General features: G+C 57.4%; 42 protein-coding genes and 10 pseudogenes. 33 read left to right on the top strand and 19 right to left on the bottom strand.

All coding sequences use genetic code 11. The features are described 5' to 3' along the window. The first annotated feature begins 35 nt into the window (after window positions 1–35). From JCM15908_RS05910 to JCM15908_RS05875, 8 genes are all read left to right on the top strand, one after another. A complete protein-coding gene (locus JCM15908_RS05910; RefSeq protein ID WP_025002644.1) occupies window positions 36–407 on the top strand; it encodes a hypothetical protein in 372 nt (123 codons plus the stop codon). Window positions 408–420: 13 nt separating this feature from the next. Then, the gene (locus JCM15908_RS05905; RefSeq protein ID WP_025002643.1) at window positions 421–1,800 is read left to right on the top strand and encodes a DUF5687 family protein; all 1,380 of its coding nucleotides are present in this window, start codon (window positions 421–423) and stop codon (window positions 1,798–1,800) included. 96 nt (window positions 1,801–1,896) lie between these two features. After that, entirely contained in the window at window positions 1,897–2,601 is a 705-nt protein-coding gene (locus JCM15908_RS05900) for an ABC transporter ATP-binding protein (protein ID WP_036892840.1), read from the top strand. A gap of 163 nt (window positions 2,602–2,764) precedes the next feature. After that, window positions 2,765–3,358, top strand: a complete 594-nt coding sequence (locus tag JCM15908_RS05895; RefSeq protein ID WP_025002641.1) for a TetR/AcrR family transcriptional regulator — start codon at window positions 2,765–2,767, stop codon at window positions 3,356–3,358. Window positions 3,359–3,451: 93 nt separating this feature from the next. Beyond that, window positions 3,452–4,198 carry a 3-oxoacyl-[acyl-carrier-protein] reductase gene (gene fabG / locus JCM15908_RS05890; protein WP_025002640.1) on the top strand — a complete coding sequence of 249 codons (747 nt, stop codon included), beginning with the start codon at window positions 3,452–3,454 and terminating at the stop codon, window positions 4,196–4,198. Between the two features lie 68 nt (window positions 4,199–4,266). Further along, window positions 4,267–4,989 (top strand): RluA family pseudouridine synthase, encoded by a 723-nt coding sequence (locus JCM15908_RS05885; RefSeq protein WP_025002639.1) that lies wholly within the window; start codon window positions 4,267–4,269, stop codon window positions 4,987–4,989. 122 nt (window positions 4,990–5,111) lie between these two features. Beyond that, window positions 5,112–5,966: a DNA/RNA non-specific endonuclease gene (locus tag JCM15908_RS05880; protein WP_025002638.1), complete on the top strand. Its 855-nt coding sequence runs from the start codon at window positions 5,112–5,114 to the stop codon at window positions 5,964–5,966. A gap of 333 nt (window positions 5,967–6,299) precedes the next feature. Then, entirely contained in the window at window positions 6,300–6,857 is a 558-nt protein-coding gene (locus tag JCM15908_RS05875; protein WP_025002637.1) for an NAD(P)H-dependent oxidoreductase, read from the top strand. A 1,284-nt stretch (window positions 6,858–8,141) separates the two neighbouring features. Here the strand turns inward: JCM15908_RS05875 and tamL are convergent. Continuing rightward, window positions 8,142–10,513 (bottom strand): annotated as a pseudogene (tamL, locus tag JCM15908_RS12655) (translocation and assembly module lipoprotein TamL). A 50-nt stretch (window positions 10,514–10,563) separates the two neighbouring features. Further along, window positions 10,564–15,649, bottom strand: a pseudogene (locus JCM15908_RS15575) (translocation/assembly module TamB domain-containing protein). A 370-nt stretch (window positions 15,650–16,019) separates the two neighbouring features. Here JCM15908_RS15575 and JCM15908_RS15380 point away from each other — a divergent pair. Next, on the top strand, window positions 16,020–16,151 hold the full coding sequence (locus JCM15908_RS15380) for a hypothetical protein (RefSeq protein WP_262498842.1): 132 nt from the start codon (window positions 16,020–16,022) through the stop codon (window positions 16,149–16,151). Here the strand turns inward: JCM15908_RS15380 and JCM15908_RS12645 are convergent. After that, window positions 16,148–18,446, bottom strand: a pseudogene (locus JCM15908_RS12645) (transglycosylase domain-containing protein). The gene JCM15908_RS15380 and the pseudogene JCM15908_RS12645 sit on opposite strands and share 4 nt — an antisense overlap. A 386-nt stretch (window positions 18,447–18,832) precedes the next feature. Between JCM15908_RS12645 and pyrB the strand changes: the two are divergent. From pyrB to glyA, 3 genes are all read left to right on the top strand, one after another. Beyond that, window positions 18,833–19,777 (top strand): aspartate carbamoyltransferase, encoded by a 945-nt coding sequence (gene pyrB, locus JCM15908_RS05840; protein ID WP_025002634.1) that lies wholly within the window; start codon window positions 18,833–18,835, stop codon window positions 19,775–19,777. A gap of 118 nt (window positions 19,778–19,895) precedes the next feature. Further along, on the top strand, window positions 19,896–20,351 hold the full coding sequence (locus tag JCM15908_RS05835; protein ID WP_025002633.1) for an aspartate carbamoyltransferase regulatory subunit: 456 nt from the start codon (window positions 19,896–19,898) through the stop codon (window positions 20,349–20,351). Between the two features lie 241 nt (window positions 20,352–20,592). Further along, window positions 20,593–21,873 (top strand): serine hydroxymethyltransferase, encoded by a 1,281-nt coding sequence (gene glyA / locus JCM15908_RS05830; RefSeq protein ID WP_025002632.1) that lies wholly within the window; start codon window positions 20,593–20,595, stop codon window positions 21,871–21,873. A gap of 523 nt (window positions 21,874–22,396) precedes the next feature. Here the strand turns inward: glyA and JCM15908_RS12640 are convergent. The 3 genes and pseudogenes from JCM15908_RS12640 to JCM15908_RS12635 form a co-directional block, all read right to left on the bottom strand. Beyond that, window positions 22,397–22,642: a glutaredoxin gene (locus tag JCM15908_RS12640; RefSeq protein WP_036892859.1), complete on the bottom strand. Its 246-nt coding sequence runs from the start codon at window positions 22,640–22,642 to the stop codon at window positions 22,397–22,399. A gap of 81 nt (window positions 22,643–22,723) precedes the next feature. Further along, the gene (locus JCM15908_RS05820) at window positions 22,724–22,957 is read right to left on the bottom strand and encodes a YecH family metal-binding protein (RefSeq protein ID WP_025002631.1); all 234 of its coding nucleotides are present in this window, start codon (window positions 22,955–22,957) and stop codon (window positions 22,724–22,726) included. 226 nt (window positions 22,958–23,183) lie between these two features. Continuing rightward, window positions 23,184–23,941, bottom strand: a pseudogene (locus tag JCM15908_RS12635) (SDR family NAD(P)-dependent oxidoreductase). 247 nt (window positions 23,942–24,188) lie between these two features. Here JCM15908_RS12635 and JCM15908_RS12630 point away from each other — a divergent pair. The 11 genes and pseudogenes from JCM15908_RS12630 (at window position 24,189) to JCM15908_RS12610 (ending at window position 33,425) form a co-directional block, all read left to right on the top strand. Beyond that, window positions 24,189–25,009 (top strand): annotated as a pseudogene (locus JCM15908_RS12630) (nucleotidyltransferase family protein). 87 nt (window positions 25,010–25,096) lie between these two features. Then, a complete protein-coding gene (locus JCM15908_RS15095; RefSeq protein ID WP_234396389.1) occupies window positions 25,097–25,411 on the top strand; it encodes a hypothetical protein in 315 nt (104 codons plus the stop codon). Beyond that, window positions 25,354–25,950 (top strand): ATP-grasp domain-containing protein, encoded by a 597-nt coding sequence (locus JCM15908_RS12625; RefSeq protein WP_234396388.1) that lies wholly within the window; start codon window positions 25,354–25,356, stop codon window positions 25,948–25,950. Before JCM15908_RS15095 ends, JCM15908_RS12625 begins: the two co-directional genes overlap by 58 nt. Window positions 25,951–26,050: 100 nt before the next feature. Next, window positions 26,051–27,052 carry a CDP-alcohol phosphatidyltransferase family protein gene (locus JCM15908_RS05800; protein WP_025002630.1) on the top strand — a complete coding sequence of 334 codons (1,002 nt, stop codon included), beginning with the start codon at window positions 26,051–26,053 and terminating at the stop codon, window positions 27,050–27,052. A 93-nt stretch (window positions 27,053–27,145) separates the two neighbouring features. Then, window positions 27,146–27,907, top strand: a complete 762-nt coding sequence (locus JCM15908_RS05795) for an HAD family hydrolase (RefSeq protein WP_025002629.1) — start codon at window positions 27,146–27,148, stop codon at window positions 27,905–27,907. A 119-nt stretch (window positions 27,908–28,026) separates the two neighbouring features. Further along, window positions 28,027–28,977: pseudogene (locus JCM15908_RS15090) on the top strand (inositol-3-phosphate synthase); the annotation flags it as partial. Further along, window positions 28,902–29,333: pseudogene (locus JCM15908_RS15085) on the top strand (inositol-3-phosphate synthase); the annotation flags it as partial. The pseudogenes JCM15908_RS15090 and JCM15908_RS15085, both read left to right, overlap by 76 nt. 366 nt (window positions 29,334–29,699) lie before the next feature. Then, window positions 29,700–32,219: pseudogene (locus JCM15908_RS12615) on the top strand (DUF5686 family protein). 269 nt (window positions 32,220–32,488) lie between these two features. Then, window positions 32,489–32,623 carry a hypothetical protein gene (locus tag JCM15908_RS15375; protein ID WP_262498841.1) on the top strand — a complete coding sequence of 45 codons (135 nt, stop codon included), beginning with the start codon at window positions 32,489–32,491 and terminating at the stop codon, window positions 32,621–32,623. Continuing rightward, window positions 32,592–33,077, top strand: a complete 486-nt coding sequence (locus JCM15908_RS05780; protein ID WP_025002628.1) for a DUF6169 family protein — start codon at window positions 32,592–32,594, stop codon at window positions 33,075–33,077. Before JCM15908_RS15375 ends, JCM15908_RS05780 begins: the two co-directional genes overlap by 32 nt. A gap of 90 nt (window positions 33,078–33,167) precedes the next feature. Beyond that, window positions 33,168–33,425: a hypothetical protein gene (locus JCM15908_RS12610; RefSeq protein WP_036892836.1), complete on the top strand. Its 258-nt coding sequence runs from the start codon at window positions 33,168–33,170 to the stop codon at window positions 33,423–33,425. 404 nt (window positions 33,426–33,829) lie between these two features. Here the strand turns inward: JCM15908_RS12610 and JCM15908_RS05770 are convergent, their stop codons facing one another. Continuing rightward, on the bottom strand, window positions 33,830–34,984 hold the full coding sequence (locus tag JCM15908_RS05770) for an MFS transporter (RefSeq protein ID WP_025002627.1): 1,155 nt from the start codon (window positions 34,982–34,984) through the stop codon (window positions 33,830–33,832). 309 nt (window positions 34,985–35,293) lie between these two features. After that, a pseudogene (locus tag JCM15908_RS14115) lies at window positions 35,294–38,106 on the bottom strand (hybrid sensor histidine kinase/response regulator transcription factor). A gap of 952 nt (window positions 38,107–39,058) precedes the next feature. Here JCM15908_RS14115 and JCM15908_RS05740 point away from each other — a divergent pair. The 8 genes from JCM15908_RS05740 (at window position 39,059) to JCM15908_RS05705 (ending at window position 46,009) form a co-directional block, all read left to right on the top strand. Then, window positions 39,059–40,483 carry a hypothetical protein gene (locus JCM15908_RS05740; RefSeq protein WP_025002622.1) on the top strand — a complete coding sequence of 475 codons (1,425 nt, stop codon included), beginning with the start codon at window positions 39,059–39,061 and terminating at the stop codon, window positions 40,481–40,483. 365 nt (window positions 40,484–40,848) lie between these two features. Then, entirely contained in the window at window positions 40,849–41,130 is a 282-nt protein-coding gene (locus JCM15908_RS15080) for a choice-of-anchor J domain-containing protein (RefSeq protein WP_025002621.1), read from the top strand. A 26-nt stretch (window positions 41,131–41,156) separates the two neighbouring features. Continuing rightward, on the top strand, window positions 41,157–41,456 hold the full coding sequence (locus JCM15908_RS14600) for a hypothetical protein (protein WP_148295536.1): 300 nt from the start codon (window positions 41,157–41,159) through the stop codon (window positions 41,454–41,456). Window positions 41,457–41,798: 342 nt separating this feature from the next. After that, window positions 41,799–42,326 carry a DUF4199 domain-containing protein gene (locus JCM15908_RS05730; RefSeq protein ID WP_025002620.1) on the top strand — a complete coding sequence of 176 codons (528 nt, stop codon included), beginning with the start codon at window positions 41,799–41,801 and terminating at the stop codon, window positions 42,324–42,326. Between the two features lie 53 nt (window positions 42,327–42,379). Continuing rightward, window positions 42,380–43,339, top strand: a complete 960-nt coding sequence (locus JCM15908_RS05725) for a glycosyltransferase family 2 protein (protein ID WP_025002619.1) — start codon at window positions 42,380–42,382, stop codon at window positions 43,337–43,339. Window positions 43,340–43,551: 212 nt separating this feature from the next. Then, window positions 43,552–44,547 (top strand): FAD:protein FMN transferase, encoded by a 996-nt coding sequence (locus tag JCM15908_RS12600; protein ID WP_036892854.1) that lies wholly within the window; start codon window positions 43,552–43,554, stop codon window positions 44,545–44,547. Between the two features lie 5 nt (window positions 44,548–44,552). Next, window positions 44,553–45,230, top strand: a complete 678-nt coding sequence (locus JCM15908_RS05715) for a Crp/Fnr family transcriptional regulator (RefSeq protein WP_025002618.1) — start codon at window positions 44,553–44,555, stop codon at window positions 45,228–45,230. A gap of 395 nt (window positions 45,231–45,625) precedes the next feature. Continuing rightward, entirely contained in the window at window positions 45,626–46,009 is a 384-nt protein-coding gene (locus JCM15908_RS05705; protein WP_025002617.1) for a hypothetical protein, read from the top strand. Window positions 46,010–46,312: 303 nt separating this feature from the next. Here the strand turns inward: JCM15908_RS05705 and JCM15908_RS14805 are convergent, their stop codons facing one another. The 3 genes from JCM15908_RS14805 to JCM15908_RS05690 all read right to left on the bottom strand — a co-directional run bounded on the left by JCM15908_RS14805 (window position 46,313) and on the right by JCM15908_RS05690 (window position 47,502). Continuing rightward, a complete protein-coding gene (locus JCM15908_RS14805; RefSeq protein WP_234396387.1) occupies window positions 46,313–46,438 on the bottom strand; it encodes a smalltalk protein in 126 nt (41 codons plus the stop codon). Between the two features lie 57 nt (window positions 46,439–46,495). Continuing rightward, window positions 46,496–46,867 (bottom strand): HU family DNA-binding protein, encoded by a 372-nt coding sequence (locus JCM15908_RS12590; RefSeq protein WP_051530766.1) that lies wholly within the window; start codon window positions 46,865–46,867, stop codon window positions 46,496–46,498. 173 nt (window positions 46,868–47,040) lie between these two features. Beyond that, window positions 47,041–47,502, bottom strand: a complete 462-nt coding sequence (locus tag JCM15908_RS05690; RefSeq protein WP_025002616.1) for a D-Ala-D-Ala carboxypeptidase family metallohydrolase — start codon at window positions 47,500–47,502, stop codon at window positions 47,041–47,043. A gap of 1,041 nt (window positions 47,503–48,543) precedes the next feature. Between JCM15908_RS05690 and JCM15908_RS05685 the strand changes: the two genes are divergently transcribed. Further along, entirely contained in the window at window positions 48,544–49,680 is a 1,137-nt protein-coding gene (locus JCM15908_RS05685; protein WP_025002615.1) for a hypothetical protein, read from the top strand. Window positions 49,681–49,847: 167 nt separating this feature from the next. Next, on the top strand, window positions 49,848–50,600 hold the full coding sequence (locus tag JCM15908_RS12585; protein WP_306303712.1) for a hypothetical protein: 753 nt from the start codon (window positions 49,848–49,850) through the stop codon (window positions 50,598–50,600). Window positions 50,601–50,990: 390 nt separating this feature from the next. On the opposite strand, the pseudogene JCM15908_RS12580 reads toward JCM15908_RS12585, so the two are convergent. From JCM15908_RS12580 to JCM15908_RS15075, 8 genes and pseudogenes are all read right to left on the bottom strand, one after another. Further along, a pseudogene (locus JCM15908_RS12580) lies at window positions 50,991–52,197 on the bottom strand (L-serine ammonia-lyase). Between the two features lie 12 nt (window positions 52,198–52,209). Further along, window positions 52,210–52,971 (bottom strand): hypothetical protein, encoded by a 762-nt coding sequence (locus JCM15908_RS05670; protein WP_025002614.1) that lies wholly within the window; start codon window positions 52,969–52,971, stop codon window positions 52,210–52,212. A 46-nt stretch (window positions 52,972–53,017) separates the two neighbouring features. Next, a complete protein-coding gene (locus tag JCM15908_RS05665; protein ID WP_025002613.1) occupies window positions 53,018–53,680 on the bottom strand; it encodes a ParA family protein in 663 nt (220 codons plus the stop codon). 114 nt (window positions 53,681–53,794) lie between these two features. Beyond that, window positions 53,795–53,965, bottom strand: coding sequence for a hypothetical protein (locus tag JCM15908_RS14800; protein WP_159101313.1), 171 nt, complete (start codon window positions 53,963–53,965; stop codon window positions 53,795–53,797). Beyond that, window positions 53,938–54,225 (bottom strand): hypothetical protein, encoded by a 288-nt coding sequence (locus tag JCM15908_RS05660; protein ID WP_025002612.1) that lies wholly within the window; start codon window positions 54,223–54,225, stop codon window positions 53,938–53,940. Before JCM15908_RS05660 ends, JCM15908_RS14800 begins: the two co-directional genes overlap by 28 nt. After that, window positions 54,222–54,443 carry a hypothetical protein gene (locus JCM15908_RS05655; RefSeq protein ID WP_025002611.1) on the bottom strand — a complete coding sequence of 74 codons (222 nt, stop codon included), beginning with the start codon at window positions 54,441–54,443 and terminating at the stop codon, window positions 54,222–54,224. The genes JCM15908_RS05660 and JCM15908_RS05655 overlap by 4 nt, the downstream gene beginning before the upstream one ends. 158 nt (window positions 54,444–54,601) lie before the next feature. Beyond that, window positions 54,602–55,303 carry a hypothetical protein gene (locus tag JCM15908_RS05650; RefSeq protein ID WP_036892850.1) on the bottom strand — a complete coding sequence of 234 codons (702 nt, stop codon included), beginning with the start codon at window positions 55,301–55,303 and terminating at the stop codon, window positions 54,602–54,604. 604 nt (window positions 55,304–55,907) lie between these two features. Continuing rightward, window positions 55,908–56,222, bottom strand: coding sequence for a hypothetical protein (locus JCM15908_RS15075; protein ID WP_148295535.1), 315 nt, complete (start codon window positions 56,220–56,222; stop codon window positions 55,908–55,910). Window positions 56,223–57,671: the final 1,449 nt, after the last annotated feature.

Genomic DNA, 57,671 nt, shown 5'->3' with positions numbered 1-57,671 from the left:
TGCATCCGTAAAACCAAAGACAGCAACGACCATTCATGGGAAGAAACAAATACTCGCAGGGAGAAATCAGGGACATAGCACGGCTGCTGCGCCAGAAGAATGCCGCCAACCGGGCCGGACAGAAACTTATCAGGCACCGGCTGCGGGTAGACTATGAGTTCAACATCTCCGACTTCAACGAGCCGGGAAAGGCGTTCGGGGAGGACGAGCTCCGGCAGGCCATAGACAGGCGTGCCATCCTCATACTCGACGACGACACCATTGCCGGCATGAAAGCCAAGCGCGCACGCGACCGGGAGCGCGACCAAGCCGCCCGGCAACAGACCCCGGACGGGGAGCAGGCCACCGACTGGCAGGAGGCCATGAGAAAATGGGACGAATATTATAGGGAGAACCCCGACACATAATGCCGCAACGACTATGAAACTACTGCTCAGACTGTGGCTGCTCAGGCAGCGGAGAGAATTTAAGTGGAGCAAGCTCTTCGGGGCGGTGTACGTCTACAGCTTCATGGCCATGGGGACGGTGCTGTCCGTCATGACTTCGGGCGACGACCTCGGCAGCGCGACCGCCAAGGCCGACTGGGCCGTGGCGGCGGCCGTCATGGCGGTGGCGATGATTCCTGCGGACACGATGGTAAAGCTGTTTATGAAGCACGACACGGCCGTCATGGACGACTGCCTGCGCACGAAGCCCGTCGGCGAGACAACGTGGAACCGCTTCATCGCCGTCACCAACCTCTTCAACTTCTGGAATTTCGCCCTCCTCATCATCCTCGTGCCCCTGTCGTTCTGGCTGATGCCGCCTGCCGTGGCAGCCCTTGCCTCGGTGGCGTTCTACGCCCTCTCCTACACCGACGGGCTGGCCGTTACCGCCCTGCGCAAGGCAAGGGGGTGGGAGTACCGCCTGCCCGTCGTCATGGGATGGATGTTCTGGGGAGGAGTGCTGACGCTCTACGCCATCAACCTCTTCCGCATACCTTGGGCCGCTCACCTCGCAGGCTTTGCCGTGCTCTCGGCCGTGGCGTCCCTCGCCGTATATCTGTATATGTGCCGCCTGCACACCTACCACGAAGACCGGCGGCGGACGCACCGCGTGATGGGCCTCGGGTGGCTCTCGGTGTTCAGGATGGAGATGGCAGGCATACTGCGCGCCCGCCGGCTGCGCATGACGGTGCTCGTCATGCTCGTCGTGATGCCTCTGGAGGTGTACTATCTCGCCCTGCTCGACAACGGCAGCGGCGACATGGCCCTGCTGATACCCCTCGTCCTCTACATGGCCGTGGAGGGAGCGTCCATGGCGATGGGCGGAATGATGTTCGGAGTGGAAGCCAACTACTTCGACGGACTGATGACCAAGCCCTACGCCGTCGGCACGATGCTGCAGCGTAAATACTACGCCTTCGCCCTGCTCAACGCCGTGGGAATGACGATTCTGCTGCCCCTGACCTTCCTCACCGACCTCGTCGGCACGTGGCATCTGCTCGCCCTGTGGCTGTTCGCCTCGGGAGCGGGCAACCTCACCTACCTGCCCACCTGCCTGAAATCTAACAGGATAGACATCTTCGCCTCGGCTTTCTTCAACTATCAGGGGGCGAGCTGGTCGCCCTTGGGCTTCCTCTCCCTGATTCCCTTTGCCGGATACGTCGCCTGCGCGGTATTCCTGCCGCCCGTATGGTGCACGCTCGTCCTTGCCACGGTCGGTCTGGCAGGGCTTGCCCTCCATAGGAGAGTCATCGGCACGGTGGAGGCAGCCTTCATGGCAAGGAGATACGAACGCATGGAGAGCTACCGAAACTGACGAAAACCTAAGTTCCACCCACCGGCAGCGGACGGACAAACCGCCCTCCGCGCCCACAGACAGCCTCCCCCGGGGAGACTATAACAGACAAACAGCATGATAAGCATCAACCAACTCACCAAGGTGTACGGCAGCCAGACTGCCCTCAACATTCCCGAACTGACCATAGGCCGGGGCGAGATTGTCGGACTCGTAGGCAACAACGGGGCAGGCAAGACCACCCTGCTGCGGATTCTGCTCGACATACTCCAACCCACCACCGGCCATGCCGCCATAGACGGACAGCGGGTAGACCAGAGCACGGAGTGGAAGGAGTTTACGGGTTCGTTCATCGACGACCGCTTCCTCATCGACTTCTACACGCCCGAGGAGTACTTCGACCTCATCGCCCAGCTCTACCACCTGCCGCCCGGCGAGCTTTCGGCCCGTCTCGCCGACTTCGACCAGCTCATGCACGGCGAGATACTCGCCACGGGGAAGTATCTCCGCAACTTCTCGCAGGGCAACCGGCAGAAGACCGGCATCATCGGTGCAATGATGATACATCCGCAACTGCTCATACTCGACGAGCCGTTCAACTACCTCGACCCCTCCTCGCAGATGATTGTGGCACGCAGGATATGCAGGCTCAATGCCGAACTGGGCACGACCGTCCTCCTCTCGAGCCACAACCTCGAGTTCGTCTCCGAGATTTCCACGCGCATACTCCTCCTTGAGAGAGGGGAGATAGCAAAGGACCTGCGGAACGCCAACGGCGAGGCGATTGCCGAACTGAAAGAGTATTTCGCACTGGAGGAATAGGCAAATAACCGCGCACGCCCACTGCCGGAGGAGGACAAACAGCAAATCAACAGACTTTAACAACTGTTTTTCCCCCCGAAACTTGCATATCTTGAAGATTATGCGTACATTTGCACATAGCGTTTACATTGTGCAAACGCACTCATAAAAGAAAAAAGAAAAGATGTCCATTTCAAAGACAAGACAAAAACTGGTAGACGTGGCAAGGCAGCTGTTTGCCAAGAACGGCATTGCCAACACTACGATGAACGACATTGCGCAGGCCTCGGGCAAGGGCCGCCGCACGCTCTACACCTATTTCAAGAGCAAGGACGACGTCTACTATGCCGTCATAGAGGCGGAACTGGAACGCTTGTCCGACAAGCTCGACGAGGTGGCATCCAAGAAAATCTCCCCTCAGGACAAGATTATCGAACTGATATACACCCACCTGAGCATGATCAAGGAGACGGTCATGCGGAACGGCAACCTCAGGGCAGAGTTCTTCCGCAACATCTGGATGGTGGAGAAGGTGCGCAAGAACTTCGACGAGGACGAGATAGAACTATTCAGAAAGGTGTATGCCGACGCGAAGGCAGACGGAGAGTTCGACATTGACAACGTGGAACTCGTGGCCGACATCACCCACTACTGCATCAAGGGACTCGAAGTGCCCTTCATCTACGGACGGCTCGGGCACGGGCTGACCGAGGAGACATCGCGTCCGCTCGTGGCAAAGGTGGTCTACGGAGCACTGGGCAACAGAACCACGAAGTAGAAACCTCCCACCCCCGACGCCACACCCCGGCCGAAAAAGACCAACAACAGCCTGCAGGGACAGCCTGCAGGCCACAAAAAACAATAAAGCAAAATGAAACTATTAGAAGGAAAGACAGCCCTCGTTACAGGAGCTGCACGCGGAATCGGAAAAGCCATCGCGCTGAAGTTTGCACAGGAAGGTGCCAACATCGCCTTTACCGACCTCGTCATTGACGAGAACGGAAAGGCTACCGAAGCTGAAATAGCCGCCCTCGGCGTGAAAGTAAGAGGATATGCCAGCAACGCCGCCGACTTCGCACAGTCGGAAGAGGTGGTAAGACAGGTGAAGGAAGAGTTCGGGTCGGTAGACATACTCGTCAACAACGCCGGAATCACCAAGGACGGGCTCATGCTCCGAATGACCGAGCAGCAGTGGGACGCCGTCATAGCAGTCAACCTCAAGAGTGCCTTCAACTTCATCCACGCCTGCGTCCCCGTCATGATGCGGCAGCGCGGCGGCAGCATCATCAACATGGCCAGCGTCGTAGGCGTTCACGGAAATGCCGGACAAGCCAACTACGCTGCCTCCAAGGCCGGACTCATAGCCCTTGCCAAGAGCATCGGACAGGAGATGGGTCCCAAGGGCATACGCGCCAACGCCATCGCGCCGGGCTTCATCGACACGGCCATGACACAGGCCCTGCCCGACGACATCCGCAAGGAGTGGATTTCAAAGATTCCGCTGCGCCGCGGCGGTACCGTAGACGACATCGCCAACACGGCCGTGTACCTCGCATCAGACCTCTCGAGCTACGTTTCGGGACAGGTAATTCAGGTAGACGGCGGCATGAACATGTAATAACCAACTGACCGACGGCCTCCCCAAGCCTTCCTTTCCGGGAGGGCTTGGGGAGGCCTCTTACTACAATGAAGGTACTCTACGAAGACAACCACGTCATCATCGTCTACAAGGAGGCAGGCGAGATAGTGCAGGCCGACAAGTCGGGAGACGAGCCTCTCTCCGAGACCGTCAAGCGGTGGATAAAGGAAAAGTATCAGAAGCCCGGCAATGTGTTCTTGGGCGTCGTACACAGGCTTGACCGTCCCGTGGCAGGACTTGTCGTCTTTGCCCGGACCTCCAAGGCACTCACCCGGCTGAACAGCATGTTCCGCAACGGCGAGGTGCACAAGACCTATTGGGCCATCGTGCAGACGGCACCCTACCGCGACGAGGACACGCTGACAGACTGGCTCGTGCGCAACGAGCGGCAGAACAAGAGCTATGCCTACAACCGCGAGATGCCCACGTCGAAGAAGTCCATACTCCACTACAGGGTCATAGGCGGAACAGACCGCTACACGCTGCTCGAAGTCAATCTGCTGACGGGCAGACATCACCAGATACGGTGCCAGCTCTCCAACATGGGATGCCCCATCAGGGGCGACCTCAAGTACGGTGCGCGACGCTCCAACCCCGACGGCAGCATCTCGCTGCTCAGCCACCGCGTAGAGTTCGTCCACCCCGTCTCGAAGCTCGGCATCAGCGTAGAGTCGCCCCTCCCCGACGACCCTCTCTGGCAGGCAATAGCACCCGGAGAGCAGGGTACGGGCCGGCCACAGTCGGATTCCGAAGAGCCATGCACCCCGTAGCCGCCGCACGACGACGCACCGACGCACACACGCGGCAGCCTTAAGCGGGGCATATTGCCGGCTTTCCGCCGCACGTGCCGTCCGCCCCCACCCTTCCTTTTTCCCATTTTCCACTCTCGCCCATGCGCCCGTCATCCATCCTCCCCCTCCTGTTCCTTCCCCTACTCCTTGCCGCCTGCGGCCCACGACGCCACACCCCGTCGCTCCGCCGCCCTGCAGGCAGGGCCGAAATACCCCTGCCACAGCCCACCCCCTCCGGCAAGGATGCTGCCGCGACTGCCCCCGACAGCCCCGGACCGGCAATCAGCCTGCTTCCTGTAGGAGGAAAGGCGGCAGGAATCATCCTGCACCGCACCGCCTATGACCTGTCCTACAACCCCGAACTGCGCATACCCAACTGGGTGGCGTGGCATCTGACGGCAGAGCATCTCCGCGGCAAGGCATCGCGCAAGGACATTCCCTTCCACGAAGACGAGGACGTGCCCATGCCGCGCGCCACCACCTACGACTACATCCAGTCGGGCTACGACCGCGGACACCTCTGCCCGGCAGGCGACAACAAGTGGGACCGCCGGGCTATGGAGGAGTCGTTCCTCCTGACGAACGTCTGTCCGCAGAACCCGAACCTCAACCGCGGCGACTGGAACGAACTCGAAATGCAATGCCGCGACTGGGCGCGACGCTACGGCGACCTGCACATCGTCTGCGGACCTATCCTCCTCAACCGGCGGCACAAGACCATCGGACGCAACCGCATCACCGTGCCCGAAGCCTTCTTCAAGGTCATTCTCTGCACGGGCCGGAAGCCAAAGGCCATCGGATTCGTCTACCGAAACACCGACGGCAACCGCCCCAAGGACTCCTACGTCAACACCGTAGACCAAGTAGAGCGCATCACAGGGCTTGACTTCTTCTCCGGCCTGCCAGACGACGTAGAGACCGAGGTAGAGGCATCGGCCAGCCTTGCCGACTGGTAGCACCGCCCGGCACGCCCGGTCAGCGCACTGCCGTCTCCGCACCGCTGTACCCGTCAGGCCAAAGTGCCGTTCCGACTATGCGAAAGTGCCGTTTTCACAGGGCGAAAACGGCACTTTCGTTTTCCCACCCTCACCGGGCCGGAACCGCGCCACACACCCCTCACCGACGACAGACAGAGAACAGCCGAATGACATTTATCCAGACTATCCGTCAAAAACATGACAAAAATCTTGGCCATCACCCCATAAATGCCTAACTTTGCAACAGATTCAGAATAAAAACAGGATATATGAACCCACGTCCGCGCACCGCCCGGATGTGGAAAAAACAGCATTATGAACATATTAATCGTTTCCGGCCACACCGACCTCAACGACTCGGTAGCCAACAAAATCATTCTCGACGAACTGCGCAAGGCCTTCCCCGATGCAGAGTTTTCCATCCTCAGCGAGCTGTACCCCGACTTCCGCATCGACGTCAAGGCAGAGCAGGATAAGCTCGTCCGCGCCGACGTCATCGTCTGGCAGTTCCCCGTATTCTGGTACAGCATGCCCTCCCTCCTCCGCCGGTGGATAGAGCAGGTAGTCGTACACGGATTCGCCTACGGCTCCACGGGCCACGCCCTCGAAGGCAAGAAGCTCATCCCCTCGTTCACCACGGGCGCGCCTGCCGAGGCCTACAGCCACGAAGCCGTGGGCTACACCATCGACGAGATTCTCCTCTCGCAGATTAAGGCCACCTGCGCCCTCTGCAAGCTCGACCTTCAGGACTATGTCTACACGGGCAGCGTCTCCTACGCCATGCGCACCGATGATGCCCTGCTCGAACAAATAAGGGAAGTCAGCCGTCAGCACGCCCAAAAACTCATAGAACAGGTAAAAAAAGTGTAAAAAAACAGGCGCAAAAGCGGCAAAATACATTTTTTAACGTTAAAATTCGATATTCAATGATGGTGTTTCAGAAAAAATCACTATCTTTGTAGCAGTTTTTTTAGTGGTTAATTTAGTTTTAGTATTGGAACCTTGGGTGATGCGAATCAGCCAAGGCTTTTTTTTGCCCTCACCGTTCCCGACAACCCGTAACCGGTATATGCAAAACCGCTGCATCAGAATTGCAGGAAAGCTGCGGTTCGCCCATGACTTCAGACAGAACATACAAATGAACAGGGCTTCAGGTACGGATACCCATCATTCCGCAATCAAAAATGTAGGGACAGGCCCTGTGCCCGTCCGCATCAAAACCAACCAGACATTGGGGAACAAACCGCACAACCCAACGCGTCGGACAGGCACGGGGCCTGTCCCTACAGGTTGGTTGCCCATCGTCAATGGCTTCAGACAGAACACACAAACGAACAGGGCTTCAGGCACGAATACCCGTTATTCTGCAATCAAAAATGTAGGGACAGGCCCTGTGCTTGTCTGCATTATTGCACCTGTGCATCAATACGCCAGTTCGGGATAATTACATCCATATCAGGGAAATTCGGCCCTTAAGAACGGAAAAAGTGCACAACCATCGGGAAAGACCCGATTGCTGTGCACTTCTCGCTGTCGACAGACAGCCATGGTGTTTTCTTGAAAAATCAATCTAATAACCCTAACGGTTTTACTCGCCTTCACAGGCTCGCGGCTTTCGTCCTTTCCACTTCCGGCCAAGGCCAAAAGGGATTTCGGACTCTGCCTGACTACAAACCTAAATCTATAATTACTAACCTAAACAATCTTATTACTCTTTTCTTTTGATGGTGCAAAGATAAGGAGAACAGGCGGAACTGCAAAGACTTTTGTAGGAGAATGGCAGAAAAAGTCTGCTTTTTTGATGCAAATCAAAATATAGCAGAATGTTACCATTGGGTGAAAACGGCAGTTGTTCTCATTAGGGATAATGATTCCCATAGGTAGATAGCGTCTCGCCTGTGGTGCAGACAGAAGATGCAGAAAAGACAGATTCCGGCCGCGAACACCCTGTTTGCAGCAAGCGGAAATGTAGGGACAGACCGCGTGTCTGTCCGATGCGAGTGTGGCGGACAGGCACAGGGCCTGTCCCTACGGGTTGATTGCTGACCGCTGCACATTATCCGCTGTTCGTCTCATACTCCGTGTTGGCAATCCATTCTGCCGTTTCCACGAACCGAAAGTGCCGTTTTCGTCCTGCCGCTCCGGCCATCCCACTTAGAACGGCAGGCCGATGGCGAGGTGGAGGGTCTGGGCATCGCGGAAAGAATCGACGTTGTAGAAGCCTGTCCGACCCGTCTCGTAGGGCACGTGCAGACCCACTCCCCAGTCGACGCGAATCATGAAGAAGCCCAAATCGTAGCGAAGCCCTACGCCCGTGCCAGTGCCATCTGCCGCAGAAAGCCGGATGCGGAGAACTTGCTCCCCGAACGCTCATTGTCGTCGTGCATCGTCCAGACATTGCCGGCATCGAGGAAGACTGCCCCGTAGAGGCTTCCCATGAGATGGGGGCGGTACTCGAGGTTCAGCTGCACCTTGATGTCGCCCGTCTGTTCTACGTAGGAGCGCACACGGGAGGCGGAACGGTAGCGTCCCGGGCCTATCTCGCGCGCATTGAAGGCACGCACGCTGTTGGCACCTCCGACATAGAACTGCTCCGTGTAAGGGGCGATGGTGCTGTTTCCGTAAGTCCACACCGCTCCGGCGTTGGCGTGGGCCGCCACGCTGCTCTTGCCGCCCACGGCCCACAGCTTGGTGAAATTGGTCTCTATCTTGACGAACTGCGCGAAGGGATTCTTGAACATCTCCTTGTCGCGCTCGCTCCATTTCCTTCCGGCACAGACAAATCCCAAGGAGAGGAGGTTGGAGGCCTCGCTGACGGTGGTCTGCCACTTAATGGGGCTGCGGTAGCTTGCCGGACTCTGATAGGTGTAGGCGAAACTCGCCTTGGGGATGAACTGGTCCGCCATAGAGACGCGCAGGTAGGGCATGCTGTCCGCCAGCTCGTCGTAGCGGGCCGTAATCTGGTGCATGTACTCGTAGGTCAGGCTGAGCGGTGTGAGGGTGAACTCGCTCCGCTCGCTCGTCTTCCAGTTGTAGGACAGCTCGCCCGAGACGACATGCCGCTTGAAGTAGTTGGCACGGTTGACGACGTCGGCCGAGGCGCGGAGCGTCGTCGTCGGCGTGTCGTAGAACTCCCTCCGCCTGAAGGGGGCAGGCTGCTCGCCCCTCGCCAGTGCCTCGGCCCGCTGCCGCTGAATACGTGCCCACCGCTTCCGCGGAGGCGTCTGAAAGGGATTGACGATACGGGGGAACCGTAGGCTTGCCTCGGCACCGTAGGCATAGTCGTTGACGCGGTCGGGATTGTAGGCATCGGTACGGCGCGACGACCACTCGTAGGAACCGTGCAGGCGGATGTTGAGCAGCTCTCCGCCACGGAAGGCATTGCGCTTGGCAAGGCCGACTATCAGCTCCGGCCCGTACTTTCCGCTTGTCTTCCCCTTTCCGTAGGCTTCGACGTAGAAGTCGTAGGGGCGGTCGAACATGCAGTTGAGCGTCATGTCGAGTATCCGGCAGGTGTCCGAGCTGTCGCGCGGCGTGAAAGTGAAGTTGGTAGAGGAGAAGATGCCCGTGGCGTTGAGCTTGTTCTGCGACTCCTCATGCCGGGCATAGCTGTAGAGGTCGCCCCTCCTGAGCCGGAGCGAATTGGCGAGGGCGCGCAGCCTGACAGGCGGGCGCGAACCGTTGAAGCGTATGAGCATCGGGCCGAAACGCTGTTCGTTGGAAAGGGTCTCGAGGAAACTGCGCTGAAAGTTGACCGTCAGGTTGCCGATGGTCCACTTCCGCAGCTTCTCTGGCTTCACCGAGTCGGCAAGCTGAAGCTGCACGACGGCCTTTCCGCTCATGAGGGTCGTGTCGGCCAGATAGCTGGCGTCGCTGTTCTGATAGTAGTAGTAGCCGTTGTCGCGCAGCAGAGTGGTGATGCGCTGCCGCTCCTGTTCGAGGGTGGCGACGTCGAAGGCATCGCCCTCCCTGATGACAGCCCTTGCCGAGTCGGCCGTTATCAGGCTGTCGGCCTCGGGGGGAAAGCCCGTGTGGCGGATGCTGCCGAGCGTCCAGAGATGTCCCATGTCCACGGAGTATCGGAGCTTCATCTTCTTCGGGTTCTTCTGAGGAACCTGCTGGTAGGATATTTTCCCGTTGAAGTAGCCACGCTTGGAAAGGAGGTTCTCGCCGACGCTGACGCGCAGGTCGGGCGTGGTGGAGCTCATCAGCACGGGAGCCGACCCGAAGGCGCGCACCAGAAAGCGGCCGAGGCTGCTGCTGTCTGCCACAAAGGCGTTCCAGACCCACAGACCGACGGGGAAGGGCGAGCGTACCGACGGACTCCCGAAGAGGGCGGCATTGGGCTTGGTGGCAAGGACGACGTCGAGTTCCTCGCGCGTGGCTGCATAGTGCTCGCCCGGCTTGTAGTTGCTGTAGCGGGTCGTCTCCATGCCCGTATAGAGCTGCTCTCCCTCGGGAATGGCCGAGGTGGTGGAGCAGGCAACGAGAGCAAGGGCAAGGAGGGCTATGAGTAGATGTTTCATTGGCTATTGCTTTTTATGAATGGGAAAGGCCGCGGGCCGACGGCAGGGGGCTACCGCTTCGTGCTGTCGGCAGGAACGGCGAGAGGCTGCCTGCTCCTGAAGCGGAAGATGTCGCGGAAGTGGGCGAGCTTGCGCTTCCACATGAAGCCGGCACCAAACTCGCTCAGACTGCCCTCAAGATAGTCGTAGGCCTCGCGCTCATAGTATAGCTTGAGGTATTTGGTCTCCTTCTTGTTCATGCGGTACTCGAGCGAGAAGTTGTCGAAGTAGGCCCCGTTCTCCTGCGAATAGTTGGAGCCTGTGGAGACGCGCGCACCCATGTTGATGCGGAGGCGGTTGTCCCAGAGCCGTTTCGAGAACTTGAAGGTATAGTCGGTATGGAGCGAGCCGTTGACGTCGGCTGCACTCTCCATGTTGGCCGTAATATCCAGTCCCATGGTGTTGAGGGCCTTGCCCGTGATGTTGTTGACCTGACTTTGCAGGAAGCTCGCCAGAGCACCGTTCATGGCGGTGTTCGTGCTCGACGTGTTGGTAGCGTCGAAATACATTCCCGAGGCAAGCATCGTTACGGCGAGCTTCGACCGCTCCTCGGTACTCTTGGTATTGAGCGTGTTCTGCATCTCCTGATCGTCGGGAGCATTGATGATAAACTCCACGCCCGGCTTGGGGAAACGCTTCGAGAGGGCTACGCCGCACTGGAAGCCGACGAGCCTTCCCTCGCCCAGTCCTTCGGAGACGCTGGTCTTCACCTCCTCGGTCGCGACAATGCTGAGGATGGGCTGCATCGGGTCGCCGGTAAACTCGAGGTAGCTGCCGTCGTGTATGGTGAACGTGCGCAGCGGAATGACGGGCAGCGAATACTTCATTTCTCCGTTGGAGAGCGTATAGCGTCCGCGGAGCTGCACGCTGTTGGCAGGGTCGTAGCTGAGGAGGAGGCTGCCGCCGCCGAAGAGGTCGATATAGTTGGAGTGGTCGGCATTGAGCGAACAGATGATGTGGGCCTGCTCGTCGATGCCTATGGAGAGTGCCATGGAGAAGCCCGTGAGGTCGGGACGCGCCACGATGTCGGGCGTAGAGTCGTTGAGTTGGGTGAACCTGACGAGGTCTTTCAGCTCGGAGTCGGTCGTAAGCGTACCGTCGCGCATCACGTAGGTCATGTCGGTATTGCCGAGCACGTCGAGCTGCCCCGTCAGCCGCAGGTTGCTCAGCAGGCCGCTCATCCTTCCGTCAAAGTCTACAAACGCCTTTCCATAGACCTCCGAGCGCGGATTCTCCCGGGCATCGATGAGCTGGAAGTTGCGTGCTCGCATCCTCACGTCCATCTGCATGCGTGCAGGATTGGCAAAGTCGAGATAACCTGCCAGATTGAGCGGAGAGTCGTTGTTGGCGAACATCTCGAAGTTCTCGAACTCTATGCGGCTGTTCCTGATGAGTACGGGGTCGTTGGCAAAGCGCATTTCTACGCCGTAGGGGACGCTGACGATATAGGAAGAGTCGAGATATACCTCGCCGTTGATGTCGAGTTGGTCGAGCGGGCCCTTCACGGAGAGCGAGCCTTCGCCGTAGCCGCGCAGGCCGACGAGCTGATCGGGCACGAAGCCGTTGACGTAGCCGAGGGGCAGGCGGTCCATGTCGAGCACGGCATCGAGCCGTCCACGGCCCTCGCTGCTGTAGGTTCCCGTAAGCGAGCCTACCTCCCGGTCGTCTTGAGTGATGATTCCGTCGACATAGTGGGTTCCGTCTTCCTTTGGCATATAAACGAGCTGCGTGCCCACATTTCCCATCGGGCAGTTCTCGTAGACGAAGTTGCGGATGGTCATGTCGCTCGAGACGGTCATGTCTTCCGCCGTCTGCACCACGTGGTAATCGCCGTTGAGCGTACCCTGCATGTTGGGCGCGAAAGGTAGCATGGCAAGGAGCTTGCCCAGCTCGAAGCGGTTCATGGAGACGGTGAAGTTCTGAAGCGATGTCGTGTCGGCATCCTCGGTAGACAGCTGCACGCCCGCACCGTCGTCGGCAAGCAGGCGCATGTCGGCAGAGAGACGGCGGTCGCGGCCTATATAGACGTAGTTGGAATCGTTGACGGAGAACTCCTTGTAGCCGAGGACGGCCTTGTCTGACGTGATGCCCATCCGTATGCCCTTGTCGGCCATGGCAGCCTGCAGGGAGAGGGCAACTCCTGCGCGGTCGTACTGGTCGAGGATGGAAACGTCGGAGCGGATGCCGTGCTCGTAGAATGTACCTTTCAGGTAGCCTCTGTAGGGATATTCGTTGGCAGGGCCGTTAAGTACGGCAATGTCGTAGACGAGCTGGTCGGAGTGGGTGGCGAGTTGCATGCGCATGCTGTCAATCCGCACGTTGTCCGAACTGACGAGAGAGTCTATCCGGGCACTGCCGTTGATGCCCCCGGAGCGAACAGGAGAGGTCGAGGTCGGCCGACCTGAAGATGTAGCCCTGCTCGGCAAGGAGATGGCTGAAGAGGTTTCCCTCTCCGCTGCGGAGCACGAGATGGCCCGTGGGGAGCCTCCGGCGAAGGGCCGACTGGTCGATGCGCTTGTTGGCTATCTGTGCGGTCAGGTCAGCATAGAGCTTTTCGCCTGCCGAGAGTGCCGCGCGGTAACTGCCGGCAAGGTCAGTATTGAGGTGGAAATCGCCTCCGTCTACAACTGCATGCGTGGTGTCGCGACGGCTGAGGATATCGATTGACACGTCGCCCGGTGCATACTCGCGCTGCCGCGTCGCTACGGTGAGTCCCCCTACAAGTCCGCGCACCATCAGGTCGTCGGCTCCGTCGGCAGAGAAATTGAGGCTGGCGGTAAACCGTGGGGTGAACGGCTGACTGGTCATGCCGAGCTGATAGAGGTCGGCACGGGCGACAGAGCCGTCGAATCTTCCGCCCACTGCTTTGCCCTTCATGGCGGCATCGATGTCAAAGTCGCCTTCCACGAGGGGAATGATGTCCTTGCCACGTCGTTCGCTGAGGGCGAGGCTGCCAATGTGTCCGGCTATATTATAATAGGTAGAGGAGTTGGAACGGAAGTCGAGGTCGGCATCGGCAGCAAGGTGATAGTTCTTGTCTACGAGTCCGAGGGCCTGCAGGCCGGCGTCGGAGAGGCGTCCGCGCAGGTGGGAGTCGATGTTCCTGCCATTGACGGTGGCCCGGAGGTTGAACGTTCCGGCAAGGAGCTGCCGTCTGCCGCGGTGCGTCTCGGAGTGGAGACGGAACTGCCGGAGCAGGCCGCTCGCATAATGGCGGTCTTTCATGTCGGTACGCACGTCGAGGTCGGCCCATGCCGAGACAACGTAAGGGTCCGTCATTATGCCCAGCCGGCGCAGGTCTACCCGGTGAAGCCATCCGCGAAGATGTCCGTCAACAAGGCGGTCGGTCAGCCGTCCCGAATAGGTGAAGCTGCCGCCGAGCATCGGGTTCGTGCTGTTGACGCGTGCAAGGGTCTTACCATGATTCATGCTGATGTTTCCGCGGATTCCGTCGAGCACATAACTGCCATACTGGAAGCGGTCTATCCGTGCGCTCATTCTGAGACTGGAGCGCGGACTGAGGAAGTCGGTCCCCCGTCCTTCAAGGGCTATCCGCCCTGTAAAGGGGCGGAGCGGCTGCCGGGGAAGGAAATGTCCGAGCCGCAGCGCATTTGCCCGGAGCTGCAGGCGGTAGGCTTCGGTAGCAGTGTCGTAGAATCCCGATGCTACGGCAGTTCCGCCGCCCTCGCTGAGCCGCACCCTTCCCGAGTATCTTTCGGGTCGCAGGCGCAGGTTGAGGTTCAGTCCGATACCGCGCGGGATAGCTATTGTCCGGGCTACGCTGCGCGGCAGGAGTCTCGCTACAAAGCGGAGGTCGTCGGCGCGTCCTGCCATCCGCAAGTCGGAACGGAAACTGCAGTGGCCCGTCATGCCCGACGCCCATCCCGTTGCCGTGAAGTCGAAATGACGGGGCATTGCCAGCCGCAGGCTGCGGAAGGCAGCATATTGCAGGTTGCCCTCCAAGCGGCCCTGAACCGTCAGCGGCACGGAGGGGACAGCCGCATAGACACGCTGCGGCAACGAGGTGAGGAAAGGACGGAGATCTGACTTCGACACATGGCCGTCGGCACGGACGGAAAAGCGTCCGGGATGGCTGTCGGCAAAGGCATTAAGGTCCATATCGAAGCGGCCGGAAAGCTCCGTTCCGGGCATTTTCAGATAGAGAGAGGAAAGGGAAAGACGCGTGGAATCGAGGAGCAGCGGTCCGCGCAGGTCGTCGATGGCAAGTCCGCTCTTTTCGCGCAGGTTGGCCGTCCTCATGTGCAGGTAGATGCGTGGGGCGGCATATAGAAACGAGTCAAGCCCGACATTAACGTCCGTCATGGCGATGTGGGCAGCGTCAAAGCCCCGTCGGGCGTGCGGCTCGTAGTTGAGATTATAGTCGAAAGCTCCTTTCTGCCAGTCGAGCGAGCCGATGGAGTAGATGTTATCGTGCAGAAGGAGGCGCGTTCTCCGTGCCACGGCATTTCCGAAGCGTGCCTTTACGCTCATGGTGTCGCCCGGCAGATGGAAGTGCAAGTCGGTTTGAGCGAGCTGCAGCCGGTCGATGTCTATCTTCCATAGCGGACGTTCTTTAGTGGTATCGTCGGGAACGGTGTCGCCCAGTGCTATATCAAGCCATCCGCCACGGATGTCGGCGACATTGATACGGATGGAATCGCCCACGGTGTGTATGGCATGGCTCTCGAGATGAAGCCTGTCGAGACGGGCGCGGATGCGGAGGTCGCCGATAAAATTGGTGGTATTGGCATGCAGACCGCTGAATGTCAGCTCGTCCACCTCTATGTCGCCGTCCATGAGGGGCAGCAGCTGCACTTTCGCAACAAGCCGCGCCACATCTGCAACGGTATCGGTGCGGTGCGCAATGGAATCGTTGACACGCAGCGCGCGCAGGCTGTCTATCTGCAGGTCGAGCGGAAACGACAGCCCGACCCTGCCGACGCTTATCTCCATTCCCGTCTTCTCGGAGGCATACGATGCCACGCGCCTTGCCGCCCAGTTCTGTACGGACGGACAATAGAGCAGCATCGTCAGGATGAGAAACAACAGAATGGGGACAGCAACGATGCCCACCAACCATTTCAGTACCTTTTTCATACCATTACTTTGTGGAGAAAGCCTCCGTGGGAAATAATCTCTGCAAAGTAAAGAAAAAAAAACGAGAAACGAGAAGGAAAGGATAAAAGTTTTGGAATGTAAGCAAACAAGGGATACGGGTATTCCGTATCTCTCTCGTTTCGGTCAGAAGAGAGGATGATTATCCCTCCACCGCGCTTCAAGTCCGCTGCCCCGGGCATTAAACGAAGGAGAGTCCGGCACGGAAAAATTCTGTGCCAAAAAGCACAGGACGGCACTTGCTGATGCTGTTTCATCCCTGCGGCAATCGGGCACGAAGAACCTGCCGGAACGGAAAGCAGTCCGACTCTCACGAATCGGACTGCCAAGATTAGTCAGTTTTGAGAAATTAATGTTTTTGGTATTTTATTTGGTATTCTTTCCGACGACGACCAACGATGCGGACAACCCTGTCTCTGTAAGTGGAACACCCTGCGAAAGCTCCACGCGGCAGAACAGCGGCAAGCGCAGCAAGAACCTTTAGAAATATACTTCCTGTATTCCGTTGATGGAAACGGAATCGGCAGAGTTGCAGGGGTCGAAGCTCTTGGGAATGTCGAAACGCGCATCGGGACGATAACCCAGACGCTTGTCGGCATAGACCTGTTCCATGTAATAGGCCCAGACGGGCAGTGCCATGGAAGAGCCCTGACCGAGCGACATGGTATCGAAATGGATGTCGCGGTCTTCGCCGCCCACCCAACAGCCGTTGACAAGCTGCGGCGTAAAGCCCATAAACCATCCGTCGGAGTGGTTGGTCGTCGTTCCCGTCTTTCCGCAGATGTCGCCGCGCAGGCCGTAGCCACGCAACCGGCTGGCGGTTCCGCCGTTGACGACGGCACGGAGCATGTCTATCATCTTGTAGGCACTCTCTTCTGAGATAACCTCGTTCATCAGTGGCTGGAACTTTGCTATCACATTGCCGTGGCTGTCCTCTATCTTCGTTACGAACAGTGGGGCGCAGCGGATGCCGTGGTTGGCGAAGGTGGTGTAGGCACTGGTCATTTCGCCTACCGACACTTCGCAGGGACCGAGGCAGAGCACAGGCCCTACGTTCTTCTCTATATCGGGATTATTCAGTCCGAAATCGTGGAGGATGCCCACAAACTGCTGTGGCCCGAGAAGGCTGATGAGGTAGGCAGAAATCCAGTTGTTGGACTGCTGAAGTCCCCAACGGAGGGGCACTTGCTGGCCGTACCGGGCACGCGACCCGTTGCGAGGCGTCCAGCCACCGTAGGTACGCTGTACGTTGGGGGCGGTGCTGCAAGGCGTCATGCCGTTCTGCATGGCGAGGGCGTAGAGGTAGGGCTTGATGGTGGAGCCGACCTGACGGCGTCCGCCCATTCCCATATCGTATTTGAAGTGCTCGTAGTCGATGCCGCCCACGTAGGCTTTCACCGCGCCTGTCCTCACCTCCATGCTCATGAAGGCCGAACGGAGGAACGACTTGTAGTAGCGGATGGAGTCTATCGGGGTCATCACCGTGTCAATGTCGCCATGATAGGTGAAGAGCGTCATCTCATGGGGCGTCCGGAAACTGCGCTTAATCTCTTCGGGCGTAGCTCCCTGCTCCTTCAGCTTCAGATAGCGCGTGGAGAGCTTGCACGAGCGGTTCAGTATGGCCTTGATGGTGTTGTGCGAGAGGTGCGACGAGAAGGGTGCGTTCTTCTTATAGCGGTTGGCTATGTTGAACTGCGCCTGCAAATAGCCTCCGACATGACGCCGCACGGCCTTCTCGGCGTACTGCTGCATGCGCGTATCAATAGTCGTATAGATGCGGAGTCCGTCGGTGTTCACGTTGTACGGCTCGCCGTTGCGCTTCAGGTTCTTGTTGCACCAGCCATAGAGGGGGTCTTGCTCCCATGCTATGGAGTCGAGCACGAACTCGCGGTTCTGCCACTCCTGATAATTCTCGCGCTCGGGCTTCTTCTCCATCATGTACTGGCGGAGGAACGACTGGAAGTAGTCTGCCGCTCCGTTGACGGGCTTCGCTTGGTATAGTGGATATTGAGCGGCCGCTCTATGAGTTCGTTGTATTCCTCGCGCGTAATATAGCCGGACTTGCGCATCTGCATCAGCACGATATTGCGCCGGCCGCGGCAACGCTCGGGATAGCGGAGAGGATTGAACATGGACGGATTCTTGCACAGACCCACCAGCGTGGCGGCCTCGGTAACATTGAGCCGGCGCGGCTCCTTGTCGAAATAGATGTTGGCAGCACGCTTGATGCCGACCGCATTGTGGAGAAAGTCGAAGTAGTTGAAGTACATCGCCAGTATTTCCTCCTTGGTGAAATACCGTTCGAGCTTCACGGCAATAATCCATTCTATGGGCTTCTGCAACAGACGCTCGATGGTGCTGTGAGCCTTCTCCGAGTAAACCTGCTTGGCAAGCTGCTGGGTTATGGTGGAGCCTCCGCCTGCACTGGCATGGCGGAGCACGCCTCTTTTTATGACAGCGCGCCCGAGGCTATGAAGTCTATGCCGGAATGTTCGTAGAAACGCTCGTCCTCCGTAGCCACGAGGGCGTGGACAAGGTGTGGGGAGAGGCCGTTGTAGTCGATGGCAACACGGTTGGCGTTGTCCTGATTCCACGTTCCCATCAGCTTCCCGTCAGCCGAATAGACCTGCGAGGCAAACTTGTCGATAGGATTGGAAAGCTCTTCCATGTCAGGCATATAGCCTACCCATCCGTTCCATACCGAAACGAAGAAAACGCAGACGAAGCCCACGACGGCAATCAATGTGCCCCAGAGGATGTGTACGAGATGTCTTCTCATTGATATAAATTCGGTGTTCAGGCTTCTTTGCGAGCCTTCCCTGTCTATGCGTGGGGAGGAGCAAGTACCCATAAAACCCGTCTACCCTCAACTCGTCTACTCGTAGACTTGCCCACGCGCCGGCCTGCAGACGGGAATATTCTGCAAAGATAATGCAAATCAGCGGATATGCAAAATTATTGATAGTTTTTTTCTCTTGCGGAAAATTTTCCATATCGGATAACTTGCCGTTCCGGATTATTTCCGTAACTTTACGGTCGGGTAAGGGTCTAAACGAACAGACGGGCTGACAGGCAGACGAGTCGCAGGCCGGCAGACACGCGGACCGCCCGCTACTTACCTTCCTCCCCGGAGGAACTTGGGAGGCTTCAAACATCAAGACATAAATGGAAAAGCATAACTTTGTGAACATCCAGTGCCTCAGTGGGGAGCAGTTGCTCTACCTTATTGAAATGGCACAGGAGTTCGAGAAGCATCCGAATCGGGAGCTTCTCAAGGGAAAGGTCGTCGCCACCCTGTTCTACGAACCCTCCACCCGCACCCGGCTCAGCTTCGAGACGGCCGCCAACCGCCTCGGGGCGCGCGTCATCGGATTCACCGATGCCAAGGTCTCGAGCGTCAGCAAGGGCGAGACCCTCAAGGACACTATCCTCATGGTCTCCAACTATGCCGACACCATCGTCATGCGCCACCACATAGAAGGTGCAGCGCAGTACGCCTCGGAGGTGGCTCCCGTCCCTATCGTCAATGCCGGCGACGGTGCCCACCAGCATCCCTCGCAGTGCCTGCTCGACCTCTATTCCATCCACCAGACGCAGGGCACGCTCGAGAACCTGAACATCTACTTGGTCGGCGACCTCAAGTACGGCCGTACCGTCCACTCCCTCATCATGGCCATGCGCCATTTCAACCCCACCTTCCACTTCATCGCGCCCAAGGAACTCGCCATGCCCGAGGAGTACAAGCTCTACTGCCACGAGCACGGCATCCGCTTCACGGAGCACGAGGACTTCACGCCCGAGATTATAGCAGGAGCAGACATCCTCTATATGACGCGCGTGCAGAAAGAGCGGTTTTCCGACCTGATGGAATACGAGCGCGTGAAGAACGTCTACATCCTCCACCGCGACATGCTCTCGATGGCCAAGCCGAACATGCGCGTCCTCCATCCCCTGCCCCGTGTCAACGAGATTGCCTACGACGTAGACGACAGCCCGCACGCCTACTACATACAGCAGGCACGGAACGGACTCTTCGCCCGTGAGGCCATCTTCTGCCACTGCCTCGGCATCTCGCTCGAAGAGGTCAGAAACGACAAGACCATCCTGTAGGCCATACCCACCCCACTACGCTCGCCGACGCCTGCGAGCCTTCACCTTAAACGCCGCCCACGCACGCTCCGTAGGCATTTCTTCCCTTGCCGGGAGGACGGAGCAGGGCCTTCCGACTATGTCAAAGAAAGAACGCTTGGTAGCCGCCATCGAGAACGGCACCGTCATCGACCATATCCCGTCTGAAAAAACCTTTCAGGTGGTCAACCTGTTACAGCTCCAGAAGCTCGCCACACCCGTTACCATCGGCTATAACTTCTCATCGAAGATGGTAGGCACAAAGGGAATCATCAAGGTGAGCGACAAGTTCTTCACCGATGCTGAAATCTCCCGTCTGTCGGTCGTGGCACCGAACGTGGTGCTCAACATCATTAAGGACTATGAAGTGGTAGAGAAGAAGAAGGTGGTAACGCCTGACGAGCTTCGGGGCATTGTACGGTGCAACAACCCCAAGTGCATCACCAACAACGAGCCGATGCCCACCATATTCAACGTAGTGGACAAGACCGAGGGAATACTCAAGTGCCACTACTGCGACAAGGAGCAGCATATAGATAAGGTGGAGCTTTGCTAAGCGCGGCACGGCGGACGCCTGTCCCGGCCACGATACTGCCGCCGCCCCTGCCGGACGCCGTCAGGCATCCTCACCCTCTTCCGGCCGCGACACGGCCACGGCCGAAAAAAAAGTCCCATTTTCTTTGGAGCTTTGCCTATAAATCAGTATATTTGCAGCAATTTAATTACTAATCGCCCTGTCAGGCTTATCATCCGAAAGAATAATGCCACGACAGGCAACCTTCTAATTTCAGAACAACATGAGAAGAGACCAAGAGATTTTCGATCTGATCGAACAGGAGCACCAGCGTCAGCTCAAGGGAATGGAGCTGATAGCATCCGAGAACTTTGTCAGCGACGAGGTTATGAACGCCATGGGTTCATACCTTACAAACAAGTATGCCGAAGGTTATCCCGGCAAGCGGTACTACGGTGGCTGTCAGGTAGTAGACCAAGTGGAGACACTTGCCATTGAGCGCATCAAGCAGGTGTTCGGTGCCGAATATGCCAACGTGCAGCCCCACTCCGGCGCACAGGCCAATCAGGCTGTTTTCCTCGCCGTACTCAAGCCGGGCGACACCTTCATGGGCATGGACCTCGACCACGGCGGGCACCTTTCTCATGGCAGCCCTGTCAACACATCGGGCATCCTCTACCACCCCGTAGGCTATACCCTCAACAAGGAGACGGGCCGCGTTGACTACGACAACATGGAGAAGCTCGCACGCGAGCACAAGCCTAAGCTCATCATCGGCGGTGGCTCTGCCTACAGCCGCGAGTGGGACTATGCACGCATGCGCAAGATTGCCGACGAGGTAGGCGCACTCTTCATGGTAGACATGGCACACCCGGCCGGTCTGATTGCTGCCGGACTGCTCGACAACCCGCTGAAGTACGCACACATCGTTACCACCACCACACACAAGACCCTCCGCGGTCCGCGCGGCGGCGTTATCCTCATGGGCAAGGACTTCGACAATCCTTGGGGCATTACCCTCAAGAACGGTTCGCTCAAGAAGATGTCGGCAGTTCTCAACTCTGCCGTCTTCCCCGGCAATCAGGGCGGTCCGCTGGAGCACGTCATCGCAGCCAAGGCAGTCGCTTTCGGCGAGAACCTGCTCCCAAGCTGGAAGGAATACGCACTGCAGGTGAAGAAGAACGCCGCCACCCTTGCACAGGCATTGGTAGACCGCGGTCTGAACATCGTCAGCGGCGGTACCGACAACCACTCCATGCTGCTCGACCTCCGCGGCAAGTATCCCGACCTGACTGGTAAGGTGGCAGAGAACGCACTCGTTGCTGCCGACATCACCGTCAACAAGAACATGGTTCCGTTCGACAGCCGTTCTGCTTTCCAGACCTCAGGCATCCGTCTCGGCACCGCTGCCATGACGACCCGCGGTGTAAAGGAAGACCTGATGCTGCTCGTTGCCGAGCTCGTTGACGAGGTACTCGCTTCGCCTGAGGACGAGAAGGTTATCGCACGCGTTCGCGAGAAGGTAAACGCTACGATGAAGGACTATCCTCTCTTCGCATATTAAAAGGAACAGGGAAACGGCCAACAGGCGGCCATTGCCCGAAAGGGTCTCATAATCTGTCCGCCTGCGCTTCGTAACCCTATCAATAACAAGCCATATCTGTGCTCCGCCTGCGGAGAATGGATATGGCTTTTTTCTTGCCCCGAACCGGCATGGAAATCTCTTCCGTCAGCCCGATACGGCAGAACAAAGCTGTCAACCCGTAGGGACAGACCGCGAGTCTGTCTTCTTTGCTTGTTTCGGACAGGCACAGGGCCTGTCCCGACAATTCGCCTGAACTCCGCCAGTAGCACGGAGAGAATGTATGACAGGCTGCCTGCATAACCGCATCTCGCCACCCATTACCGCCCGAAATCTGACAACGAAACATTCATCCTGCCATTTCCACAAAACGAAAATGCCGTTTTCACTGAATGAAAACGGCACTTTGACCATACGACAACGACACTTTCGTTTCGCTGTCCATACTTTATTGATTATCAGACGGTTGCACGCGACAATCCGCCACTGGGGAAACCACGCAGCACTACAGCCCGGCCTCCTCGGGAGAGAGCGTTACAGTGCCGTCCTCAAGCACGAAGCAGGGTATGCCGGCATACCCCTCGCGGCGCGCATCATCGAAGACGGCATGCGTGTCGCGCAGGTGCAGAAACTCCTTCAGGCGCAGCACGTGGCTGCCTATCTCTACTATCTCGTACCGAGGGTCGTCCTTCACCCGCTCGTAGACTGCCGTGCAGTCGGGACAGGTGTCCATACCGTAAATCCTTATCATTGCGATGGTGGGTGTTTCGTGGGCATGCAGCACCGATGCCACGCCCGGAAGACCGGGCCGGCAGACGCTGCACGCGGTTGGCTAATGGTTACATATCTTACTGCTGTCCACCGTAAAGTCTTCCGCCCCGGCAGGCATGAACTTGCCCTTCCCCTCAAGGAAGTCTACCAGTTCGGCAGCCGTCATTCCGTCTACAGAACAGGTGTGGAACCGCTCTTCCGTTCCGAATCTCTCTTCTATCGCCTCTACCAGTGCCTCTTTCGTCGCATAGCTGTTTCCCTCCATCATGTGGAGGACATCGTGTCCGTGTGCCATATTTCCTTTTCTTTATTGTTACTTATTCGTTTCAGGAAACAAAGTTAGGGCTTTTGCCACAATCGCAGGGTAACATTTGTGCCCCCTGCCGGACGATTTAAGGTAATTTAAGTAGAAACGAGCGACAAAGCCACTTTTCCCGACTACCTGACGACAGCCGGAAACGCCCGGCCCGGACGCCTGCACACAGAGCGGACGACAGGGGCGGACGAAGACGGCAGGAGCGTTATTTCCGCTTTACGACGCTTCCGCTCGCCTGATGGGTGGCGAGGACGAGCACCTCGGCTATCTGAACATGGGCCGGTGCGGAAGCGGCATAGAAGGCTACGTCGGCAATGTCGCCGCCCGTGAGGGGCTGTATGCCCTTGTAGACACCGTCGGCCCGCTCGTTGTCGCCATGAAAGCGCGTGGTGGAGAAGTTGGTCTGGACGAGTCCGGGCTTCACATTGGTTACGCGGACGGCCGTGTCGGCCACGTCTATGCGGAGTCCGTCGGTGAGCGTCTTCACCGCTGCCTTCGTGGCGCAGTACACGTTGCCCCCGGCGTAGGCGGCATCGCCTGCCACCGAACCGATGTTGATGACATGTCCCCGTCCGCGCGCTACCATTCCCGGCACGACGAGGCGCGTCATGGTCAGCAGGCCCTTGATGTTGGTGTCCACCATCGTGTCCCAGTCGTCGTACGAGCTTCATATTCCGGCTCCAGACCGAGGGCCAGTCCGGCGTTGTTGATGAGCACGTCGACCTCTGCCCACCGTCCCTCGAGCGAGTCGACGGCAGCCGTGGCAGCCGCCCTGTCGCGGACATCGAAGAGCAGCGTCAGCACCTTGGCCCCGTCGGCTTCGAGCTGTGCCTTGACCTCTGCGAGGCGGTCCTGTCTGCGTCCTGTAATGATGAGGTCGTATCCTCCTTGGGCAAACCTGCGTGCGCAGGCTTCGCCGATTCCACTGGTAGCACCCGTAACGAGCGCGATTTTCTTTTCCATAGTCTGGTTACTTTTATACGATTGTATGTGTCGGATGCAAAGATATGAAAAAATCGGCGTAATCGGGCATCGGTACGGCATTTTGACCATAACTTTTTTGTTTCTCCCCCACAGCCGCCGTTCCCCGGACAGGGGCAGATTGTGCGGAATTACTCTTGCAATCATTCGTTATTCTCGGAAAAGAATTATATCTTTGCAATTCGGGACGGGCGGAATGGTTCTGCCCGTCCGGCAAGCAAGAATAGCCATGAAGTATGCCATCATAGCTGCCGGAAACGGTTCGCGGCTCGCTCAGGAGGGAGTCGGCGTACCGAAGCCGTTGGTAAGAATAAACGGAGAGAGGCTGATAGACAGGCTGATACGCATCTTCGCGGAAAACGGGGCGACGGAAATAGCCGTCGTCTGCAACGAGGAAATGAGCGAGGTGAGCCGGCATCTGGCCGACATCGCGGAAAACGGACTCTGCGGACATCCCGTCCCGCTGCGCTTCGTCGTCCGCTCCACTCCCAGCTCCATGCACAGCTTCCATGCCCTGAGCGGCCTGATGGGCGGCGGGCCGTTCGTGCTGACCACCGTCGACACGGTGTTCCGCGAAGACGAGTTCAGCCGTTACGTCCGCGCCTTCTCCGAGGCTGCCGGGCACGGAACCGACGCCTGATGGGCGTTACCGACTATATCGACGACGAGAAACCGCTCTATGTCGGGACGACGGACGGCGGACGCGCCCACGGAGGGCCTTCCGCTGCCGCACCATTGCCGGGTCAGCTTGCGGTTACGGGCTTCTACGACCTGCCCGACCCGCCCTGCCGCTACATCTCTGCCGGCATCTACGGGCTGACAGCTCCCTGTCTTGACACGCTCCGCGCCTGCATCGGACGGGGCGAAAGCCGCATGCGCAACTTCCAGCGCGCCCTCCTGTCCGACGGACTGCGCGTTGCCGCCCATGCGTTCTCCAAGGTGATAGACATCGACCACGCAGGCGACATAGAGAAGGCCGAACGCCTCGTTCAGCCGCACAACGCCCCACACCACGCCGCAGACACGGCATGCCGCCCCCAAGAAGAGTAGACGAAGACCAAAGCGCGGCCATCTGCCACAACGCTGCAGCCCCTGTCCGCCCACAACCCCCACCCTGCCATCAATCCACTGCCGCCCATGCCCGTATCCGACACCCGACACCCACTGCACACCGCCACAGCCTCCGCAGGAGAAACACCGGCAGCGGGGCTTCTGCTCTTCCGCTCCGCCTGCTTCTCTCCCAACTCGGAGGCCAACGACGCAGCCATCCTCCGTGCCGTCGCCGACCGCCTCGCCGCGCCCGTGCAGCTCCTTTCCGAGGACGAGCTGCCGCTGTCTGCCGACCGACGCTACAAACTCATCCTCTCAATGGGCCGCCGCCCCGGGACGCTCGCATGGCTGAAGGAGCAGGAAACCAAGGCACGCGGGTGCTCAATCCCCCATTGGGCGTAGAACTCTGCTGCCACCGCAGCCGCCTTGCCGCACTGATGGCCGACAACGACATTCCACAGCCGCCCGCGACGGGCCGGCACGGCTACTGGCTGAAGCGGGCCGACACATCGGCACAGTCGGCAGGCGACATCCGCTTCTGTGCCGGCCAACGCGAGCTTGCCGCCGCCCTCGCCGACTTCGGCCGCCGGGGCATCGCCGACCATCTTGTGCAGGCCCACGTACAGGGCGACCTCGTGAAGTTCTACGGCGTGCTCGGCACAGGCTTCTTCCGCCATTACTACCCCGGCGACGACGGCATTACGAAGATGGGCGACGAGATGCGCAACGGGACGCCCCACCACTATACCTTCGCCCCGGCCGACCTGCAATCGGCTGCCGGCCGCCTCGCCGACCTCGCCGCCGTCCCCGTCTACGGGGGCGATGCCATCATAAGGCCCGACGGCACGTTTGTCATCATCGACTTCAACGACTGGCCGAGCTTCGCACGGTGCAGGGAAGCGGCAGCCGGGGCAATAGTAGACCTCGCCACCCACCGCTGAAAGTGCAGCGACGCCCTGCCGCCAACGCCGCAGGCCCGGCATCTGTAACCCGGCAGGCTGCAGCAGCACCGCAGGCTCACCAACAACAACCAACAGCAACATGAAAGAAAGACAACCGACAGACTCTGCCGCCCCCCTCGCCGCAGGAAAGCAACAAGGCAAGCGACCTCCTTTCAGGGAACTCCTTGCGGCCTCTCTCAAGTCGCGCGACACCGAGGAGTGGATAGACATCTACTTCACCCGTCCCATCGGACTCGCCTTCGCCCTCTTCTGGCACCGGATAGGCGTTACGCCGAACGCGATAACCATCCTCTCCATCTTCTTGGGCGTGTCGGCAGGCGTGATGTTCTACTTCACCGACATCACCTATAATATAATAGGTGTAGTCCTGCTGATGCTCGCAAACTTCTGCGATTCCACCGACGGCCAGCTCGCACGGCTCACCAACCAACGCTCCATGAAGGGGCGTTGCCTCGACGGATTTGCCGGCGACACGTGGTTTTTCGCCATCTATCTCGCCATTGTCCTCCGCCTGTGGCACCAGCCCATGCCCGGCACGATGGAGGTTTGGGGCTTCTGGGGGCTTGCCCTCGCTGCCATAGCCGGACTGCTCAGCCATTCGCATCAGAGTGCCATCAGCGACTACTACCGCCAGATACACCTCTTCTTCCTCAAGGGCAAGGAGGGGTCGGAGCTTGACTCATATACTGCCGAGCATGCCATCGCGGAGAGCCTGCGCGGCAAAAAGGGCGTGTTCTGGGAGCGGGCGTTCCACTACAACTACCAGCACTACTGCCACCGGCAGGAGAAGCGCACCCCGGCTTTCCAGAAACTGCGTGCCGCCCTCAAAGAGAAGTACGGGCAGGTGGAGAACATTCCGCAGGAGTGGAAGGACAAGTTCCTTAGCGGCAGCCGTCCGCTGATGCCGCTGACCAACTTCCTCACCTTCAATTCGCGCGCCATTCTCATCTACGCTACCTGTCTGACGGACTGCCCGTGGGTCTATCTCATTGCAGAGATAACGCTCTACAACGTCGTCTATATCTATATGCACAAGCGGCACGAAGACCTGTGCAGGAGCAGTCTCCCAAAGGCGGACTGACAGAAAGGCGGACATAAAGGCACTGTCCTCCGTCAACCAATATGCTGCGACGCTGCCGCAACACCGCCATAACAGCCGACAATCAACGAAAACATGAAACCATCTACAGAACATCCAGCCTCCACCGCTGCCCGGAAAGAGCCTGCAAGCGAGGCCTTCCTCTTCGATTTCGGAGGCACGCTCGACACACGGGGCTGCCACTGGGGGCGGTTTCTCTGGCATGCCTACCGGCGGCAGCAAGTGCCCGTCGGCGAGGAGGCGTTCCGTGCCGCATATATCCATGCCGAACGGACGCTGGGCAGGAATCCCATCATACAGCCCGGCTACACCTTCCGCCGCATGCTCGAAACAAAGCTGCGCATAGAATTTGAATACCTGACGCAGCACGGGCTTGCCGGCTCGGCACAATCCCCGTCCGACGACATGCAGGCCGCGGTGCTCGACGACGTATATGACAAGGTGAAGGCCATCGCTGCCGAAAGCCGCGGGGTGCTCCTCCGCCTGAAAGAGCGCAGCCGCCTCGCCCTCGTGAGCAACTTCTACGGCAATCTCCACACCGTTCTCGACGAGCTGAACCTTTCCGGCCTGTTCGAGACCGTAGTAGAAAGTGCCGTCTGCGGAGTCAGAAAGCCCGATCCGCGCATATTCAGCCTTGCCGTGGAGGCACTCGGGACAAATCCCGGGGACACGACAGTCGTCGGCGACAGCTACGACAAAGACATCGCCCCTGCCCATTCCCTCGGCTGCCGGACCGTCTGGTTGAAAGGCGAGGGATGGACCGACGACCAGCCCGACGGTACGGCTGCCGACCGCATCATAGGCCATCTTGCCGAATTATTGCCTCCACCGCAATAATCCGCAACAACTTACGTTATTATAAAATACAACGTCGGGAGAGAAGCGTTCTTTGAAGCCCGTCCGTGCTTATCATCCGTTCAGCAACGCCCATCCCGCCCAAGATAAACTCTAAGAATATGAAGAAAACAGAGGTAGCCCCCTCAGAGGGCAAGTTAGGAATCATGGTTGTAGGGTGCGGTGCAGTAGCCACGACCTTTATGACCGGAGTGTTAATGGCTCGCAAAGGTCTCGCAAAGCCCGTCGGCTCGATGACCCAATACGACAAAATACGTGTAGGACGCGGGGCAGAGAAGCAATATCTCCACTACAAGGACATTGTTCCGCTGGCTGACCTCAACGACATCGTATTCGGGACATGGGATGTCTATCCGCAGAACGCCTATCAGGCAGCAGTCTATGCCGAGGTGCTGAAAGCCAAGGACATCGAGCCTGTGCGCGACGAACTTGAGGCCATCCGCCCGATGAAGGCGGCTTTCGACAAGAACTACGCCAAGCGGCTCGACGGCGACAACGTCAAGACGTGTGCCACGCGGTGGGAAATGGCAGAGGAACTGCGCGAAGACATACGCCGTTTCAAGAAAGAGCAGGATTGCAGCCGCATCGTCGTCATCTGGGCGGCATCTACCGAGATATACGTTCCTTACGACGAAAAGGTCCACAAGACCCTCGAACAGCTCGAAACGGCCATGAAGGCCGACGACCGCGAGCATATCGCACCGTCCATGTGCTACGCCTACGCCGCACTGACCGAGGGCTGCCCCTTCATCATGGGCGCACCGAACACCACCGTGGACATTCCGGCCATGTGGGAACTCGCCGAAAAGACGCGCATGCCCATATCGGGAAAGGACTTCAAGACCGGGCAGACGCTCGTCAAGTCGGGATTTGCCCCCATCATCAAGACGCGCTGCCTCGGACTCGACGGATGGTTCTCTACCAATATACTCGGCAACAGGGACGGGCTCGTGCTCGACGAGCCTGCCAACTTCCACACCAAGGAGGTCAGCAAGCTATCCACGCTCGAGACCATCTGCAAGGCAGACGACCAGCCCGACCTATACGGCGACATCTACCACAAGGTGCGCATCAACTACTACCCACCCCGCAACGACAACAAGGAGGCTGGGACAACATCGACATCTTCGGATGGATGGGCTATCCGATGCAGATAAAAATCAATTTCCTTTGCCGCGACTCCATCCTTGCCGCTCCGCTGCTGCTCGACCTGACGCTACTCAGCGACCTTGCGGCCCGTGCCGGACGCTACGGCATACAGCGTTTCCTGAGCTTCTTCCTCAAAAGCCCGATGCACGACTATACGAAAGGCGAGGAGGCGGTCAACAATCTCTTCGAGCAATACACCATGCTCAAGAACGCCATCCGCGAGATGGGCGGCTACGAAGCAGACGAGGAGATAGACTAAGAAGGCAGACAGCCTGTCCTTCCCTCACGGGAGGGGGCTGTCCCTGTCCATGTCTCCTCCCCGTCCGGGGAGGGCGCACGAACGGCAACGCCGCCTGTGTGCCGGGGCAGACTGCTCCCGGCCGATTGCTGCCGCGTCGCAGCCATTCACCGGCAGCCGCCTCCCCTCCGCAAAAGAAAACTCAAAGAATATATGGCACAGACATCCAGTCTCAGAACACAACACACTCTCCTCCCCTCCCTATGGGGAAGGAGCCGGGGGAGAGCCAATCTCCCTCTTTTACTTGGCACGTCCCCTACAGGAAGACGCCCACGCTCCCATTGGAAGAGCTTCGGGGGGCTTCTTCTTCCGGGGAAAGCCGGGATAATGCTTCTCCTATTCTTCTTCACCCTCGCCGCCTCCGCACAGAACCTGCGGTGCTATGTCGTCGATTCCCAGACAGGAGACAGCATCCCCTACGCCAACGCCAACTACAAGTCGCTGAGACTCGGCGCATCGGCCGACGCGTCGGGACTGCTCGTCATTGCACGCAAGGCAGGACAGCAACTGACCGTTACCGCAGTCGGCTACAAGGCGAAGCGCGTCAGGATAACCACCTCCACCCCCGAGACAATAAAAGTAGCCCTCGCTGCCGACTCAAGACAACTCGAAGGCGTCGTCGTACAGGCGAAACGCCGGCACAAATATTCGCGCAAGGACAATCCGGCCGTAGAACTGATGCGGCGCGTCATTGCCGCCAAGAAAACGACAGACCTCTCCAACCACGACTACTATCAGTACGACAAGTATCAGAAGGTTACGATGGCCATCAACAACCTTACGCCCGACGAGCTGGAAGGCTCTCTCTTCGCGAAGTCGCCGTGGCTGCTCGATCAGGTGGAAGTCTGCGCGTACAACAACAAGCTCATCCTCCCCTTCTCCGTCGACGAGACGCTCACTCAGCACGTCTACCGCAAGTCGCCGCGCGACGAGAAGGACATCATCAAGGGCCAGTCTACCAAAGGCATCTCGAAGCTGATACAGACCGGGTCCGCCCTCAACACCGTGGTGAAGGACATCTTCAAGGACATCGACCTCTACGACGACCAAATCAATCTCCTTCAGTCGCGTTTCCCATCGCCCATCGGCTCCACCGCCATCTCCTTCTACCATTTCTACATAGACGACACTCTCTACATCGGAAAAGACAAGTGCATACGCCTGCAATTCATGCCTGCCAACCAGCAGGACTTCGGATTCCGGGGCGAACTCTACGTCCTTGCCGACAGCTCCCTGCACGTACGCAAGTGCGACATGCAGCTCCCTGCCAACACGGGCGTCAACTTCGTCGATGCAATGAAGTTCGGGCAGGAGTACGAACAGCAGCCCAACGGCGAATGGGTGCTGACCACGGACAACATGGTGGCCGAGCTGAAGCTGACAGACCTCTTCCAGCGCGTCATCGTCATCCGTACCACAGGCATGCGCAACTATGCCTTCGCCCCCATTCCCGACGCCCTCTTCAAGGGCAAGGCAAAACTGAAGTATGACGCCGGTGCCAAGATGCGCGACGACAGCTTCTGGAGCGAGCACCGGACGGCACAGCTCACCAAGAGCGAGAGCGGCATGGACGATTTCGTCAGCAAGATGGCCAAGACCCGACGATTCCGCTGGGTCATGTTCGGTGCGAAGGCCTGATAGAGAACTTCATCGAGACGGGCAACGGGAAGCATCCCAGCAAGATAGACATAGGACCGGTCAACACGTTCCTCTCCAAGAACTTCGTCGACGGCATACGCCTCCGTGCAGCAGCCCGCACCACGGCACACTTCAGTCCGCACTGGTTCTTCGACGGCTACTACGCCTACGGCACGAAGACAAAAAACAGCTACTACGGGGCAAAGGCAACCTATTCGTTCAACAAGCCCCAGTACCAGCCCATAGAGTTTCCCATCCGCACCATATCCATAGAGGCATACAAGGACGTGGAGTCGCCCTCCGACAAATATCTCATCCACAACAAGGACAACATCTTCATGGCCTTCCGGCCCGTCAAGGTAGAGAAAATGTACTTCTACAACCGCCAGCGGCTCACCTTCGACTGGGAGACAGACTACGGCCTCGCCACCCATTTCGCCTTCGAGATGGAGAAGACCGAGCCGACGGCAAAGCTCCTCTACGAGCACCTGAACGGCGACGTCGTAACGAAAATACGCCAGACCTCGCTGTCCCTCGGCTTCGACTACCGCCCCGGACAAAGCTATATCAACTCCAAGCAGCAGCGGATGGAAGTCAACCTCGACGCCCCCGAGTTCAAGCTCAGGCATACCATGGGCATACAGAGCCTCTTCGGCTCGCAGCTGAACTCCAACCTTACCGAGCTGTCAGCCTACAAGCGCATCTGGCTCGGCAGCTGGGGAAGATTCGACATCCGCCTCTCCGCAGGGGCACAATGGAACAAAGTCCCCTTCCCACTCCTTATCATGCCGCCCGTCAACACGTCGTACTTCGAACATCAGGGAACGTTCAACCTCATGGAGAACATGGAGTTCCTCAACGACCGCTACGCGCAGTTCAACCTTGCGTGGAACCTCGAGGGAAAGGTCTTCAACCGTATTCCGCTGCTGAAGCACCTGAAGTGGCGCGAGTACATCGCCTTCAAGGGAATGTGGGGACACCTGACCGACAAGAACAACCCCTACCTGCCGCAGAACGCCGCCGACCCCGACCTCTACCGATTCCCCGAGCACGCACGTGATGAACCACGAGCCTTACCTCGAGCTTGTCGTCGGCATACACAACATCTTCAAGTGCCTCGAAGTCGACTACGTGCGCCGCCTCACCTACACCGCCTACCCGGGCATATCGGTCGACGGCATCCGCTTCGGATTCAATCTAGTATTCTAACCCACCGCATACATCCCCTCTCCTCCCCGAGAGGGGATTTCTCGTTGCGCCTGCCCGAAGCAGGAAGACGTCAATTACCGACCCACATTCCTTATTCCCCGCCGGCCAGCCCCTTTCATCCGAATGTTTAACGTCTGAATGTTAATTTATAGTTAATTCCACAACAACTCAGCGTTAAACCCTTGATGAAAACCGCGTGGAGAAAACTTATTTTGTAAATTTGTAGCACTAAACAGGTTCTTCGCCCAAGAACCACAAAGCAAACGAACATGAAGAAGAATACAGCCCCCTCCATTATCCGCCGGATGATGGAAGACAAAAAGGAAGTTCAGAACTATATTCGTGAGCACGGCACCCTGAAAGGCTTCAAGAATGACAGAATTAAATTCGCTCGTCCAGTTTGAAATAAAATACAATTATGAGACGTCGGCCTACGAATTTACCACAGACGACGGCATCCTGTACATAATAACGTTTCTCGACTACTCGGATGTCATCGGCACGGAATACCCGGTCTACGCCTTTGGCATAGAAAGATTTCCGCCCCATGGGAAGTGTAAGAGCAGCAATGCTGTCCGCAACACGATCCTGAATATCTTGGAAAGGTTCTTTCAGAGAAACGACAATGCGATGGTTGCCATTTACGACAGCAGCGACAAAAGGCAGATGTGCCGCAAAAGACTCTTCGATAAATGGTTTTCAGAGTTTGACGACGGTACGCTTTCTAAACTGGATGGGAGTTTCGATATAGACGGTGAGACCAATTTTGCAATGGCATTATACTCCTCTACCCACCCTTTCAGACAGGAACTTGAACACCATTTCAGGATGCTGTTGGATGTCAACTTCTACAACTAAGCAAGTCAAGCAGCTCCCCAAGGCCATCCCTCCATCCCTATTATGCTTCCGGCACGCACCGCTGCAAGCTTTATCCGACCCACAAACGATATGGAACAAGACCACATAGACCGCGCCCTCCAGTTCACGGAGAGCCTCGAAAAGCTCGGCAACCAGCTCCGTCAGGCCGACGCACAGCAGCAGCTCCTCCTCTCGCGCATGCTCGAGATGAGCCGCAACTCGCTGACCGACACCGCCGAATACCGCGAACTCGGGCAGCGCAGCCGCAATCTTCAGGCCATGATAGACAAGTGGCGTCCCGTCTACGAGAAACGCCTTGCCCTCGCGCGCAGCGCAAGGCGCGGCTGACAGCCGCCTGTCCTTCCCACCCCCTCGCCACGCCCGAAAAACGAAAACGGCACTCCGACCATGTCAGAGTGCCGTTTTCGCATCGTCAAACCGCCCCTTTCGTTTTCCCGTTGCGCAGGGCGCGTTCCGCCACCGTGTTCAGGAACGTGGAGGGGAAATAAAAATGTAGGGACAGGCCACGTGCCTGTCCGCATCAAAAACAATCCGACATTAACACAAATCGTGCGTTCCACCGTTTCGGAAAGGCACGGGGCCTGTCCGGCGTCGTTACCTACGTGCATATTTTTGTTTATCGGACAGACACGCGGTCTGTCCCTACGGGTTGCCTGCGAGTCGCCTAAGACTTCAGACAGAACGAATCAGTACTGCATGCGCTGCCTGCGCCTTCTTTCACTTCCTCGCAATCAGGCTGACAAGCAGCTCATGCCTGCCATGACGATACCGACAGCGCACACGCCCTGCCATCCGGCCGTCTTCCAGCCCCATCCGGCAAGGAAGGTGCCCAACGAACCACCGACGAAATAGATGGTCATGAAGATGGTGTTCACGCGGTTGCTTGCGGAGGGTATCTCTGCTATACTGGCACTCTGATTGCTGAGTTGCAGGCATTGCAGGCCGATGTCGAGCAGGATGATGCTGGCTGCCATGCCCACGTAGCTGTTGCCCAAGAACAGGGCCACGAGCCAGCCGGCAATCATTATACTGCCGCCTGCGACAGAGAAGCGGTACACGCCGAAACGGGGCACGTACCGCCCCAGACCGCTGGCCACCATTGCCCCTGCTATGCCACACAGCCCGAGCATGCCCACCATGTCCGAGCCGACGCCAAAGTCCTTGGCAAGGTGGAAGGCCAGACAGGCCCATACCGTCAGCAGACTGCCGAAGCCGAAGGCTGCCCGGACGGAGTTGACGCGTATGCCCGGATGGGCGATGAAGATTTGGAACACGGTCTTCATCAGCGAGGCGTAGCTGCCGTGGAAATTGCGCTTCATGTCGGGCATCATCCGCAAGGTGATGATAAGGCACAGCAGCATGATGCCTGCCGCTATCAGGAACATCGACCGCCAGCCCAGCCACTCGCCTACCAGTCCGCCCACGACGCGTGCCCCCAATATGCCCACGAGCAGCCCGGAGAGCACGTAGCCCATGTTGCGCGCCTTGTTCCCGGGCCTTGAGAACTGGGTGGCTATCGGCAGGAAGAATTGCGGTACGACGGAAAACGCCCCCAAGAATACGGAGGCTGCCCATATCGTGTAGATGTCGGCGGCAAAGCCGATGACGACCGCCATGAGGGCGGCCATTGCCATGCTGACGATAATGAGCCGGCGGCGCGAATACAAATCGCCCGAGGGTATGAGGAAGCAAAGCCCCAAGGCATAGCCCGTCTGCGTAATCACCGTGATGAGATTTGCCGACACCTCGCTGACGCCAAGGTCGCGGCATATCTTCTCGAGCAAGGGCTGATTATAGTACAGATTGGCAACCGTCAGGCCTGCCATAGCCGCCATCATAATCATCATGGCGCGGGGGATTCCCCCGTCTTCCTTCAATCGTATCATCCTGCAAAGTCTGCCCTGCCGCACACAGCGACGGGAAGTTTTTCCTTATCTATTTCATAACCGCTATGCCAAGCCCTTGAGACAAAAGGGCAGGTTGCCGTGGCTGCGGTGATGTGCCACGCACTCACTGCACCGGCCGTGCCGGGGGCAGGCCTTCGGACAGGGACATTCCGTCTGCCGGGCTTGTCCGCACACCGGCTGCAAACTGTTTGTTTCTTCCATTCCTGTTACTTTCTAATCGTTTCGGATAACTCCGGCACCGACAGGCACTGGACGGCAAGTTCGTTTTCCCTTGCAGGGCACCATTGCCTACTCTCCGCGCCTCCTGTACTCGGTAGGGGTAACGCCGCACACGTTCTTGAACGCACGCACGAAATTGGGATAAGCGTCGAATCCGCACTGCTCTGCCACTTCCGCAAAGCTTACCTTGCTGTCCTTGTCCAGCAGACTGCATGCGCGCTTTATCTTCAGACGCTGGATATGGGCGGCAGGGGTATCGCCCACAAGGGCATTTATCTTCCGGTAGAACTGCCGCGGGCTCATGCCCATGCCGGAGGCGACGGCTGCCACGTCCACCATCCTGTTGCGGTCGAGATGCCTGCTGACCAGCCCCGACACCTTGGTGAGGAACCGCAGATCGGCCTCGTTCGCCCTGCCGCCTTCTTCCGTCTCTTCCCCGCGCTGCTGCATCATTCCGGCAAACTTCTTCTGCAACATCCGCCTGCCTTCCAAGAGCTTCTCCACCCTCGTCCGCAGCTCGTCGGCATTGAACGGCTTGGCGAGATAGGCGTCCGCCCCGGCCTCTATGCCCCTGATGCGCTCTTCGTCGGTAATCTTTGCCGTAACGACGATGACGGGAATGTGGTTGATGATTTCGTTGCCGCGCACCTGCCTGCACACCTCCAGTCCGTCCATGCCGGGCATCATCAGGTCGGTAATGATGAGGTCGGGCACCAGTTCCTCTGCCTTTTCCAGTCCGTCCTTACCGTTGCCGGCGTAGGAGACGGCGTAGCGGCCCACGAACTGCGAGCGATATAGGCGGCAATGTCGCGGTTGTCTTCAATGACGAGCAGCCGGCACTGGCTGTCGTCGCCCTCGCTGTCGTCAAGCTCAGGCCCGGCCTTGGGCAGCAGCGGAACGTTTCCGGCATCCGTAACGACGGACTTTGCATGACGGCCGGAGTTCCTCACGGGCACGCTGATGTGGAACGTCGTGCCTTTGCCGGGAGTGCTCTCTGCCGTAATCGTCCCGTCGACGGCTTTCATTATCTGCATGACGAGGGCCAGGCCTACGCCCGTGCCTATGTGCTGTGCGTCGCTGTCGCCTGATAGAACGGCTCGAAGACGTGGGCAAGCGTTTTCCCGTCCATGCCCCTGCCCGTGTCTGCCACCTCTATCAGCAGCCTGTCGCCCTCGCGCCATGCCTCCACGCTCACCCTTCCGTATTCGGGCGTGAACTTGAAGGCGTTTGAGAGCAGGTTGTTGAGCACCTTGGCCACGTAGTCGGGCACGAAGTCCATCACCACTTCTCCCTTCGATATGAGTTGCAGCTCTATGTTGCGGCTACGTGCATGGTCGCGGTAGCTTTCCACTATCATGCCGAGGTAGGCTATGATGTTGCCGTTCTTCCAGTCGGCATTGCCCACCGCCGACTTTATCTTCGATATGTCGAGCAGCTGGTTGATGAGCATGAGCAGCCCCTCTCCCTGCCGCTGTATGGTCCGGGCCTTGTCTTCCACTTCCTTCACGTCAGGTTCTTGGAGGTCGCGGCTCAGTCCGAGTATGACGGTGAGCGGCGTTCGGAACTCGTGGGTGATGTTGGTGAAGAAGTTTTCGCGCAGTGCCGCCAGCCGCTTCAGTGCCAAGTGGTTGCGGCGGTGGAAACGCTGTATGTAGAGGAAGGCCACCAGCGCGCCTATCAGGATGATGACGACGAAGACGAAGACGGCATAGTCTATCTGGCGTGCCGTCCGTTCCTGCTCCAGTTTGACTCTCGCCTCGTTCATTTCCCTTTCCTGCCTGTTTCGCTCTATGTTCAGGCTCGTGTTCTGTATGCGGTTCACTTTCTCCATGCCCAGCACGCTGTCCTGCATGGCCGTAGCCTTCTCGTAGGCGGCCAGTGCCGCGCGGCAGTCGCCCTTCTGCTTGTAGTGCCTATAATATAAGGTGTGGATTTGACCCAGATGCTCGCGCGAGCCTATGGCCTCCGCCACCTGCCTTGCCCTGCCGAGACATTCCATCTCCCTGCCTTCCGTTTCCCGTGGCGTGGCAGATGCCTGCAAGGGCAATGAGCATGTTGAGGGCGTGCCAGTCGTCCTTGGAGTCCTTCATCAGCCGGTAAGCGGTCTCATACTCCGCAGCCGCCTTGTCGTACTGCCGCGCCTTCTCGTAGAGCGAGCCGAAATAGGTATGGCAGAGCGCGATGCCTAACTCGTTGCCCTCCTCGGTGTTCAGCTCCATCGACCGGCGGTAGTACACCCAGGCCGAGTCTGTCTGTCCCCGGTGCTCGAAGATGGAGCCGAGATTGGCGTAGTTGATGGCCTGCCCCACCGTGCTGTGCAGTTCCTGTTCGCCTTTCAGGCACATCCGCAGCGTGCTGTCGGCCCGCTCATAGTTGCCCAGCGTAAGGTAGATGTTGCCCAGTCCGTTGAGCGACACGACGCGGTTCTTCCTCGCCGTGAACGAGGTGTCGGCACACTCCTCGCTCATCTTCCACGCGCTGTAGTGGTATCCTTGTGCCACGTCGAGCACGCCCATGCGCCTGTAGTCCGTACCTACATTGTTCAGGGCCTGCACCCATTCCAGCGTATCGCCGGCGTCGGCCGCCTGCTGCAGCCCCTTGCTGTGGACGCGCAGTGCCTCCTCGAAGCGGCTATCGTCGCGCAGTGCCTTGCCCCACCGCCTGAGGGCAACGATGCTGCCGAGCCTGTTGCCCTCGCCCTCCAGCCGTCTTTGCAGCAGGGCGAGCGAGTCGGCTCCGCCTACAGCGTGTACGATGCTGTCGGCCGCCTTGCGCTCCTCGGGGGTAAAGGCATGCGGCTCCTTCCCGCACGAGGCGAGCAGGAGCAGGATAGACACAAGCACCGGCAGTGTGCGCGAAATAAGGCTGCGGATTCCCCCCATACCATTCGTAAAGGTCTCATGGCAATGCTTCAAGGCTGCATAAGAGGCGTTTCGGAACAATTGCATATTATATGAAATGTGATGATTCAGAGTTATTCATGACAGCAGTCGTACTATGCCGGCAACCGAAGCAGAGCCTTCGTTGCCTTGTCCTTCTGATGGTAATCTGTACGCCTGCAAATATACACAAAACTTTCGGGCGCACCAAGGAAAATCTCCTTTATCTTGTGCCTTGTCCGCGCCGGGGCAAAAGCCGGAGACGCGCCACCCCGCGGTTTCCAGCCTGCCGGCGGCTCACCCTGTGGGGACGGAATCTGAACGGAACTATCATCAGGAAACCGTTTGATGCCTAAAAACCGCTGATTGTTAAAAAGGATAAAGCTATCACTATTAAACCTTTGAGCAGCAAGTGTTTACAGACAGACCGATATTGATAAGTCAGAAAGACGAAGAATGTCCGATTTTGAAACATTTTTGTCCGATTCTGCAATGTACTTTCGTGCTGTGCGTATCTAACTTTGCAGCAGAAAATTCAGCATTGCCCGACATGTAATAAGGAGTAGAAAGGCATGAAGGCAAACACCGGACGAAGGGAACAAGGCGGACAGGCACGGGGCCTGTCCCTACAACAGAGCAAACACCCCCTGCCGCCCGATAGCGCAACACGACGCAGAGGACACAACCAACCCGTAGGGACAGACCGCGTGTCTGTCCGACAAACAAAAACACGCACCCGCGTCTGTCCGTCCAAAAAGCAACGGCGATGTTTGAAACGAAAGAGTAAAGAAGATGTGAAAGGAAGCTGAAAGAAGTCAAAGGAACAACAGCCCTCTCCCGGCAATCCCAAGCAAAAGGACATCCGTCCCCCCGACCTCCCCCGACTTCTCTATCCCCCTCAACTCCATAGCAGAAACAAACAATCTTTATCATCAACAATAAAATTAACAAAACTATGAGACAAAACAAGTTCATCGCAATGTCGGCAGCCATCGCACTGACATTCGCAATCGCAACGCCTGCACAGGCACAGTTCGGGAAACTCATCGACAAGGCGAAGAAAAAGGCAAAGGAAAAAGTGGAACACGCCGTAGAAAGGGCAATGGACGACGCTACCGACGCCGCCATCGGCACCGCCAAGAAAAAAGCCAAGAAAGCAGCCAAGGACGTTGCCGGAAAGGCAGGCGTGAACCTGCCCGAAGAGAGCACCTCCAACGGCAGCTCCACTGACGACGGCGGAATGGCAACGCTCCACAAGCGCAACTTCAAACCCTCGAAGGAAGCCATTGCCAACGACCCGCAGGCGCAGGACGAGACCGTGCCCGACTTCTCCACGCGCTCCTACAAACAGGTGCACGCCGCCTACGAGCATCTCGACCCCAAGTACTTCCCTCTCCAGCCTTACTACAAGTATCCCGTGATGTACGAACTGGGCAAATGGGCAGGAAACGGCGACAGGATTCTCTACAGCATTATGGAAGAGATTCTAACCGCGCCTATCAATTATGAAATAACCCTCTACCTTGCGAGCAACGAGCAGATACCCGAACTCGTATCGGCAGACGGACAGCCATTGGCAGTACAGGAGGACGACGTCTACCGCTACCCATTCGCCGCAGCCTTCTTTGCCGACCCCAACAGCAAGCAGGGCGTCTACAAGCTCGCCATGATTCTCGCCAGCCAGAGCAATGCCGTGAGACGAGTGAGGAACTATGAGATAAAGACCAACTCCGGTGTGGCATACGCCAAAAAGGGATGGATGTTCCCCTACGATGCAGACAATATACGGAGCCGGCGCGAGGACCTGATGCGGGAGATTGCCTGCAACGACGTGGACATCAACCTCATCAACCAAATAGTGCTCGAACTCTACCAGACGATGGAGGCACGGAAGCCGGGCTACGCCAAGGTGGCCTACATGCTCGCAGCCAACGAGCTATACGACAAAGTGATGATGCACCACAAGGACTTCGCTGCCAACAAGGGCAAGTTCAACAAGGCACTGGTGCTCTACACCAAGTACTACAACACACGGGAATACGCCAGCATCCTCGACGGAGCAATGAAAGAGGCTCCGCTGGAGAAAGTAACCCTCAAGCCGGGCGCACTCAACGCATCGCTCAACGCACAGGTGCTCCGCATAGCCAAGCAGAAGAAACCGGACTGCATACGCGTGGTCATAGAAAACGACGCATGGAAAATCCATAAGAACGGACTCGTCATCACCGACCGCGCACTCCGGGCATGGGTGGTCTACAAGGATGACAAGGGACGCACCGTAGCCCACGACTACAGCTTCTGCCAAGACCATCAGGGCGGCGGCAAGTACGGACCGCTGCGCTACAAGGGCATCGGCATGCAGACCGTGGAGGTGAAGTAAGGCCCGCCTCCCCCTCAAGAGCAGGGGGAGGCAGCAGACACGCACAGGAAAACAAGGACAACAACGGACTAAAGGTCGTGCTTCTCGGCCTGAACCGCTTTAACTCCGTAAACTCCAGCAGCATCTACGTAACAAAGGAAACATCTACTTGCGAAATTCAAAGATAACATGCTTTTATGGAGAAAGAATAGACTTCAGCTCCGTCACCATGGATAACTCCCACCTTGCCACCCAGATAGAGTGCGACAGACTTTTCAGGATAAACGCCACTTCGCACTCTTACGGTGACGAAAAGCCCCTTAACCCGGACAACTACCTCATTACGCCGCTCGTGAGCGGAGCGGACCACGACGGCCGCCAAGCCTATGACGAGGACTGTTGGCCAGTGGTACGAATACAACGTCGACCTGCCTGCCGGCACCCGCTACGTAGCGTTCCGCCACTACAACTGCACCGACCAGTTCCGCCTGAACATCGACGACGTTACGGTATTCGGCACCGCCGACGGCATCAGCACCGTAGCCACCGCCGTGCCTGCCAAGAAGCAGGGCATCTACAACCTGCAGGGCGTGCGCATGTCCGGCGACTTCAGCCGCCTGCCGGCCGGCATCTACATCGTAGACGGCAAAAAGGTCGTAAAGAAGTAAAAGACACTCAGGGACATCTCCCCCGTGTGCCCGATGACGCAAGACAACGCAGGAATACACACCCACCTGTAGGGACAGGCCCCGTACCTGTCCGAAACACACGGAGCGGACAGACACGCGGTCTGTCCCTACAAGAGGCAACCGTCCCCATGCTGCCCGACGGACACAACACGACGCAGGAGGGCATGCACAACCCACAGGGCGAACAGACCACGCGTCTGTCCGCCCTGCAACATTTTGAATTAAAACAAACGTCAATTAACCTGTCGGGACGGACGCCCTCGCCTGCCCCGGCAATCCCAACCGCCCTGACGCACGATGCGTAAAGGCCAGACGCACGGGGCGTAACGGACAGACGCAGAGAACAAGAGGCAACCGCCCACGTGCCGCCCCCATGACGCAACACGACGCAGAAGGCACACCGACCCGTAGGGACAGACCACGTGTCTGTCCGATAAACAAAAACGCGCGCGAAGGGAAACGACACGGACAGGCACGGGGCCTGTCCCTACAAGAGGCAACCGCCGGCAGGCGGACATCTTCCGTCCTTCCGTACATTCTGTCTTATGCCAGAGCCGCCTTAAAATATTAAGGCACACGATACCGTAAGATGGAAAATTAGCGGAGAAAAACATCTGTATATCATATTATTTCGCTAATTTTGCAGCATGAATCCTAATGAATACAAACAACTGCGGGCCTACGCCCTCTACGACGGCATCTATCTCGCCATCATCTGGGCAGCGAGCTTCGCCTGCTTTCTGGGCATGACGTGGCACAGCCTCTTCGGTCTGGGCTGGATGCTCCTGCTGCTCTCCACGCCCCTCTTCGTCTCCTACCGGCTGGGCAAGTACCGCAACGAGGCACTGGGCGGCAGCATCTCCTTCGCCCGCGCCCTGTTCTACAGCCTGCGCGTCTTCCTTACCGGCTCGCTCGTCTTCGCATTCGTCCAGTGGGCGTACATGCAGTTCATCGACGGCGGCAAGCTGCTGGGCATCATCTCCCTCGCCGTACATTCGCCCGAGACCAAGGACATCCTCGCACCCATGCAGCTGACGCCCGAGAAATACATGTCGATTCTCGCACCGCAGCTCTCACCGTTGTCGCTCGCCACGTCGAGCATCGTCAACGGAATGGTAGCCGGGGCAGTGCTCAGCCTGATGATAGCCGCCATGGCAGCCATGATGAGGAAATAAAGACACGGTAGCTGTCCTTCCCAAGGGAGAAGGAGAATAAAAACAAAAACACAATGGACATATCAGTAATAGTACCCCTCTTCAACGAGGCAGAAAGCCTGCCCGAGCTTCACAAGTGGATTCAGCGCGTCATGCGGGCCAACCACTTCACCTACGAGGTCATCTTCGTCAACGACGGTTCCACCGACGAGAGCTGGCAGGTCATAGAGCGGCTCAGCGGCGACGACCCCAACGTCCGCGGCATCAAGTTCCGCCGCAACTACGGCAAGAGTCCTGCCCTCTTCTGCGGATTCAGGGCCGCCGGGGGCGACGTCGTCATCACCATGGATGCCGACCTGCAAGACTCGCCCGACGAGATTCCGGCACTCTACCGCATGATAACCGAGGAAGGCTACGACCTCGTCAGCGGCTACAAGCAGAAACGCTACGACCCGCTGACGAAGACCATCCCCACGAAGCTCTTCAACGCCACGGCACGCAGGATAAGCGGAATACACAACCTGCACGACTTTAACTGCGGACTGAAGGCCTACCGCCGCGAAGTGGTGAAGAACATCGAGGTCTACGGAGAGATGCACCGCTACATCCCCTACCTTGCCAAGGAGGCCGGATTCGCACGCATCGGAGAGAAGGTCGTCCACCATCAGGCACGCAAGTACGGCACGACGAAGTTCGGCATCAACCGCTTCTTCAACGGCTACCTCGACCTGCTGACGCTCTGGTTCCTCACCAACTTCGGCAAGAAGCCCATGCACGTCTTCGGGCTTCTCGGCTCGTTCGTCTTCTTCATCGGCTTCATCGCCCTCGTATGGCTCGGCTGCGAGAAGGCCGTCAACCTCTGCAACGGCGTCTACGGCGACCTGCTCGCCTCGCACGCCTCCTTCTACATAGCCCTGACAGCCATGCTCCTCGGCACGCAGCTCTTCCTCGCCGGATTCATAGGCGACCTTGTCAGTCGCTCCAGCGACCGGCGCAACGACTATCAGATAGAGAAGGAGATAAACTTCCAGTAGTCTCCCATCCCCTCCGAAACAGGAGGGAAAGTCAAACCCCACCCTCCCCCAAGGGGAGAAAATAAAAACACCGAGCCCCTCCCTGCGTTTCCGCCGTCCCTGCCGCCTATGCCGCAACTCCGCAGCAGTGTCCGCTCCGCCGGGCAGACGGCACTTCGGCGAGGCGTCCCCCTCCCTTGGGGAGAGGATGGGTGAAAGGTCTCACTACGTATATGAACAAGAAAAAACTCCTCTGGCAGCTGCCCTTCCTCGCCCTCCTCGTCGTGGGCACCATCTTCATAGTGGCCCATCAGCGGTCCATGCCCTACCAGCACAACGAGGGACTGATATTCGGCACGGTCTACCACATCACCTACCAGTCTGACCGCGACCTGCAAAAAGAGATTGAGGCAGAACTGCAAAAGGTCGACAACTCCCTGTCCACCTTCAACAGGCAGTCGGTTATCTCGCTCATCAACAGCGGCCGGAAGACAGAGACCGACGAGATGTTCAACGAGGTCTTCGCCCTTGCCGAAGAGGTCTCCAAGGACACCGAAGGCGCGTTCGACATCACCGTCGCACCGCTCGTCAACCTCTGGGGCTTCGGATTCAAGACCGGGCAGCAGCCGTCGCCCGCCAAGGTAGACAGCATCCGCCGCTTCGTAGGCTATCAGAAGGTGAGCCTCCGCGGCAACACCGTCGTCAAGACCGACCCGCGCATCATGCTCGACTGCTCTGCCATCGCCAAGGGCTACGGCTCTGACGTCGTGGCACGCCTGCTGCGCCGCAACGACGTGAAGAACTTCATGGTGGAGATAGGCGGAGAAATCGTTACGAGCGGAAACAGCGAGAAACGGCTGCCGTGGAAAATAGGCGTGAACAAGCCCGTCGACGACACCACCGCCACAAGTCAGGAGATACAGACCGTGCTCAATGTTACCAACCGCGCCATGGCCACGAGCGGAAACTACCGCAACTTCTACTACAAGGGCGGCAGGAAATATGCCCATACCATCGACCCAGCCACGGGCTATCCCGTGCAGCACACCCTCCTCTCGGCAACCGTACTTGCAAAGAACTGCGCCACCGCCGACGCCTACGCCACAGCCTTCATGGTCATGGGGCTCGACCGCGCCAAGGAGCTTCTGCAGCAGCACCCCGAACTGAAAGCCTACTTCATCTATGCCGGACAGAAAGGCGAGATGAAGACGTGGCAGAACGTCAACTAAAGACAATGTACGACAAGCTCATACTCCTCCCGCTCTTCATCGGCATCGGCAGCGAAGACCTGCAGACTATCCTCGGCACGACGAAGTTCCGCTTCATGAAGCTCGAGCCGGGCAAGATCCTCGTCCGCGAGAGCGACAAGTGCGAGCTGCTCTACTTCCTCATCGACGGCACACTCACCGCCGCCACCGCATCCGACGACCACCGCTACCGCATCGCCGAGTTTCTCCACGCCCCGGCCGTCATCCAGCCCGAACTGCTGTTCGGACTCACCCAGCATCACACACGCACCTACCTCGCCCACACGGCCTGCAACCTCTTCGCCCTCGACAAGAGCGAGGTGCTCCGCCTGATGGACGAGCACCTCGTCTTCCGGCTCAACTTCCTCAACACCGTCTCCACCGCCGCCCAGCGCGCTGCCCGTCTGCCGTGGCAGCGTCAGCCCGACGACATACGCAGCCGGTTCACCGCCTTCGTCAGGCAGCACTCGCTCCGTCCTGCCGGCGAGAAGGTGCTCCACATAAAGATGAACGACCTCGCCCGCGAAATACACGAAAGCCGGCTGAACGTCTCCCGGCTTCTCAACACCCTGCAGGCAGAGGGGCTGCTCACCCTTGCGCGCGGACAGATAACGATACCTGCACTCGAAGAACTGCGCGAAGGCCCATTGCACACCGCCTTGTAGCAAAATCAGACAAGACCTGCCCGTTTTTTATCCTCCACTTGTACGCCCTTTCCGTTTTTTTTCCTATCTTTGCAAAAAGCAGGGTGCAGTCCGCCACTCTGAACAATAACCAACAGGTTCCGGCGGACCTCGGGAACCGCGTGGAGGACACAGCTATGACCAGAAAGCCAAAAATGTTCAACGAACACGAATTTGACATGGACAACGCCTATCAGACGACGAGCGTCAGGTAGACATCTTCTACGACAACAACGAACGGGGCACAAGAAAATAAGCCCCCACCGTCCTTCCCCCACGGGGACGGGACAAGACGACCAAACCTCCCTGCGCCTGCCGCCGTCAGGCGTTTCCTCCCCACGGGGAGGGTTAGGGTGGGTCTCAAAACACCAAGCATCATGCAAAAGAAGCCAACCCATACCCTCCCCGTTGCCATCTGTGCCGCCATCCTCGCAGGCGGTGCCATCCTGCTTGCCATCCTCATGGCCACGCGCGAGATGGCACCACCCCGCAAGTACGAGGTCGACATGTCGGGCGGAGTCATCGGAATAGACACGACCACCAAGATTCCCGTCCTGACCAAGGAAGAGGCGAAGGAGGTTGAGGTGAAGGAAAACAAAAAGGTAGACTACGTAGAGCCGGAACCTCAGCCACAGGAACCCACCGAGGCGGCTGCACCTGAGCCTGTCATCGTTCCGTCCACGCCGCCCGCCGCTACCGAAGACCCCAAGGAACCCACCGTCAAGGTACCGCAGATAGAGCAGATTCCCACAGGCAACTGATGATGTAGGGACAGGCCACGTGCCTGTCCGAACAACCACCTAACTTCATCCAACCGCAGCGGACAGACACAAGGTCTGTCCCTACAACGCTATATGCACTTTCCGCAACCAACAGTAGGGACAGGCCACGTGCCTGTCCGAATACCATCTAACTCCATCCAACCGCAGCGGACAGACACAAGGTCTGTCCCTACAACGCTATATGCACTTTCCGCTCGCTGCCTCTGCCTAAAGGCAATATTATTTCTATATATAAATATATTTGCAGCGACAAAAAAGTGAAAACTTTTGTTAATGCCACCATCACATACAAGACGACACGCCGAACGTCGTACACACGGCCGTCAGCACCGTCAGCAGAATCTGAAGAATCATCTTCCACGTATCTTTCTTCATTATAGGTTCCTCCATTGTTATATTATTACTCATCTGCATTAAGAAAGCCGGCAGGCCGCCCCACGCGGGGGGACGCCTGCCGGGCACCGCTTACGGAAGCGCAGGCTCCGCCTTGCCCTTGTCCTCGGGCTTCACGGCCGTTACCTCCTCCAGCTTCGCGCCTTCGAGCAGATACTTCGACATCGTGTGCGGCCCGCTCTTGTGCGTCTCCGGCTGGAAGATGACGTGGGTGCTCCTGATGTTCTTCGCCACGACGAAGTCCTTGCGCTCCTTGCAGCCCATGCAGTGGAACGAGGGCTTGAACGCTCCCAGTCCGTCGAGCTTCACGCGGCGTCCGCTCTTCAGCTCGTAGGCGAGTTCCTTCACCAACGCGCTGATTACCGCCAGAATGTCCGACTCTGTTACCGTGCAGCGGTCGCTGATGCGCTCTGCCAGTGCCCTCACGCCGATGGTCGTGTCCACGACGGGACGGGCATACCAATAGTTCTTGAACTTACCTCACGGGTGCTCTGATACATGCGATACTTGATTGCCATAACTCTTTCGTGCCTCTCCCCGGCAGCCGGGGTCTTCTACGAGGCATAGCTTTTAATAGATTGTCGAATATGGGGCAATGCCCCGGTTAGTGTATATATTTACCTTTTTATGTTTTCATCTTTTTGTCGCCGGACAGCTCGCCCGTAGCTGACGTGCAGCCAACGCTTCCTGACCGCCCCCAACGGCTCGAGCAGAATCTGGTCGCATCTGGCCAGCTGCCGCAGCACCGCCACATACCTTCTTCCGGCCGCCTCGTTGGGCAGATATATGTCGGCCGCCTCGCCCCTGAGATGCTGCGAGCAGGGCACGCCTCCCACCGCCCTGTTCAGCGCGCTGCACCGGTATCCGCTCGTTATCGTCAGCCGCCCGACGCGCCGCCTGAGCGGTTCGAGCACGTGCAGGCACAGCTGCCGCAGATTCTCCCTGACCTCCTCGTCGGTCAGCCCGTCTTCAGGATGGGCCGAGGGTATGTTCCTGATTCCTGCCCGTATGGCCGTTCCCGACCGCAGCAGCTCGCCCAGCGTGAAATGTTCCGAAAGTCTTTCCTCGTAGTCTATCATCGTTCTTCCCTTTTTGTCGCCCTGTATCCCCTTGACGGAAATCCGGGCTTGATTGTTGCCTGTTTACCTTTTTCTATTTTTATATATAAGTGTTTTAAGACTGATATATAATTAACTCTTTGTCTGATTGACGATGCAAAGGTACAACATCCCGAGGCCGATGTCAAGAAAGTATGGGGGACACCCGGGGGGACAGTGGAGGGACAGCACCGCCAAGCCCCCGTCGCCGCCATGCTGCACCTGCCTTCTCGCTCGCTTCTCTCCCACCGTTCCCTCCGTTTCCGCATGTCCCTTTTCTTATTTCCATCTGTCCTTCCCCCGTCGCCGCCTGTCCGCAGCTCCTGCCACACCCAAAAACGAAAGCGGCACCCCGACCATGTCAGAGTGCCGCTTTCGCCTTGCGAAACCGCCTATTTCGCTTTTCCGCCGCGCCTGTCCGAACAAACGCCTAACCCCACCCGCCTGAAGCGGACAGACACACGGCCTGTCCGAACAAACGCCTAAGCCATCCGACGGAAACGGACAGACACGAGGTCTGTCCCTACATCATTAAATGGCACAAAAAAAACAAAATCCCACTTGCTTCTATCAGCGAATGGGACTCTTACCAAATCAACAAAAACTAATCTCAAATTACCAATCTTGTATGTGTAAACTTAAACCTTAAATACCAAAACACAAATATCTGAATATAATTAAGTGCAAATGTATTCTGAACAATCTAATTTACCTTCAAGGAACTTTCATCCCCATAGAGGATTCTCCTTTTGACAATGCAAAGGTAAGGCAACTTTCCCGACGGACATTCATAATTTGTTGTTTTTCAGCCTTTTTCGTTGGCAAACGATTGCACAGCCGCACGCCCGGCAACATCGGCCGACGGCTGCCCCACCCTTTCGGGATTCCCTACACGGTGCAGCGGAAACAGACGGGCGGACGGTGCGCGGTTTAGGGCTTTCCCCCGCAGATATAGGCGTTCTTCCCTTGCCCAATCGGAAAATATCCGCTAATTTTGCAGCATAAACAAAAAAGAAAACGATTATGAGAACGAAAAGCATACTACAGATGGCAGCGATGGCAGCAGCCTCGATGACACTCACCTCCTGCAGCACACTGCTCGCACTGGACGGAAGCACGGGCACCGTCGTCGGCACAGATGCCGTTTACACCTCCGGATACGATGCCGGATACGACTACGCATACGGAAGAATGGCATACGACGACGCGAGGCGCAAGGCTTTCTACCTCTCCGACAAGATGGCATACGAACTGGGGCTTACCGACAGCCAGTTCGAGGCCGTGTACGAAATCAACCTCGACTACCTGCTCTCCATGCAGGGCGAGGCTTCCATATACAGCAACTACTGGCAGAGGCGAAACTCTGACCTGTTCTATGTGCTCACGCCGGCGCAGTACAACTACTTCGTAGGCTACGACTACTTCTACCGCCCCGTCTACTGGTACGACAATTCCTACGTCTTCGCAGTCTACGACCGCTACAGCGACCCGCAGCTCTACTACCGCCGCCGGCCCGTCTACTACGACTCCTACCGGGGCGGACGCAACCAGATGGCCGACAGCTACTACCGCGGACGGTTCGGCCAGCGCACGGGACAGCCCGTGGTCAGCAACCGCAACACGGGCAGCGGAACGTTTGCAGGACGACGCACACCGTCGGACAACGCCATGCGAAACCGTACCTTCGGAAACGGAAGCAAGGGCGGAAACCGCAATTTCGGAAACGGGACGCGCAACGGAAACAACGGAAATGGAAACCAGAACAGCAACAAAAACGGAAACAGCGGAAACCGGACCTTCGGCAACGGAACGCGCAACAGCAACAGTTACGGAAACATCAGCCGCTCCAACGGCAGCACCAACGCCTACAGCTCCGGAAACGGAAACGGACGCACAACCTCGGGACGGAGACCTGCCAACCCGAACAGAAACAGCCAGACAATCACGCTGCCCAGCCACACCAATACGCCGGCAGGCTCGTTCGGAGGAAGCAGGCAGCCGACTGCCACACCGCGGCAAACCTCTCCGGCAACCAGCCCGACAACACGGCAGACGACACCGTCGCGGCAGACAAGTCCCGCTACCGTCCGCCAGACCCCTGCCCCACGGCAGGCCCCGTCTGCACCGAGAAACAACGGCTCCTTCGGCGGTCATAGATAGTCTGCACAGACGAGTCGGCGAACCGCACCAGCCTCTCCCCCTGAACTATAGGAGGAGAGGCTGTCGCGGAAAACGCGCCGTCAGCCTGTCTGCCAACCCGACAAGCAACTCGTAAATCCGTAGATCCGTCATAAACAACTCTTCAACCCGTAAACTCGTCAACTAAAATGCACCTCACTCACCTTTCCTCCCACCGCACTGCTGCCACGATGGTACGCGGATTCTTCCATAGTTTCATGGCCGGACAGGCTGAGTCGCGCCGTCTCGCATCCCCCCTTCAGCCACGCGACTACAAGCAGCTGCTTGCCGACAACTACGACACGCTGTCGGCCCGTTTCGTCTCCTGCCTCTTCCCCATCCTGCTCCGGCTGACGCACGACAACTTCGACGAGGTGGCAGCCGACATGCGACGCCGCCACTTCTCTTCCTCCACACCGCCGAAAGTGCTCCTGCGCTACGCCTGCTCATCGAAACCGCTCTACGACACCGTCGTTGCAGAGTACCGCCGGCAGATGTCCGCCCTCCTCGGCGGCCGCCTACAGCCCGTCTCAGAGTTTCGCAGCGCCTATCCCACCAACGAGAGCGTACAGCGCAGCCTGCAAGCCGACCCGGCAGGCGAGCCTATTGCCGGAAACGCCAGCTATTCCCTGCCCGACGGGGGCGAGGCCGTTCCCGTAGCCCTCGCCATCCGCTCCGTCGTCCGCACGCAAATGCAGTCTTACGTTCTCGGACTTTCCTCCGGCACGCAGAATCCGTCGGCACCCGCTCCGCATCAGCCCACCATCTACCGCCTGATGATTCACGCATGGTGGCCCTGCTCCACGATGCCACGCCCGACCTCTCGGGCGACAATCTCGAAATGCTCTTCCGCCGCGCCGCCCTCAACTCCACCAATTTCGAGACCCTCATGGACGAGATGACGGAGTCATACCTGTAGGGACAGGCCCTGTGCCTGTCCGCTCACCATATAACCACAACCGACTATAGCGGACAGACACGCGGTCTGTCCCTACAGATGGAATGGCATTTGATTGTCATCCGATGCTTTTCGGACATACGCGGCATGTCCATATATTACAAGGAGCAGACATTGGCCTACAAACAACCCGTAGGGACAGGCCCCGTGCCTGTCCGCTCAACGCATAACCACCAACCGACAGCAGCGGACAGACACGAGGTCTGTCCCTACAGACTGGATGGCATTTCATTGTCATTCGATGTTTTTCGGACATACGGGGCATGTCCATATATTTATAATATAAAGTCCCCTTATATATTCTGCCTAAATCGCAGCCAAGAACAAACGCCCCCTACTCGCCCATCTCCTTTGCCAGTCCGCCTTCGCTCGTCTCCTTATAGAGCGACGGCAGGTCGTGGCCGGTCTGCTTCATCACCTCCACCACATGGTCGAACGACACCTGATGGTTTCCGTCGCTGAAGTTCGCATACAGCTGCGCGTCGAGGGCACGGCAGGCTGCAAAGGCATTGCGCTCGATGCAGGGAATCTGAACGAGACCGCACACGGGGTCGCACGTCATGCCAAGGTGGTGCTCCAGTCCCATCTCGGCCGCATATTCTATCTGAGACGGACTGCCGCCAAAGAGCTGGCACGACGCAGCCGAGGCCATGGCGCACGCCACGCCTACCTCGCCCTGACAGCCTACCTCGGCACCGGAAATGGAAGCATTGAACTTGACGATATTGCCGAAGAGTCCTGCCGTGGCAAGGGCATGGAGAATCTTTGTCTCGGAAAACTCGTGCGCCTTCGCGAGATGGTACAGCACGGCAGGCACTACGCCGCTGGCACCGCACGTCGGGGCCGTAACGATGGTGCCGCCCGAAGCGTTCTCCTCGCTGACCGCCAACGCGTAGGAATAGACCATGCCGCGGCTCTGAATGGCAGGCCTGTAGGCGCGTGCCTTAATATGATAGGTGGAAGCCTTGCGGGCAAGGTTCAGCGGACCGGGCAGCACGCCCTCGGTGTCGATGCCGCGCTCCACTGCCGCCTGCATCGTCTGCCAAACCTCGCGCAGATAGTCCCAGATGCCTTCGTCCTCCTGCTGTCCGACATACTCCCAGTAGCCGCGCCCGTTGCGCACGCACCACTGCTGTATCTCGCGGAGCGTCGTCAGATCGTAGACGGGCGCGTCGCGGAACGCGTCTTCATCGCCTTTCCCCTCGGAGAGCGCACCGCCCCCGACGCTGTAGACCGTCCACTCCTCGGTGATGCGGCCGGCTGCGTCAAGAGCCTTGAATAGCATCCCGTTGATGGTAGGGCAGGAAGACCGTCGGCTGCCAGACGATGCTGACAGGGGCAATCGGCTCGAGCACCTCTATGATGGCCTGATCGGTGCTGTGCCCCTTGCCCGTGGCGGCGAGGCTGCCGTATAATGTTACTTCGAAGGCACTGGCCTCCTGATGGCGTGCGGCAAACTTCTTCGCTGCGCGCTGCGGGCCCATGGTATGACTGCTGGACGGGCCTTTTCCTATTCTGAATAATCGTCGTAGTGATTGCATTTTGTTGACGAGTTAACGGGTGGACGGGCTGACGGGCGGATTGCTTGCCTTGGCGGACAAGCTGACAGGCTGCCTGCTGTCAGAGTAGACTTTCCTTCCCGTATGCCCTGCACCATTGTGATTCCTACAGCAGCTGTCGCCGTAGATGGCATCCTTGACCTCCTGCTCATGGTCGAAGACGAAGCGGGCAACGATGGCACTGAGTATGGCCGTGGAAGGGAGCTTGACGCTGCCCGACGACTTCAGGCGGTCGAGGATGTGCTTCAGGTCGGAGTCTATGTAGACGGTGGCGAGCTTGGAGTCGCGCTGCTTGTAGTCGCGTGCGAGGTCGAGGAAGAGCTGCCAGCTGTCCTCACCGCTGTCCTTGGCCATGGAGTACTCGCGCGCAAGCTGCTTGCCCTCTGCCTTGGGCAGTTTCTTGGCCGCAGGGGCGGTGCGGTCTTTCGGTTCGGGGGCAGGCTGCTGATAGTGTCCTCCAAAGGTGGTGCCGGACAGACGCGGCTGGGGTGCAGGGGATACGGGCCGGGCAACGGGCTGTGCCGGAATCTCTTCCTGTACGGACGAGGGATGCCTGTCTTGCCGGACGGGCGGCAGCTCCTGCGCTGCGGATTGCGGCACCGCGGGCTGCGGCTCGGCAGCCTCCGCCGCTTCCTCCATTGGCTGCTGTTCGGCCTCACTGTAATTCTCAACTTTAGTCCTCGGGACTTCCTGCACGCTGTTGGTAATGGAGGAAATGCTGCCGGGGAGTATCACTTTTGCTTTCTTCTTTATCATAGCTTTGTTGTTGTTGGTTCCTCTCGGTGGATAGACTTCGGTGCTGTTACTTCATTTTTCTGAGCATAAACTCGAACGCTCCCTTCACCGCATCGCGCTGATTGGCGAGCAGCTGAATGGTGTCGATGCGCTTGAGGGCGGCACGGCTGTTGACTACGGGCGTAACCTTCCCCACCTTCTGGAAGATGGCGTTGGCTTCCTTCCACACACGCTGCTCCTCTGTCGTACCGATACGCGGGTCGATGCGGTTGGGGACGAAGAAGATTTCGGCGTGCATGCCGGGTATCAGCTCCTTGAGCTTGTTGATTACCTGCACGAACGTGCCCGTGGAGTCGAGCGTCTTGTCCTCGTACTCGTAGGGGCAGACGATGTAGTCGGCATTGGCGAAGAGCGGCACGAGCCCGTCCTCGCTAACATTGCCCGGCGAGTCGAAGAGCACGTAGGCTTCCACCTCCGAGGCAGAGTCCATCAGCTCCTGCATCAGTTCGGGCGTCGATACGTCGAAGCTCTGCACGGTGTAGGGCTCTTCCACGTCCTCGTAGGCCTGAAGGTCTTTCTGCCGCTGCATGTAAATGGTTTTCTGAAGGTCGGTATCGATGATGCAGACCTGCTTGCCCTTCCAAGCAAGATAATTGGCAAAGAGCATGCAGAGGGTGCTCTTCCCTACCCCACCCTTCTGGTTGGCAAAAACAATCTTTCTATTCTTCATTGCTTATATATATGTTGTTATTGTTATCAAAAATGGTTCCTGCGGACAGGCTTCCTCCCTGTTTCCCCGCGGAATATACGCTTGGTGTATGTCTCTGATACGCAAGCAGCCCGGCTACTTGCCGACATCTCCACTCGTCAGTCTGCAAACCATTCCACCATGCACCGTCAGGCATCCGGCGGCTGTCAGCACACCGGCTGCAGCAGCCCACGGGGGCAAATCGGCAAAGAGCTGCACCGCCACGATTGCGACGCCCGTCAGCCAGAACAGAACGAACAGCAGCACCGCGCGCCCGAGCCTGCGGCCCTGCCTACACCGACGCGCCTGCGCAGCGAGAGAAGTCCCAGCGGATATGCCGAAAAGGCGAGAAGCCCCGAACCCGTCCCGACGAGGTCGAGCCAATAGGGCATGCCGTCGCTGCCGAGGACGAGGACTGGGAGCTTGGCACTGGCTACATAGACAATCGTCAGCACCACGGCTACCGCCAGCCAGCGCGACGGGACAGCCAGCGCCTCCCCTACCCTGCCGGCTGCGCGGCGAATCACGCTGCCATTCCGGCCCCTGCCGACAGCACAAGGCTCTCGGCAGCGAGGGAAAAATAGTCGCCCGTCAGATTCTGCGATTCGGTAAAGACACCGCCGTTGACAAACTCCGACTGAGACAGCAGGGCAAGCAGGTCGCCCACGATTCCGGCAACGAAAAGCGCGAACAGGGCCGTCATGGCAGCCTTCTCCTTTATGGTGTATGTTATGGTTGTTTTCATTTTATATTATTCTGTCCGAGAGCCTTCCCCATCCTTTCCGCTCGGCTTTCGCAAAGTGCGGAATACAGGTCGGCGACAGGGTTGCACGCTCAGCGGCATCACTTTTGACCGTCCCGGCAGCCCGACTCTCCGTGCATGTTTCTATGGCAGGCTGTCTGTCAGTCCGCCAATCCGTCAACATCCTGAACCTGCATGCTCAGCCGCATCAGCACCAGCGGAAGTACCGCCAACACGACACTGGCATAGTTGTTAATGCTCGCCAGCGTCTGAATGGTGTTCATCGTTACTCCGCCCACCTCGGTATATACATAGTAGACACCGAAGCTGCCAAGCTGTGCCAGCAGCGGGGCGCAGAAGAGCGACAGACCGTAGAGGCGAATCAGCCCGGCATAGAAGCGCATCAGCCCCACGCCGAGGAACACCTCGTTCAGGAAGATGGCGACACTGTCCCAAAAGAAGAAACGGTTTTGGAAAACTCCAAGGGCCGTCTGACTGACTGTTCCCTCGGCATCCATCACCGTACCGTCCGGCAGACAGCCTACCACGCCGAGCAGCGTCATGAGCACCATCAGCAGTACCACTGCCAGTTGCAGGAAGTAGCGTCCCTCCCGGACAAGGCAGCGGCGCAGGTTTTCCATGATGACGAGCGTACCGCCCAGCTTCAGCACCATCTCCACTATCGACAGCACGTCGGGGTTCACTGCCGAGGCGAAAAGCTGCACCAACGGTTCCTGACCGTCGTTGGCAGGAGAAAAATAGTTGTCCAGAAACGAGAGCGCATAGGCCGCCAGTGCGATGCCTAATGCCCAGTTCATTGTCTCGTCAGCCTTCGGACTGACCCGGAATCTTTCTAACTTCATATTCTTGTCCTTTCTTTTTCTTGTTTCCACCTTAATATATTATCACTCTCCACGCACATATTTATGACTCTCCACCGCATGCCCTGCATGCCGGCAGCTCTGTCCAATACGCCGTTTACGCATCTCGTGCATGCCGGGAATTTGTTTCTAACTGCATGCCACTGCATCTCTTGCATGCCGTCTGCACAGACTTTCTGCACCAATCTGCATGTTCGCATGTATCGCCTGCCCCTGGCCTACTTTCTTCTCCCGCCATGCCGACTAGACCGTCTGCCCTATCCGCAACAACATTCTGTCCATCTGCCCATCAAATATATTTTTATATAAAACACCAATGATATTTTAACGGAAAGACATTCGGACGCACCTAAGATATTTATATAAAAACATAATCCTCTCTTCGCCTAAGAATATAAACAGAAGAGTAACTATCCCATTTTTATATAAAGATATTTCCACGCCAAGGAATAGATACATTTTCAAACCAACAAATACAAACAGCGCACGGCAACACGGAAAGCCATAAATATATATTTACCTATATAAAATCATAGCGATTCATTTACCGATACAAAAATACAAGATTAAAATGAAACCTGCAAACTTATACGGAAACATTTTTATCAGAAAAAGGAAAGACGGATTTACATAAATACATAAACAAGGACAAAAAGTGGACTTTGTTGCTACCACAAAACAGAAAAGCCGGGCATCTACATCCATATTTATATAAAAACATACAGCGTTTATCGCCCCAAATTCCTCGCCAGACTATCTGCTGCCGATATTCAGCAGTCCTTGGCAGCTTCAGCATTTGCCGGATTGCTGCCATTGCATCCCACTCCCAAGCCAGACCGGCCAGACCGACAAGGAGAAAGTCGGAAGCAGCAGACAAGCCTGTACAAAAAAACAGAGCCACACTCTTACTCAAAGATATTTATATAAAAACATAAACACGCCCACGTCTTTTATCTTTTCCATTACCATACCCATAATTCCAAAGCTGACTCCCCGGCTGCCGACAATGCAAAGGCAGGAGCGATACAGGAACAACGCCTGACCCGCACCGCAGAACTCTCCGGCCAAAGCTTTACAGTTTCTTTCCGAGCTGCAAGCCGTCTTCATCTATAGGGGACAGGAAGTGCAAGCAATCTCCTCTAAAGAGTGTAAATATATATTTGAATATTTACGTTTTACCATTTTAACGGATAAGGATAAAGAAATAAACAATTAAACTAAATATAAATATATTTCTGTTTTATCATTTTAAGATAACAATACGACAAAACAAAGATATTAAAACGTTATCAATATATTTACATTTTATGTTTTCAATACAATATCATAAAGAAATAAATCAATTAATATAATATTTACATGTTTGTTTGTTATCATATAAAGACAACAAAATAAAGAAATAAAGAAATTAAAATAAATTCTATTATTTTTATATTTATCATTCTATACATATAAGAATAGAAACACAAAGATATAAAGAAATTATTTGTATATTCACATTTTATCATTTTATAATAACAAGATAAAACGATATAAACATGAAAAGCACTTTATACACATCTATATTTATCCGCACGAAAATAGTCTACGGCATGATTTCGGCTTGCGAAAAGGCTGTTCTGCTGCTACCAACAAGAAACAGCCGATCCGCCCATCCTGATTTCCACCATTCCGTGTAACGGTCTTGAATGTCCTGCTGCATTCTCCTTGACAGGCGCAAAATCCGCAGCAGGAACATCGGCAGGGAAATAGGGTAGGGGAGTACAGGCAGCGAAGACAGCCGACAGCTTCCTCCCGTTTCTCACGCACCAATCCGCAGAAAACGGAAATCGGCAGCAGCAATATCGTTCGTCTTGCAGCGAGGGCAACCCTCCCGCATGTCCCAAGCCAAAAACAAATAGACGCCAATCAACCTGTAGGGACAGACCGTGTGTCTGTCCGATACAAGAAATGGGAGCAGAACGGGGAGCGGACAGGCACGGGGCCTGTCCCTACAGATAGATTGTAAGACAAAATAAAGATAAAAAACAGATTATCATCTTACATATAATGCAGGGACATACGCCACCGCATGCCCAAAACCAATAAACACGAAGAACTGCCACACAACCTGTAGGGACAGACCGCGTGTCTGTCCGATACAAGACATAATGGCAGGACGGAGGAGCGGACAGGCACGGGGCCTGTCCCTACAGATTGACTGCAAGACAGGATGTATCCCCAAAATATATAACAATGGGGGACACATCCCCAAAACCAATAAACACGAAAAACTGCCACACAACCTGTAGGGACAGACCGCGTGTCTGTCCGATACAAGACATGGCGCAGGACGGGGCAGCGGACAGGG

The sequence above is a fragment of the Prevotella dentasini JCM 15908 genome, from assembly GCF_000614065.1.
Classification (GTDB): Bacteria; Bacteroidota; Bacteroidia; order Bacteroidales; family Bacteroidaceae; genus Prevotella; species Prevotella dentasini.
This window is presented reverse-complemented; position numbering and strand designations above follow the sequence as displayed.

Bases quoted from the DNA above. Each gene is read 5' to 3' on its own strand.
- JCM15908_RS05910 (WP_025002644.1), top strand. From the start codon at position 36: ATGGGAAGAAACAAATACTCGCAGGGAGAAATCAGGGACATAGCACGG.
- JCM15908_RS05905 (WP_025002643.1), top strand. From the start codon at position 421: ATGAAACTACTGCTCAGACTGTGGCTGCTCAGGCAGCGGAGAGAATTT.
- JCM15908_RS05900 (WP_036892840.1), top strand. From the start codon at position 1,897: ATGATAAGCATCAACCAACTCACCAAGGTGTACGGCAGCCAGACTGCC.
- JCM15908_RS05895 (WP_025002641.1), top strand. From the start codon at position 2,765: ATGTCCATTTCAAAGACAAGACAAAAACTGGTAGACGTGGCAAGGCAG.
- fabG (WP_025002640.1), top strand. From the start codon at position 3,452: ATGAAACTATTAGAAGGAAAGACAGCCCTCGTTACAGGAGCTGCACGC.
- JCM15908_RS05885 (WP_025002639.1), top strand. From the start codon at position 4,267: ATGAAGGTACTCTACGAAGACAACCACGTCATCATCGTCTACAAGGAG.
- JCM15908_RS05880 (WP_025002638.1), top strand. From the start codon at position 5,112: ATGCGCCCGTCATCCATCCTCCCCCTCCTGTTCCTTCCCCTACTCCTT.
- JCM15908_RS15380 (WP_262498842.1), top strand. From the start codon at position 16,020: ATGTTTTTGGTATTTTATTTGGTATTCTTTCCGACGACGACCAACGAT.
- pyrB (WP_025002634.1), top strand. From the start codon at position 18,833: ATGGAAAAGCATAACTTTGTGAACATCCAGTGCCTCAGTGGGGAGCAG.
- JCM15908_RS05835 (WP_025002633.1), top strand. From the start codon at position 19,896: ATGTCAAAGAAAGAACGCTTGGTAGCCGCCATCGAGAACGGCACCGTC.
- glyA (WP_025002632.1), top strand. From the start codon at position 20,593: ATGAGAAGAGACCAAGAGATTTTCGATCTGATCGAACAGGAGCACCAG.
- JCM15908_RS12640 (WP_036892859.1), bottom strand. From the start codon at position 22,642: ATGATAAGGATTTACGGTATGGACACCTGTCCCGACTGCACGGCAGTC.
- JCM15908_RS05820 (WP_025002631.1), bottom strand. From the start codon at position 22,957: ATGGCACACGGACACGATGTCCTCCACATGATGGAGGGAAACAGCTAT.
- JCM15908_RS15095 (WP_234396389.1), top strand. From the start codon at position 25,097: ATGCCCGTATCCGACACCCGACACCCACTGCACACCGCCACAGCCTCC.
- JCM15908_RS12625 (WP_234396388.1), top strand. From the start codon at position 25,354: ATGGCTGAAGGAGCAGGAAACCAAGGCACGCGGGTGCTCAATCCCCCA.
- JCM15908_RS05800 (WP_025002630.1), top strand. From the start codon at position 26,051: ATGAAAGAAAGACAACCGACAGACTCTGCCGCCCCCCTCGCCGCAGGA.
- JCM15908_RS05795 (WP_025002629.1), top strand. From the start codon at position 27,146: ATGAAACCATCTACAGAACATCCAGCCTCCACCGCTGCCCGGAAAGAG.
- JCM15908_RS15375 (WP_262498841.1), top strand. From the start codon at position 32,489: ATGAAGAAGAATACAGCCCCCTCCATTATCCGCCGGATGATGGAAGAC.
- JCM15908_RS05780 (WP_025002628.1), top strand. From the start codon at position 32,592: ATGACAGAATTAAATTCGCTCGTCCAGTTTGAAATAAAATACAATTAT.
- JCM15908_RS12610 (WP_036892836.1), top strand. From the start codon at position 33,168: ATGGAACAAGACCACATAGACCGCGCCCTCCAGTTCACGGAGAGCCTC.
- JCM15908_RS05770 (WP_025002627.1), bottom strand. From the start codon at position 34,984: ATGATACGATTGAAGGAAGACGGGGGAATCCCCCGCGCCATGATGATT.
- JCM15908_RS05740 (WP_025002622.1), top strand. From the start codon at position 39,059: ATGAGACAAAACAAGTTCATCGCAATGTCGGCAGCCATCGCACTGACA.
- JCM15908_RS15080 (WP_025002621.1), top strand. From the start codon at position 40,849: ATGACGAGGACTGTTGGCCAGTGGTACGAATACAACGTCGACCTGCCT.
- JCM15908_RS05730 (WP_025002620.1), top strand. From the start codon at position 41,799: ATGAATCCTAATGAATACAAACAACTGCGGGCCTACGCCCTCTACGAC.
- JCM15908_RS05725 (WP_025002619.1), top strand. From the start codon at position 42,380: ATGGACATATCAGTAATAGTACCCCTCTTCAACGAGGCAGAAAGCCTG.
- JCM15908_RS12600 (WP_036892854.1), top strand. From the start codon at position 43,552: ATGAACAAGAAAAAACTCCTCTGGCAGCTGCCCTTCCTCGCCCTCCTC.
- JCM15908_RS05715 (WP_025002618.1), top strand. From the start codon at position 44,553: ATGTACGACAAGCTCATACTCCTCCCGCTCTTCATCGGCATCGGCAGC.
- JCM15908_RS05705 (WP_025002617.1), top strand. From the start codon at position 45,626: ATGCAAAAGAAGCCAACCCATACCCTCCCCGTTGCCATCTGTGCCGCC.
- JCM15908_RS14805 (WP_234396387.1), bottom strand. From the start codon at position 46,438: ATGAGTAATAATATAACAATGGAGGAACCTATAATGAAGAAAGATACG.
- JCM15908_RS05690 (WP_025002616.1), bottom strand. From the start codon at position 47,502: ATGATAGACTACGAGGAAAGACTTTCGGAACATTTCACGCTGGGCGAG.
- JCM15908_RS05685 (WP_025002615.1), top strand. From the start codon at position 48,544: ATGAGAACGAAAAGCATACTACAGATGGCAGCGATGGCAGCAGCCTCG.
- JCM15908_RS12585 (WP_306303712.1), top strand. From the start codon at position 49,848: ATGCACCTCACTCACCTTTCCTCCCACCGCACTGCTGCCACGATGGTA.
- JCM15908_RS05670 (WP_025002614.1), bottom strand. From the start codon at position 52,971: ATGATAAAGAAGAAAGCAAAAGTGATACTCCCCGGCAGCATTTCCTCC.
- JCM15908_RS05665 (WP_025002613.1), bottom strand. From the start codon at position 53,680: ATGAAGAATAGAAAGATTGTTTTTGCCAACCAGAAGGGTGGGGTAGGG.
- JCM15908_RS05655 (WP_025002611.1), bottom strand. From the start codon at position 54,443: ATGAAAACAACCATAACATACACCATAAAGGAGAAGGCTGCCATGACG.
- JCM15908_RS05650 (WP_036892850.1), bottom strand. From the start codon at position 55,303: ATGAAGTTAGAAAGATTCCGGGTCAGTCCGAAGGCTGACGAGACAATG.